Origin of the sequence: Kaistella sp. SH40-3, from assembly GCF_030686865.1 — a bacterium.
GTDB lineage: Bacteria > Bacteroidota > Bacteroidia > Flavobacteriales > Weeksellaceae > Kaistella.
Window position 1 is genome coordinate 1 of sequence record NZ_JAQYUS010000006.1, and the last position, 57,671, is coordinate 57,671.

Sequence of the window (57,671 nt, forward strand, 5' to 3'; positions counted from 1 at the left end):
TTAATAGCAATTTGTTTTTCTAAACTTTCAGGTTCATCAATTAATTCTTGCAATGCCTTTTTAGGATCATCATCTTTAAAGAATAAAGACTTTAACCAACCAATACTTCCTGATGTGAATTTCTCACTACTAGTTTCTACTATTTTTTCTGCGCCCTTTTTAGCTAATTCTGTCAAAAAAGGATATAACAATGCTAATGTTGAAATTGTAATTGGATCCATAAAATAATTTTGTGCTTATTGAAGGTAATTTTTTGTACACGTCAAAAGTAGTATTTTTTCATAATATTTTGCTGCTGTTACTTTGGGTGTAGAAAACCAGTATGCCAGAAGGTATTAGACCTAGCTTGCAATCCATTTTCCACATCACAGGTGATAGTCGCCCAAATCGATCTCCCCGTCGGCGTACACCCGCTTCAGCAGTGAGTTTTACTCTTCCCAGTCTTTCGTACTTAAGCTCACTGTTTTTTATACAGGTATACTTTCTAAACCATTTTTATAAAGTCGCGGCACATATTTAAATTCTTTAAATATTAAAAAAGAGGGACAAGTCCCCCTTAAAACTATTACTTCTTTTTAGGAATTTTAATAGTTTCTATTACAGTTGTTTTAGGTCTTTTTTCAGCTTCCTTAACTGTGACAAATTGCCCAGTACCTGCGTCCCTTCCAACTTTAATAACAGTGTTTTTCTTGTCTGCCATTTTAGTAAATTTTAAAATTAATTCAACATCACCAGTGAATTATTCTGGTTAAGGATTGTTTATTTCTTTTGATACTCTTTTATCATTTTCTCTTTTAATTGCATACCGTATTTACCTATGGATTGAGCTGGTAGCTATAATAATATTAACTCTCTTCGTTTATATTAAACCTTAATTTCTAAGTTTTCTCGAATATGTTTAACATGCTCCTTAGTCCTATATTTCATCCTCGATTTGAACATTTACTTCTTCTCTGAGCTTAATATTAGAATGCATAAAGTTTCTAGCCGCTAAAAGTCTTGATACTTCATTATACACTTGCTTTTGAGCTTTTGTATCTCTAATAGTTACAATAAGCGTAAAATCTTGGTTTAATTCTTCACCATCTTGTATTGCTAAGGTTTCAGCAAAATCTCTATAAGTTCCTTTAATTTTAGCATACCACTTTCTATTATTTGCTAAACTATCGCGTTGTCTTGAATCTTTCATTTCGCTAAGATTTACCGAATATTTCTTTACAGGCTGATACTTCTTTCCATAATTGAGCAATACTCTTTCACGCGCATATTCGCTTTCAGTATCTTTAAGATGCAAACTTTTGTAATTAGAGTCAAGTAAAACATTTTGAGTGTCGTCTGGACCAATTTCATTGAGAATATTTGCTTTGGTTGTGTCACGGTTTTTAATGTTTTCATAAGTACCAAACTTTAACTCTAAATTTGATTGACAATATTCTGCGCCTTGTTTTTCTCTCAATACTGGTTGGCCAACTAATGTTATTTTAATTTCTCCGTAGAAAAAACCATCATCATCAATTAAACTTTCCGGAAAAGGAAATTCTAAGATTTCAATAAATTCGCCACGAGTTATATTTTCTTGCAAAATCAAAGTTATTTCGTGAGGATCATTATAGATTATTTCATCAGCTGAATCAGGAATTCCAAAACCCATTTGATTCACTCTTTCGCTAATAGGAAGACTTATTCCTGTTGGATATTTTGCAGAATGAATGGCCAAAGCTTTTAAAAGAGTAGGATTAAAAGTTTCATTAATTTTAAAATTTAATTCAGATAACAATGAAGTTACTCTTGGGGTTGCGAAACTTGTTCCCATAATTTTCACAGCACTCCCATCATGTGAGATCGCATTTACTCCATTTTGAATTGTTCTACCACCATCTAACCCTGCATTTCCTCCAAAAGACACTAAGTCTGGTTTAATACTATTTGCAGGACCAGGACCAATTCTCGTAAACGGTGATGGATGATTAATATCAGCTATATCATGTGTATTTTTTGAGTGAGCAACTGACCCAACTACTAAACAACGAACTGAATCACCTGACCTTGCTACTCTACTTTTAGGATGACCTTTTTCAAAATTTCTACAATTTCCAGTAGATTTACATATAATCACATCATTTGCTAATTGAATATCGTCTAATGCCTTTCCAAAATCTGAAAAATCATTAATGCTGGATTCAGAAGCAGTGCCTAATGATAAATTCCAAATTTTAATGTGATTATTGTTCTTTATTGCTTCTCTAATATTTTCTACTAATTCATCTTCATCTATTGATTCTTGTTTTTGATCAGGAAATACTGTTGCATCAAAAATTTTACAACCTGTATTCCCCGTCCAATTTTTACCTTGTAATTGATCCCCATAAAGAATTATACTTGAAACACAAGAACCATGCATTGGATCAATTAACTCATCCGGATATGAAGAGAATTTATCCTCAAGTAACCAAGGTTCTAAATATGGGTTCCTTGAAACACCAGAATCTAAGACTCCTACAATTGGATATTCAATACCATCTGTAGGCCATTTTATATCAAGAGTATCTTCAGATTCTATGCTATCGGTCTCCACTTGATATTTAGGCATAAAAGTTATAGATTCTAATGCTTCAAAACCTGAGATACTATCTAAAACGCCTTTTGAAGCATTTTTGATTTTAAATATTATTAAACCAGAAGAATAATTTACTTCTTTTACTTCGATGTTAAATTCGGTGCAATATTTAATAAAAGCAATTTTGACAGCATTATTGATTTCATAGTTCAAAAAGTCAATTAATGAAATTTTGACCGCTTGGTTTTCTTCAATATCCACTATAAAAGGTTTGAATACTTCTATTGATTCAATAGCAGAAATACCACGTGGATTTTTTAGATAATTGGCTATATTGTTTTTTATCTGTAAACCTTCTTCAATGCTGTCAACCTTAACAATTGCGCTATTTGAATCAAGAAAGCCAATAATATTGTTTTTGGTTACTTTACCATTAAAAATTTTCTGAATGTCTTTTCTATGTGATTTAGCAATTGCATTATCATCAATATCAATTTTTAATGTCGCTGGTATAAACTCTCTTGAATCATTACGTTTTTGAAATACATCAATTAATTCATTAATTGGTGCAATGAAGCTTTCTGCTCTTTCGGCAAGCAAATGTCCGGATAATTCCCATTTAGGAACATTATCTCCACCACCACCTTCAACTCTTCTGTCGTCAATTTTTTGCCTTTTCTGAAAAAGCTTAATTGGTAAATTCTTTTTTGCCATTTTATTCTACATTTAATGCGTTTCTAACTTGTCTAATTGAAATAGCTAAATAATTTGCTATTTGTTTCTGTGGGATATGGCTTTCGTTTAAAAACCTAATCATTTCCTCTGGTAGAAATCTGTTGTTGTTTTTATATTTAAAATATTCAGAAAAAATATCTTCGTATTCAAAAACTGATTTTTTTATTATTGAATTATAATATGCACTGTTAATGATTTTAATAATCTCTGAATGGGATAAATTACTCATATAAGTTTTAACCATTTCAAATTTCTTATCATCTGTCGCTAAATCAGAACCAATTTTCTCAAAATAATTTTCAACTAGATTTTTTATTTCATCAGAATTTGGCTTGTTTACATTTACCACTTTTTCAAATCTTCTCCATATTGCACTATCTAACAATTGTTCGTGATTAGTTGCTGCAATCAATATCCCTGTTTCTAAAAATTCATCTATATTTTGCAAAAGACTATTGATTACTCTTTTTAACTCTCCAGTTTCTTGACTATCATCTCGTGCTTTTGCTATAGCATCAAACTCATCTAAAAATAAAATACAAGGCTTACTTTTTGCGTAATCAAATAATTTCCTTATATTCTTCGCAGTATTACCTAATAAAGAAGAAATTAAAGAATCGAAACGTGCCACTACAATTGGAATATCTAGTTCTTTAGCAATATGTTTAGCTAATGTTGTCTTACCACAACCTGGAGGACCGTAAAGTAAAAGAGAGAGATTAATATCTAAACCTTTACTTTTTATTTCGTTTTTAGAATTTACTAAGGAAATAAAATTATTTATTGGCTCAACAATACCTTCAGAAACAATTATATCACACTTTATGTCTTGTGGCAATATGATATCTGCAATATTTAACCTTGTATCATGATCAACCGGGGCATCAAATAATTGATCTTTAAAAACAGGCAGACCTTTCGCTCCTTGCAGTGTTTTCAAAATTTTGTCCGCCAATTTAATATCACCATCATCTCTTATTTTTTTTGCTAAATGATTAGAGTAGCTAATTACCTTTTTATGGTCATTATTTAATCCACCTTCAATTATTTTTATTAGTTCAGTATACATTAATGTAAATTGTTTTAAATTTTGTGATACAAATGTAATCAAAAACGTAATATAAAAACACTAAAACGTAAATTTATTTTATTAAAACGTTATTATACCATCTAAAACCGTTGTTAAATAATAGTTTAGCGTAACAAAAATTCTTCAATATTTCAATGAGTGGCCTGTGGTGAAAACTCTGTTGCGGTTTTTGCCATTTTTGTAAAATTTTAGGTTAACCTCAAAGGTAAATTGGTAAAACCATAAAGCCTTACGGAAAACCGTAATTAAAAATTAGAAGTTAATCTATATTTAAAGTTTTTTATTGTTTTCACACTACTTGCCATTTATATATTTATCTATCTTTATCAAAAAGCAACTTATGAAAATCATAGCCCCTTATCAAATCAGCAGCGAGATCATCAATCTTATACACCAAGCTAAAAAATACCTTATTCTGGCATCTCCTTATATCGACATTCAGAAATGGGAGGCCTTTAAGACAGAACTGTTAAAAGCGCAAAAACGACAGGTGAAAATCAGTGTTTATATTAGATATGACAATAACAATTATAAAAGTTGGGAACAATTAGAAGCATTTAATATAAAACCTAAATTAATTGAAGCTTTGCACGCCAAATTATATTTTAATGAACACACAGGCATCGTCACATCAATGAACCTACTGAACAGTTCTAATTTAGGCGCTTTAGAATTTGGAGCCATATACGATACGGCCGAAGAGCTATCCGAATTAAAAAACTTTGTGAAATCATATCTATCTCCTATGGTAGAAAAACAAATCCCTACAGATGAAGATCTTTATCTCTCGAAAGAAAAATTCACCACAATTCTGATCAATGCTTTAGAAAATGAATTACAAAGAAGAGTATCCTGTCGATGGGATGGCAGATCATTTTTACTGAATGCTGAAAATCAGTTTAACTTCAATATTGATAAAGTAAAGAACAGCTTTTACATATATGGCATTATTTCGGGACTGGAACATGACAATTACAGTTACTTTTTAAAAAATACCGACTTACAAAAAAATGCAATCCTCACTTTGCAAAATAATTCTATAATTGTTACGCTTAATAAAAAACTGTCTTCAAGCAATTTTGATCATCTGCTAACCAATGAAAAAACAGAGGTTTTAGATTGCATTCTGGAATACGTAACTGATCTACTAATCTTCAAAAGATACTGCTACGAGAACAGGAAAATGCTTAGTAGCGATTTGTAAAAATGTAGCTTAACTTTAGCTGGAAATTTTATTTGCATATCCAGTACAATCGTATATGAAATTTTTATAGAAGAGTTTAGATTAATTAATTTTCTTGCAAAGGGAAAGTTTTCGTATTTTTAGTTGGCCTGCAGAAATACCCACCCGTTGCGCTTGTACTTATAGCAGCGTAAGGAAGCTAACGTAACAAAAATGAAAATTTAGGAAATATGGTAGAAATTGAAAATTACATCGAAAACATAAAAATTAAATTCCCACTTACCGAAGACCTGCAACCTTGGGAAATTATTGATAATTTAGAAAACATATTATTGCAAAAAATAAAAGTATTAGACAATAATTATAAAATAGAAAATAATATTGCGATCCATAAAACAGCAATCATTGAGCAAGGAGTAATATTGAAAGGTACAGTAATCATTTCTGAAAACTGTTTTATTGGAGCACACGCATATTTACGAGGACCTATATTTTTAAGCAAATCTGTAAAGGTTGGACCAAGTTCGGAAATTAAACAATCAATAATTTTTGACAATGCTGCCATTGCACATTTCAATTACATTGGAAATAGCATAATTGGACAAAACATAAATTTTGAAGCCGGTTCGATTTGTGCAAATCATTACAACGAAAGACAAAACAAAAATATATGGGTAACACAAAACGGAACTATTATTGACACAAAAACAGAAGAATTTGGTTCATTAGTTGGGGACAATTCTAAAATCGGAGCAAATGCCGTTTTATCACCAGGAACAATTTTAGAAAAATGCAGTATTGTAAAGCGACTTGACCTAATAGAACAAACAAAATAACAAAAGCCGAACACACAGCACCCGTTGGGGGCAGCTTTAATTGTAATGGATGATCGTTTTCAATTCGTATTTTCTTCAACCTGAAAATAATCGAGTACAGGAAAATTTGCTGATTGTTCCAGGGCAGAAAATAGGACGAAATGGATTTCTGCATGGGAGATATAACATTTTATCAAATTGGAAAACAATTTCCCTATGGTGCATGGAATGAAAAAAGGATGGGTTGTTGAACAAATTGGGTGTGGAAATACTGAATAGGATGACAAACAACACAATCATTTCAGAATGAGAATGGAATACCCAACGGATAGGGTTCAAATAAAAAAGAATATCGAAAGAAAGATTAGAAAATAAAATTGTTCTTATTACAGGTGCTGCGCGAGGAATAGGAAAAGCTATAGCGGAATTGTTCTGCTCTGAAGGAGCAACGGTTATTGTAACGGATCTATTAGATGAAGAAGGAAAAGAACTATCTAAAGAATTAGGGAATCCATCCGAATATTTCCATTTAGACGTGAAAAGCGAAGAAGAATGGGTAGAAGTAACCCATAAAATTTTAGAAAAATATGGACAATTAAATGTTCTGATTAATAATGCTGGAATAACAGGTTTTCTTGAGACTAACGGTCCATTTGATGCAGAAAATGTTGATTTGAATTCTTGGAATGAAGTACACCAAGTTAATTCTAATGGAGTGATGTTAGGGTGCAAGTATGCTATCAAATTAATGAAAGAGAAAGGAGGAGCAATCGTAAATATTTCATCAAGAAGTGGAATTGTTGGTATTCCAACAGCAGTTGCATACGCTTCAAGTAAAGCCTCCTCTAGAAATCACACGAAAAGTGTTGCGCTTTATTGCGCAGAAAAAGGATATCATATACGATGCAACAGCATACATCCAGCAGCAATAATGACCCCTATGTGGGATATGATGTTGGGAACAGGAGAAGAAAGGAAAAAAATGATCAAATCTATAGAAAACGGAATTCCACTTGGTCATTTTGGAGAACCAATCGATGTGGCATATGGAGCATTATTTCTATCGACAAATGAATCAAAATATATTACCGGAACAGAATTGAATATAGACGGCGGAATATTAGCAGGAAGCGAGGCGACCCCTGAATAATGTACTCTCCGAATTCTCGGACTTTCGAGGTTACTTAAAAACTTGTAATACTCTGGATTCGTCAATATATCAATTTTCTGCAAAGGATCAATACCATATCACTGAAAAAAGTACTTCATCGTTTATGAGCTTTTTAACATTTCCAGCTCATTTCCAATATACATTAGTTGATATGTTTGTCTATTTGAAATAATATTTTTAACTTACTTTAAAACCCAGTGTCGTAGCTAAGATAATTTTGGGGAGGAAGAATAAATATAGCATAACAAGCCACAATCCGAATGTTAATTTACCAAAAATACAATTTTGTCAAAAAAAAGTACTAGTTCGCTTCTGATGTCGGGTACTTTTAATCACTATTAATCTAGTGATACTAAATTGTTTTTAATTTTCCCAGTTAATAACAAGGAAAACCACTTGAAAATAAATGGTTGTTTCTAAATAATTTTTGCACAGTTAGTTGAGCCTAAAAAAGCGTCGTTGGATTTGCCGAATCCAGATTCAAAGCAACTAATTGGGGATTGTAATGTGGAAATGCAAAGTCATCTACTGGTCTATCAGATAGCCATGCTTCTTCTGCTTCCTTGGATAGAATTAAGGGCATTCTGTCTTTTGTATTGTGAATCTCAGACATCAGTTCATTCGCATTTGAAGTTACAATAGAAAAACTGGTAAGGGTTTCATTGGAGTCTTTATCAGTCCAAATATTGTAGATTCCTCCTAGGGCAAATGGTTGATTACCATTATCTAATTGAATGAAGTATTTCTCCTTACTTTTTCCTTTAGAATCTAACCACTTCCACTCATAAAATCCATTGACTAAAACTAAACATCGATTGGAGACTGAATTTTTAAAACTGGGTTTTTCACCCAGGGTATCAATCCTCGCATTTAAAGTCATCTTCTGAATATCTCTGTTCTTAGCCCAGAAAGGGATTAAACCCCAATCTCCCAGTATAGCTTCATCAGGATTTTCATCCATAATGATTGGTGTTTTTGGAAAAGAAAAGCCATTGAGAAAACCAGATCCTTTATAGGCTGGGGCATTATACTCTACTCCAAAGGAATCCTTTATTTCTTTTTTAGTGAGATTATTTGAAATGTAATAGCACATAAGATTAGTATTTTATCTGAAATCAAATTTAACAGTTTTAAAAATGAAACCCTACTCCCTTTTGAGAGAATTTGGAAAATTTCCTGTCATTCCCAATAATTGTTTGTAGCAGTTTATTCAAAAGCGTTGTCATCATTGCTTTATTTGCTAATGGATCTGATATTTTTTTTTCAGAATCAGTCAAAACATTCATCTAAGATCTACCTGAATCGGGAAATTCCGAGAGAAACTCTGAATTCTAGTGTTGACAACTTTTAAGTCAGAAATTCTCACCATTTTTCCAGACCCTTAACTATCACCATTTGTAATTTTACTTAGCTTTAGTCTTTACATGAAGTCTAATACTCCTTCAAATAAATTTTCATGAAATCGCTGCAACTTAGATAATTAAATCATAAATCATTTGTAAAATAATTACCTTGCAGTCTTTAATTTTAATTAATTGTATCAATTACCTATTATGAATGCGATTCAACGAAATAATGTAACCATCAAAGGAAAAGGAACATCCGCGATGCTGTTTGTGCATGGATTTGGCTGCGATCAAAACATGTGGCGTTTTATAACACCGGCTTTTGAGGACGACTATAACGTTATTTTGATGGATCATGTAGAGGCGGGAAATTCGGATTTGGCCGCATACACGAGTGAACAGTATTCGCAACTCGAAGGATATGCTTCTGATGTAATAGAAGTTTGCAAGGAATTAAAAATTGATGATGTGATTTTTGTCGGTCACTCCGTAAGTTCGATGATAGGAGCCATTGCTTCACTGCAAGCACCAGGCCTATTTAAAGCCCTGATTATGATAGGTCCCTCTCCTTCTTACGTTAATGATGGGGAATATGTAGGCGGATTTACGAAAGAACAGATTACCGAATTGATGGATGCATTAGACAATAATCACCTTGGCTGGTCGATGGCCATGGCACCGATAATCATGGGAAATCCAGAGCGCGTAGAACTTGCAGAAGAACTGTCTAACAGTTTTTGCAGAACCAATCCCGATATCGCCAGAGAATTTGCACGGACGACTTTCTTTTCTGATAAGAGAGCAGTGTTGCCGCAAGTAACCACCCCGACTTTGATCTTGCAGTGTTCAGACGATGTGATCGCGCCGGAAGAAGTGGGTATTTACGTGCATGAAAATATAAAGGACAGTAAACTCGTCATCATGGAAGCGACTGGACACTGCCCGAACCTTAGCGCGCCCGACGAAACCATTGCAATTATGAAAGCATATCTATAATGAGCTCTCTTCCAAACGAAAACAACAGTATTCCACCCCAAGAAGCCCAACAGTTTTTTGAAGAGTCGTTTTCGGGTTTCCTAATTGCGGATGAAAAGAACACAATTGTTCGCAGTAACAATCGCGTCTTGAACTGGTTGGGGATTTCACGTGAGGAAATAACCGGTAAAAAGTTTTCCGATCTTCTATCTATCGGAAGCAAAATCTACTTTGAAACCCACCTTTCCCCGTTATTAAAAATGCAAGGTTATTTTGACGAAATTCTCATTGAACTGAGTGCGACAGCGGTAAAAAAAGTCAAAATCTTTATCAACGCCAAAGAGTCTGTTGTCAAAGAAGACGGCTCTAAACTGATTTACTACACGCTGGTAGAGGCTTCGGATCGTATGCAGTATGAACAGAATCTGCAGTATGCAAAACGTATTGCGGAGAATGATTTAGAAGTAGAAAGGAAAAACCTGATTTTACGAGAACAGCTGATCGCTGTTCTGGGGCATGACCTTCGAAATCCCCTAAGTGCAATTACGATGACGGTCGAATATTTGGACCGCTTTATTACAGATGAAAAGCAAAAAAATCTGATCGGAGTTATCAAACAAAGCGGATACCGCATGAATGAATTGATCGGCAACGTCATGGATTTTGCGCGTACTCGAATGGGCGAAGGAATTGTGATTGCCCCACAGCATGTCGAACTGAAACCAGTTTTGGAACACGTAGTAGAAGAACTTAAGTTTTTATTCCCAAACCGAAAAATTGAAGTTGACCTTGCGCTGCTTGACCCAATATTCTGCGATGCGGACCGCATTGGCCAGCTCATATCCAACCTTTTAGCGAATGCTTTAACGCATGGCAATCCTCAATCTTCAGTTAATTTTACAGGACAGCACGAGGCGAATAAATTGAAGCTTTCTGTGGCGAATGACGGTGAACCCATTCCGGAATCACTGCAGATCATTCTCTTTACTCCTTTTAAAAAGGAAGGAAACCGCCCCAGCAAAAATGGCTTGGGATTAGGTCTTTATATTGCAGACCAAATCGCGAAAGCGCATGGAGGAACCCTAACCTGTACCTCCACTGAAGAAGAAACCCGGTTTACATTTGAAATGGAGGTGATCAATTAATAATATTTTTAATAAAACTTGGGTACGAAAAATTAGAAAAATCACCAATCTGATTTTCACTTGGCAGTTATATAGCAAAATACTTCTATCTTCCATATTAGATCTAATTTGCAAGGGAAGTGACAGGTTTATACAATGTCTTTTTCTGTCCTGCGGAAAGTTTAGTAGCAGCTATCCATTAAAAACGAGTCAAATAAATTTGAAGTTAGATTGGTATATTTGTTTATCGATATTCAATTAAAGTATTGACCTTCAAAATTCACTGATGAGCAAATCAAAACTTAACACTTACTTTCACTCGTTGTTTCCTATCGAAAAAGAAGTTGTAGAGAGAATTACAGCAACATTTTCTGATTTCACGATGGATAAGAATACAGTACTGCTTCAAAAAGATGCGATCAGTTTAAAAACCTACTTTTTAGAGGAAGGATATATGCGTTCCTATATAATTAATGAAGATCACGAAGAAATTACCACTAACATTTTTATCGCTCCTTGTTTTGTAAATGATTTTCTATCTTTTTTCAGAAAACAGCCCATCAAAGAAACTTATCAAACGATAACGCACTGCTCTTTTTGGGAAACCGACTTACAAAATGTACAAAATAACTTTCATAACATTCCAGATTTTAGAGAGTTTAGTAGGCTTCTATTCGTTATTAATTATGCGAAACTACACGATAGACTCATTGAAATGGCCAGCCAAAAAGCGGAAACGAGATATATGAATCTCTTAAAAAACAATGCACCTATTTTACAAAACGTTCCCCTGAAAGTAATCGCTTCTTACTTAGGTATTACAGACAGTTCATTAAGTAGAATTAGAAAAGAAACAAGCAAATTATAATTTCTTGCCATTTATCAAGTATATTTTGAAACAAAAATTTTAATATTTGCAAAAAAATTGAAATGGAGAAAAAGCATGTTGTTATCATTGGTCTTGGGGGTGTTGGCGGTTATTTTGGGTTTAAGATCTCTCAGCAAAACGAAGTAGATCAAAAAAATAAAATCTCATTTGTTGCCCGAGGGGTCACCTATGAGACCGTAAAAAAAAGTGGTTTACAACTACTTTCTCCAGAACACCCAAAAGCTATAACCAGGCCTGATGCTATCTACCAAAAAATTTCCGAAATTCAAAATCCTGATCTTGTTTTGATTTGCGTCAAAGAATACGATTTGGAAGATATTTGCAGACAATTGTCCAAAGTCATTACAACAGACACCGTTTTACTGCCCATGATGAACGGGGCAGATATTTATGACCGCATCCGTAAAATACTGCCAAAATCAATCATATTACCTTCCTGCGTTTATGTTGCTTCTCATATCAAAGAAAAAGGAATCGTTGAACATAAAGGCAAACCAGGTCAATTAATCGTTGGAAAAGACCCTCAACATCCTGCCAAAAACATCGACTGGATTATCGATTTATTAGAGAAGAGTAAGATCCATTTTCAATTTAAAGAATCTGCTCAGGTTGATATCTGGACGAAATTTATATTTATTGCAAGTTTTGGTTTGGTAACCGCTAAATATAATTCCTCTATCGGAGCGGTTTGTAAGGTTGAATTACAAAAAGAGGAAGCGACCAATGTAATGCTGGAAATAAAATCAATAGCTGATAAAAAAGGAATTAACCTTTCAGAAGATATTATACGAAATACTTTTGATAAAGCAGCATCTTTCCCACCGTCAACGCCAACATCTTTACAACTTGATGTGCATTCGGAAAAAGCTAATAATGAATTAGATCTTTTCGCTGGTGCCATCTTAAAATATGGCAAGGAAACGAAAGTCCCTACCCCATTTTCTGAAAAAATATACTTAGAAGTAAAGGCAGATTTTTAAAGAGATTATAAAGCGTCGTTTAATTTATCTTAATGTCTCCAATAATATTTCCACAATCTTTATATTGTATTTTTTGAAATTTTTTACAAGTGATCTGTATTTTTCTCGTCTAAAGTAAAAGGCAGATCACTTATTTTCCCTTTAATTTTAATCTATATTTAATCTTCGTATCATCTTGCAGGTGTGATTGTTTCCTTTGCGGGTCTAATTGCATTTGCATCAGATAAATATCCCACAAAAAATCAGCAGCAAAACTTCAACGCTTCTCACTGCGACTTCTTATGGGCCTTGCTTTTGATCATGGTTTGCTTCTTTTCGTTCTTATGCAATACTTTTTTAAGTAAATTCATATCATCACCAATTTTCCGATCTTGAATTTTTGCATAATGTTGAGTCATTTGAACATTAGAGTGTCCCAACATCTTACTTACTGTTTCAAGTGGCACCCCATTATTTAATGTTACAGTCGTGGCAAAAGTATGTCTGGCCGTATGAAAACTAATATCAAAGTCCAATCCGCATAAAGTGGCAATCTCTTTTAAATACTCATTCATCTTCTGGTTGCTTAAAACCGGTAAAACCTTCTCAACGTTTACACACTTTATGTTGGTCTTATAACGGTCCAAAATCTCATTTGCAATAGGAAGTAGAGGAATACTTGCCTCAACTTTTGTTTTTGTTCTTCTAATTTTGATCCATTTTTCGCCATTTGCAGTAATTGATATGTTTTCATGTGCTAATTTCTTAACGTCTGAATACGCTAAACCTGTAAAACAACAAAATAGAAATATATCGCGAATAGTCTGCAACCTCTCAGTACTGAACACTTTATTTTTAACTTTTTCTAATTCATTTTCTGTAAGAAAGCGTACATCTGTAATGACAATTTTAGATTTGTAAGTAGCAAAAGGGTTTTTAATAATCCACTCGTTATCTAAACATATATTAATAATTTTCTGAAAATTTTTAATATACTTAACTGCTGAGTTATTGGCGCAATTACGTACCGTTCTTAAAAAAAATTCATAATCTGAAATAAATGCAGGATTAATTTCTTTTACGTCAATATCCGAAATATTATATTTCCACATCATAAACTGCTGAGTATGTCTAAGAGATGTTTCATACCGCTCCCAGGTTCCATGAGCAAATCCTCGCCCTATTAATTCTCTTATTTGATTATTGTGATCTTGAAAAGCTTCTACTAAAGTTACTTTTCGTTCATCAATTCCCAGAAATCTATTCTTCAGACATTCACATGTAATAATTTTTCGATTGTTTAGAAGATAGTTGTAAGATTCGAACATTTTTGCCCGCAGACTTTCGAGGAATGAATTAAAACATTTTGCATGAGAAGAATTTCCAAAAACTTTTCCAGCTTTCGAATTCCATTCTTTCGTTTTAATCGTTTTTCCTGTCGAAATTTCTTTTCGTTTTCCATCAATAGTAATTCGCATATAAACTGCTGAAAGTTCAGAATTACCTTTTGTTCTTTTCGCATAAAATAGTAAACAGTAGGTTTGCATAAGTCATGATTTTAAAGGTTAATAAATTTATTTCGAAACCTCTAAACCTACAAGATGTTCAATAGATGAATAACCGATGAATAGGCTGTTTAATGCTAAATTCGGTGAGTACCTTTTTTTATTTTTCTACTACTCACCTTGGTACTCCCTTTTGTTTTGCATTAATTTGATATAATTTGATATATCATAAATACAAAAAAGCCTTTAAATACTAGTATTTAAAGGCTTTTGATGTGTTTTGGTTGTTCACCAAGCGGAGAACTAGGGATTCGAACCCCAGGACCTGTTACAGTCAACAGTTTTCAAGACTGCCGCAATCGACCACTCTGCCAGTTCTCCAATGAAATTGATTTCTCTTTTTCAGTGGTGCAAATATAAAGACCTTTTATATATTCACCAAATTATTTTGAAAAAAATTTTTAAACTCTTCATTATCAAAGTGAAAATTAATTTTTAGCGAGTTGTAAACCGAGATAAACTGCGATTAAACCCACTATTACACTCAATAAAATGTAAAAGAGCAATATAAAATAACTTCCACTTTCCCAAAGTGAAATGTTTTCTGCAGAGAAAGTAGAAAAAGTTGTGAAGCCTCCACAAAAACCGGTAATCAAAAGAAATTTTAAATAATTATCAATTCTAAGGAAATAAGAAGTAAGAATCCCAATCAAAAAACACCCGATTATATTCACCACAAAAGTTCCCATGGGAAAGGAATTTACATTCCATAACTTTTGGGTATAGTTGGAGATTAGGAAACGCAGAACGCTTCCTAATCCTCCTCCTATGAATATGTAGAGTAGATTTCTCATTTAGGTTGTAGAAATTAGGTTGTAGGAAATCAGTATAAAATTCTATTGCGAAATTAATAATGACGGCTCAAATAATAACTCGGCTCTTTTCTTTTTTTCCTGACTCTTCTTACTTGGTTCTTTTATGATTACACTAATTCTCCCAAATATTTCTCAGCATCCATCGCGCCCATACATCCACTTCCGGCTGCGGTAATCGCTTGTCGGTAATGACTATCCTGAACGTCACCTACAGCAAACACTCCCGGTAAATTTGTTTTGGATGAACCTGGAATGGTATTGATATAGCCGTTTTCGTCTAAATTAACTTGACCCTGGAAAATCTCGGTATTCGGCTTGTGACCGATCGCGATGAAAATTCCGTGAACATCAATTTTAGAAGTTTCCTGAGTTTGGTTGTTAATCACTACCGCTCTTTCTACTAATGACTTTTCACCTTCAATTCCGATCAGTTCGTGGTTGAATAAGACTTCGATATTTGGAGTATTACTCACACGGTGAATCATCGCTTTCGAAGCACGGAAATGGTCTTTACGCACAAGCATCGTAACTTTGCTACACAATTTTGCTAAATAAGTCGCTTCCTCTGCTGCCGTATCCCCTGCCCCAACTACGACAACCTCTTTTCCTTTGTAGAAAAATCCGTCGCATGTTGCACAAGCAGAAACTCCTCCGCCAGAATATTTTTTTTCGTCTTCAAGACCCAAATATTTTGCAGTCGCACCTGTTGAAATAATAACAGTTCTTGCCAGGATTTCTCTGTTTCCAGCCCATAATTTATGAATACCGCCAACTTCCTTAGAGAATTCGGCTTTGGTGATCATTTCGTAATGAACTTTGGTTTCGAAACGTTCGGCTTGCTTTTGCAAATCCATCATCATTTCCGGACCCGTAATTCCGTTCGGATAACCTGGGAAATTATCAACTTCTGTAGTGGTTGTTAATTGTCCGCCCGGCTCCAAACCAGTAAATAATTCAGGTTTAAGGTCGGCTCTGGCTGCGTAAATTGCAGCGGTAAAACCAGCAGGTCCTGAACCTATAATCACGCAGTCTAAGATATTTTCTACCATTATTTATAATTAGATTTAAAATTGATATTTAAAGTTTTCAAAAATCGTGATTTATTTTGGGGTAACGAAGTTTTTGGCGATGAATTTTGTCAATGACTGGAAATGCAGCGATTAAAGAGGTGGGTATTTGCACATGTTAAAAATCAAGTTATTCAAATTAATAAAGCATCTTTAAAAAATTATAAAACCGAAACTCAAGTAATAATCAATAATAAAAAACCTTCATTTAGAATCCTGCGTTGCGACCCGGCCTGAATGAAGTTCTTTTTGCGCAACGAAGTGTAGAAAAAAAACGGGAATGGAGGACGGAATTTGTCGCCCAAAAAATAAGTTTGAAACACTATCTCAATTTTAAAAACATTCCAAAAGGAGCGGAATTACAATTGCACTTTGTAGTGATCGATATGCAAAATCTTGTAAACCAATTCTTTGAGCAAATCATTATCGGTCATATTGATGGCACCTAAACCTTTGCTTTTTAGATCGATTTCACGCAGAATTGAAATGGCCCGAGTGCAATGTTTAAGATTATAGAACCTGGCTGCCTCTCCGAAATCTTTTAAGAAAAACGGATTGATTCCCATGGCGGCTGCCTGATTTTGCGGTGATTCCCCTTTCATAGTGTGGAAAAGGATGAGGTTGGAAAAGAAGTTGTACAAGTTTCCAGTGGTCATCACAAAGGCGTGGGTTTTCGATTTCCCCATGTAATGTGCGATTTTGAAAGCATTCACTTCGTCCTTTTTGCCAAGGGCTTTGATGAGTTCGAACACGTTGAAATCTTTGCTGATTCCGATATTGGTTTCGATTATTTTTTCATCCAGGATTTCGCCGTCTTTCAGAATCATTTTGAGTTTCTGCAATTCATTCGAAATACGAGATAAATCGGTTCCTAAGTATTCTGCGAGGATGGTCGGAATATTCGGTTTGGCTTTTAGTCCCAACGTTTTGATTTCGGAATCAATCCACTTTGAAACATTATAATCCTTTATTTTTTCGCTTAAGAAAAGCATTTTCTTTGTTGAAAGAATTTTAGTAAAGGCTTTCCGCGCATCTACTTTTTTGTATTTGTAAGCGATGACTAAAAGCGTGGATTCAACCGGGTTTTCGGTGTAGAGTTTCAGTGCTGTACTGTCTGCTTCGGTGAGCACGATGTCCTGGGCTTCTTTTACAATGATGACTTGCTTATCGCCCATCATGGGAAATTGCCTTGCGAGGGAAAGAACTTCAGAAAACGTGGTATCTTTTCCGTAAACTACAGTTTGGTTAAAGGCTTTTTCATCTTCCTCTAAAACATCATTTTCAAATGACTTCAAAGCCACATCCATAAAATAAGGTTCTTCGCCATGGAAAAAATAAATAGGCAGAAACTCTTTATTTTTAATATTTTTGAGGATTAAATCTAATTCTTTCATAAATGGAACTTCCGAAACTGAATTTTAATGAGGATTTTGACTTTCAAATCAAGAGAGACAAAGATAAGTTTTTTATTTATGATTTGGTGCGGAAATCCTGGCTTCTGCTCACGCCCGAAGAATGGGTTCGACAACATTGGGTGCACTATTTTCACTTCATTAAAGGGCGAAATCTATCCTCTTTAATTTCAGAAAAAAAGTTGATTCTAAACGGAACGACGAAGAGAATTGATTTGCTGGTCACCGAAAAAACGGTGGCTAAAATTTTAGTTGAATGCAAAGCGCCACACATTAAACTGACGGAAAAAACTTTTGAACAAACTGCCCGATATAATTCTATTTTAAATGCAGATGAAATTATTCTGAGTAATGGTTTGCACCATATTTCCGCTAAGTTTGTTGACGGAAAATACGAGTTTTACCAGGGTGAATTTTAATCAAAATTTATATGCGTTCTACGTTAACAATCTTTATCGATTATTCCTTTCACCAACAGTTGGTTTTTGATATTTTGAGCCTTAGTTTTGCACCATGACTAAAACGAACGGCTCTTTTACTGCAATCATCCCTTTATTGATCTTCGTATTTGTTTTCTTAGGCGCAGGTATTTACAATAATGATTTCTACGCTTTGCCCTCTCCTATTGCAGCATTGATTGGAATTGTTTCCGCCTTTATTTTATTCAAAGGTAAAATGAACCACAAAATCGATACTTTTTTAAAAGGTTGCGGAGATGGTAAAATATTGACCATGTGCATCATTTACCTTTTGGCGGGCGCATTTGCCACCGTTTCAAAAGCCACTGGAAGTGTGGATACAATCGTTAATCTTGGTTTAAATTATATTTCTGCAGCCTATTTTCCGGTTGGGATTTTTGTTATTGCGTCTTTTCTGTCTTTCGCTTCCGGGACTTCGGTTGGTTCGATTGTTACTCTGGGACCAATTGTTATTGATCTGGCAGAAAAAAGTGGTTCTCCGCTGGGTTTAATTGGCGCGGCTTTGCTTTCGGGAGCGATATTTGGAGATAATCTTTCCGTGATTTCCGATACCACGATTGCAGCCACTCAAAGTATGGGCTGTGACATGAAAGATAAATTCAGAGCCAATTTTAAACTCGCGCTTCCGGCGGCGTTAGTTGCCATTCTCATTTTTGTTTTGATAGGATTCAATCAGGAACCGACTTCCGTTATTATGGAACAGAAAGATTTTAATTTTATGCTGATCCTTCCCTACTTACTGGTTATTGCGCTTTCTATCATCGGCATTAATGTTTTCGTAGTCCTATTTTCAGGATTGCTTTTCGCCGGAGTTTTAGGAATGGGTTATGGAACGTTTGGTTTAATGGAGTTCGCAAAAAACACTTATGAAGGATTTACAAGCATGACCGAAATATTTTTACTGTCGCTTCTCACAGGCGGTCTAGCGGCCTTGGTTGAAAAAGCGGGCGGAATTAATTTCCTACTGAGAAATATCAATAAAATAATCAGTTCAAAGAAAACCGCTTTATTAGGAATCGGCGGTTTGGTAAGTGTGGCCAATTTTTGCGTTGCCAATAACACCATTGCCATTTTAATCTCCGGAAAAGTCTCAAAAGAAATTACCGACAAGTATGAATTAAAACCACAGGAAAGTGCGTCGGTACTTGATATATTTGCATGTTATGTTCAGGGTATTATTCCTTACGGCGCCCAAATTTTAATTCTGATTTCTTTAAGTAATTTTAAAATGAGTTACACCGATTTGGTTCTGAATTCTTTTTACCTGCATCTTCTTTTAGTAATTACTTTGGGTTCAATTATATTTAAAAGCACTAAAAAATTAACGTTTAGTAAGTCAACAATTTAAAGTAAAATTAATGAGCATTAAAAATATTATTTTCGATTTCGGCGGCGTGGTAATGGATTGGAATCCGCGCTACTTTTTTAAAGATCATTTTAACGATGATGGAAAGATGGAACATTTCCTGAAAAATATTGCGACCGATGAATGGAATGCAGAACAGGATCGCGGCAGAAGTTTAGCAGAAGGCACTGAAATTCAGGTTGCAAAACATCCGGAATGGGAAAACGAAATTCGGGCGTATTACGATAACTGGACGATGATGTTGAAGTCTGATATTCCTCACAATGTTGAAGTTCTGCGAAAATTAGAACATTCAAAATATAATCTTTTCGGCTTAACGAACTGGTCGGCAGAAACTTTTCCGTACGCTTTGGAAAACTATGATTTCTTTAAAATATTCGAAGGTAAAATTGTGGTTTCCGGAACTGAAAAACTCATTAAACCAGATCCAGCGATTTGGGAAGTTTTGTTGAACCGATATCAAATCAAAGCCGAAGAATCAGTCTTCATTGATGATAATGCTAAGAATATTGAAGTCGCTAAAAGTTTAGGATTTATCTGTATTCATATTAAAGAAGATACCGATTTGGAAAAGGAATTGAGAGATTTAGGAATTCAGTGTTAAAAAATAAAATGCCAAAGTTGATGAACCTTGGCATTTTTGATAAACTTATTTAATTTTTAATAAATCGATGAACGAGGTCTCCTTTTTTCGTTTTTAATTTCAACAGATACACCCCTTTTTCTAAAGTAGAAACTTCAAGAGATTTCAATATTAGTACATTTTCATTTCTCACCACTTTGCCTTCTACATTCAGAATCTGATAATTTTGGATTTGCAGATTTTCCGAAAAATAAATTTGATCAGTCACTGGATTTGGATAAAACTTGACAGAATTTAATACTTCATTCTGAGTTCCTAAAATACAGTTATCCTCAATTGCTACGGAAACATTGGACGGCAAAGTATCATCACAATCTTTAATTATTTTATTGAAAGTTGCATTTCCGGTCAGATTGATTACCGTTAACATATTTGTAAAACCATCTTGAAAGTCTAGGATTTTAATCTTGTTATTTTGGGCCAGAATCGTTTTCAACACAGGATTGTTTCGAAAAGTTATATTTGTCAATAAGTTATCATTAACAGACATCCAATTCAGTTTCGTAAGATTGGTCAAATCTAAATTTGTTACTTTATTTTTGTTGATATGAAGACGTTCTAAAATAGTATTCTGCGACAGATCCAAAGCAGGAATTTGATTATTTACTAAAAATAACCGCTTCAGATTAGGAAGTGTTCTAACGTCAATTTCCGTGAGTTTATTCTCATTAATATAAAGCGTTTCAATATTCCCATTAAGCGGCAGCACAACTTCAACCAGAGCATTTGAATTCAATTCTAAAGTTTTCAATGCAGATAATGAACTAACATCTAATGTTCCTGCCAATTTGTTCTCGCGTAGGTTTAAAGTGGTAAGTTTGGTATTTTTAGAAACATCAATGGTTTTAAAATCCTTTTGAGTTAAACTGAGTTCAGTTAGATTGATAAAAGATTCAATACCTTTTACATCGGTAATCAACGGATAACTTGCAAGGTTTCTCATTGAAGTCAAAGTTTTTGCTTCTTCAAAAGAAATCTCGTGGTCTATGTTGGCATCAACAGCCGGATAGGCTTTGATGATGGCATTTTTAAAATTGATGTCAGTAAACTCCACATTTTGCGCCGAAAAGAAACCTCCGACGAATAAAAACAATAATGCTTTTTTCATATTTCTAAATTTAATTATTTAATAAAAAGGAGAAAAAAGAAATATTGAAATCGTCTTACAAAATAACGACGACGAGAAAAAACAAGAATGTTTTCCCGCTTCAACATCTCTTTTTTCCCGAAGAGATCATTAATAAAAATAAGGCAGGTCTCCTGGCTTGCTGGTAATTTGTCGGCCTTCCCAATTTAGAATCAGTGGCACAAAATGACAATACTTTTTATAGCGTACAGTTGCGGGTACAGCTCAAGATTTTAACTTGATTCCCTATTAATGTGATCTGAATTTTTCAGATTACAACCTTATTTTATCAGTCGCAAAGATAAATTTTAAACTTAGGAACTGAAACTGACATTTATCAGCCAAAAAAAATCCCTATTTCTAAGAACAGAGATCATATGAAATTCTAATCTTCACGGTTTACCAAATCCATAGAAAATGCAGGCAGGCAAATCGCCAGATAATCACAAGGATTTTCAAACGGATTGCTGTAACGAACTCTTGCTCCTTTTTCAATGAGAATGCTTTGTCCCGTTTCTAAAACTACGATTTCTCCATCGATCTCAAATTGTTTTTTGCCTTTGATGATATACGTGAATTCATCAAATTCCGGTGTTTGAAAAGGTTCACTCCAATTGGGTGGCGCAACCATATGTGCGATTGATATACCGGAATTTCCGGTGGAGTTTCCCCAGATTTCTTCGATGAGTTTGCCGTCAGTTGTCGGAACAATGAACGGTGATTTTTGAATTTTATATTTTGACATCTTGATTTATTTTTAAGAAGTTTAAAATTACAAATTAAAATTTTATTTCCGTTTGAATCTCTTTCCGTACATTTAATTAATCTTAAAAAATTTAAAAATATGATACGTTCAATTTTAGCAACTATATTTTTTATGTCAACAACACTCACCTTCAGTCAGACTCTTAAAAAGGTTTCTTATCAGGACGGCGCTCAAAAACTCAGTGGTTTGGTAACTTCGAATGCTGGAAAGAAACTTCCTGGAGTTTTAATTTTACCCGCCTGGAAAGGGATTGATGATGAAGCCAGGAATGCTGCTTTAGATCTTGAGAAACAAGGTTACATTGCTTTTATCGCAGATATTTATGGTGAAGGAAACATCCCCACCGATAACGCTTCGGCTGCGAAAGTTGCAGGTTATTACAAACAAGACTTTAAAGCCTACCAAAAACGAATTTCATTAGCCCTGGAACAATTAAAGAAAAGCGGTGCTAATCCAGAGAAAATCGCAGTAATTGGCTATTGTTTTGGTGGAAGTGGTGCTTTGGAAGCGGCAAGAGGAAAACTTCCTGTAGTTGGCGTAGTATCAATTCACGGTGGTTTGGCAAAAGATCCAGCGAGAATGAATGAACCACTTTCTGCAAAAATTCTGGTGGAACATCCAGCGGATGATGCAAGTGTGAAACCTGAAGATTATGCACAGTTGGTAAAAGAAATGAATGACGGGAAAGCCGATTGGCAGATTATTACATATTCAAATTCAAAACATACTTTTACGAATCCAGAATCGAAAGATTACAATGCAGTGATGGCGAAAAGAGCATGGAATCATACTTTATTATTTTTAAAAGAGATTTTGAAATAATGTTTTTCTTATTCTTTTGTCTTGAAACAAAGGAATCAAAAGTTCAAGGATTTTACAAAAACTGAATATTCTTATACAACAGCAGTATGACATTTCTTTAAATACATGTTTTTGTCATTGACGCAGGAAGAATCACATTTGTTAAATACCTTTTTTATTCTTTTGTCTTGAAACAAAAGAATCAAAAGTTCAAGGCTTGGAAACTCCGGCTAAAAATTTATTTTCAAACCTAAAATCTCCAAAACTAGCGCGAATCAAAATTATTTTATGAGTATTAAAATAGTGTCGCGCTTCGAACATGGAGATTTTTTAACGGTTTCAAAATAAATTTTCTTAACGCCTACGCTTCCTATGCCAATTGATATTGCAAATTCCTAGTTAGATCTTTTTAGAAAATTTATAAAGAATAAATCCTTTTCATAACTGAAAAGGATTTATTCTTTATTGCAAATGATTTGATTTAAAACTGCATTTCCGGAATTTCTCCGTCGATGATTAAGTCTGCTTCTGTAGATTTCATGATATCTTCAACAGAAACTCCAGGCGCTCTTTCCAAAAGTTTGAAACCGTTGGGCGTTACTTCTAAAACCGCCATTTCAGTCACTACTTTTTTCACACAACCAACTCCGGTTAAAGGAAGCGTACATTTTTTCAGGATTTTACTTTCGCCGGCTTTGTTAACGTGCATCATGGCAACAATAATATTTTCAGCCGAAGCCACTAAATCCATGGCACCGCCCATTCCTTTCACCATTTTACCCGGAATCTTCCAGTTGGCGATATCACCATTTTCAGAAACTTCCATCGCTCCAAGAATCGTTAAATCAACTTTCTTACTTCTGATCATTCCGAAACTGAAAGCAGAATCGAAAAATGATGCTCCGGGAAGTGTGGTGATCGTTTGCTTTCCGGCATTAATTAAGTCCGGATCTTCTTCACCCTCGAAAGGAAAAGGTCCCATTCCGAGAACCCCATTTTCACTTTGAAATTCCACAGAAAGATCCGGAGAAACGAAGTTAGCAACCAAAGTCGGAATCCCAATTCCGAGGTTAACGTAATAGCCATCTTTTACTTCTTTGGAGATGCGCTGCGCGATTTGTTCTTTTGTTAGCATAATGTAAACTTGAACTGCAATTTATTGCTTTTTCATTTCCTATACAAATGCTATTGAGACATTCTATGGGATGACCCAAACAAACCAATTAATATCTCTAATTTTGCAGCCAATTATTTTTTTTTAAATGAAAACACTTTTTAAATATTTAAAACCTCATAAATGGCTTTTGATTTTATCTTTAGTCTTCGCCACCATCAATCAGGTATTTTCGTTGTTTGGTCCCGCGATTACAGGAAAAATTCTGGATCAATTAGTGACTAATCCCAACTTTTTCGACAAAGAAAAACTTTTAAGCAGAAGTCTGGAGGAATATTTATACGGCACCAGCATGTACCACGGCGCCTTTTATTTTATAGGATTATTAATCGGTGTTGCGATGGTGAGTAGGATTGCAAAGGCCTTTCAGGATTATACCTCGAGTGTCATCACCCAAAAATTTGGAGCCAATATTTTTACCGATGGTTTACAGCATTCTATGGCCTTGCCTTTTCAGGAATTTGAAGATCAAAGAAGTGGTGAAACGTTATCGATTTTAACGAAAGTTAGAGAAGATTCCGTGAAATTCATCAACAACTTTATCAATATTTTCTTTGGAATTTTGGTCAGTATTATTTTCGTTTCTGTTTATGCCATTCAGTTACACTGGGCGATTATGCCGGTTTATGTGGTGGGAATATTTTTCATTGCCTTTATCACCAATTTATTAAGTAAAAGAATTAAAAAAATTCAGAAAAACATTGTGGCTCAGACTACCAGTTTGGCGGGAAGTACCACCGAAAGTCTACGTAATATTGAGATCGTAAAAAGTTTGGGTCTTACGCAGCAGGAAGTTAAAAGGCTCAACAGCAATACCTACAAAATTTTAGGTCTGGAATTGAGAAAGGTGAAAAGCATCCGTTCTTTAAGTTTCATTCAAGGAACCTTGGTGAATTTTCTACAACAGATGATTACGCTGACTTTGCTCTTTTTAATTTTTAAAAACATAGTGACGCCGGGACAATATTTATCATTAATGTTTTACGGATTCTTTATTTTCGGCCCGATGCAGGAAATCGGAAATATCATTATCTCTTATCGTGAAGCCGAGGCCTCCTTATTTAACTTCGATAATTTAATGAAAAAGCGGACTGAAGAAAAACCACTTAATCCGAAAAAAATTGGGGCCATCAATAAATTAAAATTTAAAAATGTTAGTTTCAAACATCAGTCTGCTACTTACAAGGCGCTGAACGATATTTCTTTTGAAGTTAAAAATGGAGAAACGATTGCTTTTGTCGGCCCGAGTGGCGCGGGGAAAAGTACTTTAGTAAAATTACTGGTGGGATTATACCGTCCAAATGAAGGATCTATTTATTACAACAATATCAATGGTAATGAATTCGATATCGATGAACTGAGAAATCAGATTGGTTTTGTAACACAAGACACACAACTTTTTGCCGGAACCATTAAAGAAAATCTTCTCTTCGTCAATCCGGAAGCGACAGATCAGGATTTGAGTATGGCATTAAAAAAATCGAGCGCTACGGCTTTGATTGAAAGAGCGGAAGACGGTTTAGATACCATCATCGGTGAAGGTGGATTTAAATTAAGTGGTGGTGAAAAACAAAGAATCGCAATTGCCAGAGCCTTGTTGAGAAAACCGCATTTATTGATTTTTGATGAAGCAACTTCTGCTTTAGACAGCATTACGGAGGAAGAAATCACAACGACGATTAGAGATATTTCGGAACAGAAAGAACAGATTACTGTTTTAATTGCGCACCGATTAAGCACGATTATGCATGCCGACCGAATCTATGTTTTAGAACGTGGAAAAGTGATTGAAACGGGTTCTCATGAGAACTTACTCGCAGAAAAAGGATTGTATTACGCGATGTGGCGTCAGCAGATTGGGGAACGGAAATCGTAAATCACTACAAATTCCTTTACTACTATTTCGCGTTAAATCTCCCTCGAAATTCTCCCGGAGTTACGCCCAAAAGTTTTTTCACATAACGGGTAAAATAAGAATAACTGCTGAAATTCATTTCTTCTGATATTTCGGAAATATTAAGATTATTATTTTGAAGCAAAAGAATAATGCGTTCTTTTGCGTGCCGTTTTATCCATTCTGATGCGGTTATTCCAGAATGAGTTTTACAGAGATAATTGAGATATTTAGGAGAAATATTTAATAAATCGCTGTAAAATTTTACTTCGCGATGTTGCAAACAATGCTCCTGAAGCAGACTGATAAAGTGTTCATACTGATTTCCGGTTTGTAAACTGTGTTTGCGTTTTTCATATTCATTGGCAAATAAATTCCACATTTCTAAAATAAAAATCTGCGTCTGCAACGTCAGCATTTCCTCATAAAATCGGTGATTGGTTTCTAAAAACCGTTCGTTGATCTGTTTAAAATTGGTTAGAATTTTTTCTTTTTCTAAATCCGAAGCAACTGGTTTCACTGGAAATATTCGGGAATGAAGTTGCGCATTGATACTCCATCCTTGATCAGGAATATTATGGATCAATAAATCTTTTTCGATTAATAAAACACTGCTTTTAAAATTTTTTGAAAATTTAAAATCCGATAATATACTTTCTGCAAACCAAAAAAGGAACTGTCCACTTTTACATTCCATTTTTTGATCATTAAATTTAAACTGAAAATTTCCTCTTTGACAAAAAAGATGAGTGTGATAAAACTGTTGAAAGTTTTCCGGAAAATCAGTTTCCTTTGAAACTTCAAAAAAAAGAATCCGTGCTAAACCGCTGTTAATCATCACCAATTTGTTTTTGCTAAAATACGTAATATTTGACATTTATAGCGCATTTAGTGTCATATTTGGATATACGATTTGATGTAATTTTGTAATTAAATATTTGCAAAATGAGTGAAATAAGAAAATCAATATTCGAAAGTTTAAAAAACGGAGAAACAATTACATCCGATCATCCTGATAATCACCAACTGAGAGAATCTGCTTTTGCAACCATCAAACTTTTACAAAAACTTAATAATAGTTTTGAGCCTAATGAAATAAGAGAAATTTTAAGTGAGATAACAGATTCTGAAATTGATGAAAGTGTTGCAGTTTTTCCACCATTTCACATTAATTATGGTAAAAACACGAAAATCGGAAAAAATGTGTTCATCAATTTTGGCTGTACTTTTTTGGATCTGGGCGGAATTACCATTGAAGATGGCGTTCTGATTGCCCCAAAAGTGAACTTATTAACGGAAGGACATCCATTAAATCCAGCAGAAAGACATTCATTAATTCCAGGAAAAATTCACATCAAAAAAAATGCGTGGATCGGGGCAAATGTTACGATTTTGCAAGGCGTGACCATCGGTGAAAATTCAGTAGTTGCGGCAGGTGCGGTTGTTTCAAAAGATGTGGATGATAACACAATTGTAGGTGGAATTCCCGCAAAAATTATAAAGAAAATCAATTAAAATAGAAATATGAAAATAGTACAAATCCTTTTTATAATCACCGCATCAATTTTAGTAATGTCTTGCAATCAAAATAAAGAAAAAATGGAAAATACAAAAAACGAATTGGAGACCATTTTCCCCAAAGGTGAAAAAGGTTCAAAAGAATTCTTTACCGGAAATGCTTATCCAACTTCTTTGGTTGAAGCAGACAGCGTTTACAATACGTTTATTGGCAATGTTTATTTTGAACCTGGAGCAAGAAGCAATTGGCACAGTCATCCTTCTGGTCAAATTTTGATTATTACAGACGGAATTGGCTATCATCAAATTGAAGGAAAACCGATTGAAATTATTAAAAAAGGAGATGTTGTAAAATGTCCACCAAATGTTAAACATTGGCACGGAGCAAGTGTTGATGTAGGTTTACAACAACTTTATGTAATTCCTGATACCCCAAAAGGCATTGTAAAATGGAACGATCCGGTGACGGATGAACAATATTTAAGCAAAAAATAAACTCAAATTTAAAATGAAAAAATCAATAATAATTACACTTTTATTTATCCTAACAACACAAATTTTCGCACAAAACAAAACATCAAAACTGAAAAAAATGGATACAGCTGAACATTATACTTTTGCATTAAGCGATAAAGTAACCCGTCAAAAAGTAAGTTTTAAAAATCGCTACGGAATTACACTTTCGGGAGATTTATATCTTCCCAAAAATGCCGGAACAGAAAAATTAGCCGCTCTCGCAATTAGCGGACCTTTTGGTGCTGTAAAAGAACAATCGTCTGGTTTATACGGCAATCAAATGGCAGAACGAGGTTTCGCAGTAGTAGCATTCGACCCATCTTACACAGGCGAAAGCAGTGGCGAACCGAGAAATATTGCATCGTCGGATATTAATACGGAAGATTTTAGTGCAGCCGTAGATTTTTTAGGACTACATAAAAATGTTGACAGAAATAAAATTGGCATCATCGGAATTTGTGGTTTTGGTGGTTTTGCATTGAATGCAACTGCGGTTGACAAAAGAGTAAAAGCCGTAGCGACAACGAGTATGTATGATATTCCCAGAGTGAGTTCCAATGGTTATAATGATAAAGTTACCGTTGAAGAACGTACAAAAATGCTGGAAAAATTGAGTTTACAACGTTGGAAAGATGCTGAAAACGGAACCCCTGAATATGGTGGGAAAACTAATCAGGATACTTTGACAGGAAATGAGCCACAGTTTGTAAAAGAATATTGGGAATATTACAGAATACCTCGTGGTTTTCATCCTCGTTCGATTAATTCAAACGGAGCGTGGGCAACTACTTCTGTAATGTCATTGACGAATAGTCAAATCTTAGAGCATCTAAAAGAAATTTCACCTCGACCAATGCTTTTGATTGCTGGTGAAAACGCACATTCGAGATATATGAGTGAAGATATTTATAAATTGGCGCTAGCGCCTAAGGAATTAATGATTATTCCGAATGCGGTACACGTAGATTTGTACGATCAACTCGATAAAATTCCGTTTGATAAACTGGATTCATTTTTTAAGGAAAATTTGAAGTAAAAACTCAATTATGAAATTTCTTTGTTTAATAATTTTGGCAATTCTATCAACATTTACAAATAGTATTTCTTGTACTGAAGTTAAAAATGCGAACGTAAATACAGAAAACTTCACCCAATGAAAAACCCTAAAATAAAGATCACTGTGAATTCTAAAATTTTCACGGCAACGCTTTTAGACAATAATTCGGCAAAAGCATTTAAAGAACTTCTTCCTTTAACAATCAAGATGAACGAGTTAAATTCAAACGAAAAATATCATGATTTTTCGCAGAGTCTTCCAACAAATTCTTCAAATCCTGGAATGATAAACAATGGAGATTTAATGCTATATGGATCAAAAACTTTAGTCCTTTTTTACAAAACATTTTCAACATCTTATAATTACACAAAATTGGGAAAAATAGATGATGTAAAAGGTTTAGCATCTGCATTAGGTTCCGGAAACGTAACCGTAACTTTTGAATTAGAATGTTAAAAAGTTATTAAGTCATAAAAAAATATATTCCAACATTTAATAAAGTCTACAAGTATCAGTTTATTATTTTTTTCAATTCTATTCCATAATAATTTAAAAAGCCAAAACAAAATGAACACAGCAATTCCAAAAATCAGCGACTTCGCAACAGGCGAAGAAAATACAGGTTATGCACAATATTTTTCTGGGAAATCTTGGTTAGCGCCTTTAACCAGCAATAAAGATTTGAATGTTCCGGTTGCAAATGTAACCTTTGAACCAGGTTGCAGAAATAATTGGCACAGTCACACCGGCAGACAACTTTTAATAATTATTGGCGGCGAAGGAATTTATCAGGAACGCGGAAAAGCCGCACAACTTTTGAAAAGTGGCGATATTGTGGAGATCGGACCAAATATCGAACATTGGCACGGCGCAACTTCCGACCGTTGGTTTTCGCATCTTGCTACTAATGGAAACCCATCAACCAATAAAAATTCTTGGCTGGAACCTGTTTCCGATAAGGAATATGAAGAAACCAACAATCAAATTAAAAAATAATGATCAAGCGCAGGAAGATATTTATTTTAATTAATTATATTTAAGAATTACCGCCTACATTAATTATAAGCCAATTAAAATCTATGATTAATCAAAATATGCTTTTTCATGCTGCTTTAGGTTTTTATGAAAATGGAATTGCTCTTGCAAAAAAAATTAATCTCGAAGCAGGGAATAAATCATTTGAAATCGCTCCTGTTGCCGCAGTAAATATGAGTTTTGCCGCAGAATTACTATTGAAACTTTTATATCATTTAGATAATAATAAAGAAAAAGGTGGGCATAAACTCGATGAAATATTTTACTTTCTTGATGATAATCTTCAAAAAGAAATTGAAGACATATATAACAAAAACAAACTTAATTCTAAGAATGACATCTACCCTATAAAGTTATCATTCAATACAGAAAATAATAATCCGCAAGATCAAATCGATCAGTTTGACATCGGAAACTTAACATTGGGAAGATTATTAAAAATCCATAGTGATGGTTTCGTAAAGTGGAGATATGCTTATGAAATTAAAGATCAATATTACAACTATGAATTTAACTTCAATTTGATGAATGAATTTATAAAAGCGCTTTTGAGCATCATTGATATTAAAATCAATCAAAAATAAAATAGATTACAAAAAAAAACATTTCCCTCACGGGAAATGTTTCGTTTAATCATCACTTGAAGTCTTCAAATCAGAAGACTTTCAACTTCTTTTTCTAACTGTTCTTTGCTCAATTCTTTTCTCAAATTTCTCGCCCTGAAAAATTCTTTGAACCATAATTCCCGGAATATGAATTTCGTTGGGATCAAGTTGTCCAGGTTCTACTAATTTCTCCACTTCAGCGATGGTGATTTTTCCACTTCCCGCCATTGGCGCATTGAAGTTTCTTGCGGTTCCCTTGAAGATTAAATTTCCGGCGTGGTCACCTTTCCAGGCTTTTACAATGGAATAATCTGCTTTGAAAGCATGTTCCAGAATATGCATTTTACCATCAAATTCTTTGGTTTCTTTTCCTTCTGCGACTTCAGTTCCATAACCTGCAGGTGTATAGAAAGCCGGAATTCCATGTTGGGCAGCGCGGCATTTTTCGGCTAAAGTTCCTTGTGGCGTTAATTCTACATCGAGTTCGCCGGAAAGCATCTGTCTTTCGAATTCTGCATTTTCGCCCACGTAAGAAGCGATCATTTTTTTGATTTGTTTTTTCTGTAAAAGCAAACCCAAACCAAAATCATCAACGCCGGCGTTGTTTGAAATGCAAGTCAAATCGGTAACATTGCTTTCTACCAAAGCATGAATTGAATTTTCAGGAATTCCGCAAAGGCCGAATCCACCAACGATTAAAGTCATTCCATCGCTGATTCCGGCGATGGCTTCTTTGGCATTTTTTACTCTTTTATCAATCATAATCTTAACTTGTTATTGTGCACTCCACGCTCCGTCTAACGTAAAAGTTGTTCCGGAAACGGTGGTTGCATTTTCTGCTGCTAAAAATACGGCAATTTCTCCTAATTTCTCAATAGGAACGAAACTTTTTACGGCTTGTTTTTGCAACATCACTTTTTCTACCACTTCATCTTCGGTCATGTTGTGCGCTTTTGCCAGATCTTTAATCTGACCTTCTACCAGTGGCGTTTTCACATAGCCTGGACAAATTGCATTACAAGTCACATTAAAAGGTGCGCCTTCCAAAGCCAAAACTTTGGTTAAACCCACTACTCCATGCTTTGCGGTTACGTACGCCGATTTAAACTCTGAAGCGCGAATTCCATGAACCGAAGCAACATTAATAATTCTTCCGAAATTCTGGCCTTTCATTTTTTTGAAAACAGCTTTTGAAGCATAGAAAACGGAGTTCATATTCAAAGCAATAATCTGCTGGTATTTTTCAATTGGAAAATCTTTAATTGGGGAAACATGCTGTATTCCGGCATTATTCACAAGAACATCAATTGAACCCATTTCTGAGTAAGCGAAATCTACCAGTTCCTGAACGCCTTCCGGAGTCATGAGATTAGAGTTTTTGAAAACTGTTTTCACACCGTACTTTTCGCCCATTGATTTTGAGATTTCTGCTCCATTTGTTTCTAAACCGTTAAAAACGATATTGTCTCCATTTTTCGCAAATGCCTCTGCGATTCCTAAACCTATTCCACTGGTGCTTCCTGTTATTAAAACATTACGACTCATTTTATAAAAATTTAAGAAGTTCTCTATTCAATTTTTCTGCCTGATCCACAACAACTCCGTGACGGGAATTTTCGATGACCACCAATTTTGCATTTTGCATTTTATTGACATATGCTTTTTTGTAATCTACCGAAGTATAATCCATATCAGAAGCAATGACCAAAGTTGGATTTTTAAGTTCGGAAACCTTATCATCTAAACCCCATTTCATTAATGATCCGAAAGTATAAAGATACGCATCTTCATCATTATCAATGATTCTCTGCAGAAATTCTTTACGCCACTGCTGCTGATTTTCTTCGGGAAACATTCCTTTTGAGATTGTTTCTGCCAAAGAGGTAAATCCTTGTTCTTTAATAATTTTGGTTCTTTCGGCAAGAATATCTACGCCAGAATCTTTGGCATTATTAAAGTCTGGACCCGAATTTACAATCACTAATTTATCGACCATTTCCGGATGTGAGTAAGCCATATTAAAGCAAACTGCACCACCCATTGAAAACCCTACGAAACTGGCTTTTTTAATATTTAAAGAATTTAAAAGTTGAAAAACATCTTCGGTCATTATCTCTACACCTTGTTCTTTTGGAACCCTTTCAGAATTTCCGTGCGCTCTAAAATCAGGTGCAATCACTCTAAACTTCTGGGATAAAACCGGGATCTGAAGATCCCAGTCTTTTTTTGTTGACCCTAAACCATGCAGCATTACAACGACATCACCTTTCCCAATATCTGCATAGTCAATGTCAATCCCATTAATGGTTGTTAAAGCCATTGATGAAAAAATTATTTGTTTTTGTTTTTGAAGAAATCAAATTGGTATCTAAATTCTACAGAAACTAATCTTTTGATGAATGGTGAACCCGCGAATTCTCTGATATCAACATTGAATAAGTTCGTTACGTTTGCACCTAAAGTTATTCCGTTACTGAAATTGTATCCTGCATTCATATCAACTGTGAAACCTCCAAGCGGTCCGTAGTTCCAAGTTCTTCCAGCTGCGTAATAAGAATTTTCAGTAATGTCGAGTGTTCCATCACCGTCTAAATCCTGAGTTTTGGCTGCAGTAGAAACTCCAGAGAAGAAGTCATATTTCTGCACGAATCTTCCGTAAACTGCACCAAAGAAAGTTGGCGTAGAATAATTTAATCCAACTGTTAATTTATTGGTTGGAGTATTGATTGGCAAATCGGTATCTAACACTTTACCATCTTTGTTTCCATCATTATTCATATCATCTTTATCTAACTTACGTCCGAAATAAGAATAGTTTACCACTCCTTTCAAAGCATCGGTGAAATAATAATTAAATCCTAAATCCACACCGTAAGTATCTACTTTACCAAAGTTAGAATACGTTAAAACATACGCTGGGTTTCCGCCTGGAATTGTTGACAAGGCTTGATCACCTCTGTGGGTAACTGTTTTTCCTCCTGTTGCGATTTGCGTTAATGGGCTGATGAAATTCTCAGATAAGTTATAATAAGCATTCACATCGATATAGAATTTCTTAGCAATGTCGCCTTTGTATCCTACTTCGAATGAATTAATGGTTTCAACTTCTAAAGGTTTGATTTTGCTGCCATCAGATAAAGTAAATCCAACGCCGTTCCCCAAAACTAAACCTCCAAATAAATAACCTTCTAAATTTAATAAAGAAGGCACTGCCATTCCTTTACCATAAGTCAGTCTAAATGTTCCGTCGCCTAATTTTTTAGTAATCGCCGCTTTCGGCAAAAGGTTGGTTCCATAATAATCATGATTATCAACTCTTAAACCTGCCAAAAAGCCCCATCCATTAACTTTATATTCTGTCTGTGCATAAACACCAACTTGGTTAACATTGATTGGACCATCAAAATCGAGCATGTACGTATTTTTTGTAAATGCCATATCTCTCTGGAATTGTGCACCACCGATTAAGGTAAATGCACCCCAAGTATTATTGTACTGCCCTTCTGCTACAAATCTTTTTGAATCATCTTTGAATCGAGAACCTCTTTGCAAAGCAATTCCGGCAGTTGGACTTGCACCAAACCACTGCTCATTAAAAGATCTTTCTTTTGCAACCGCATCTGAAAAACCTGCATTAATAAATGACACATAATTCTGGGTTCTTTGATTCATCGCATAAGTATCTTCGGTATTACTCCACTGATAGTAAGAGTTTAGGAAAAATCTTGGGTGAATAAATTTCAATTGTAGTTCATCAATATTCCAGTCTTTAATTGCATTTCTACCCGCACTCGTAACGCCAATATTATTGTTATTACTGTGTCCGTAGTAAGCCACTAATTCTGATAATGATCCAACTTTATAATTTAATTGAGTATTGAATTTAGTACTGTTAAAGTCTCTGTCTAAATCAAGTTCTTTGTACGCCTTATTATTTACATACACAGAATCCGTGTAGTCAAATTCGGTTCCCTGAGTATGTTCAGCAGCAACTTTAAAAGCAAATTTTTCACCGATTGCCTGTGCATGGCGAAGTCTGGTTGTAAATACATTTTGATTTCCGACCCCCAAAGCCAGAATCGTTCCTTGCGAACGGAAAGGGTTTTTACTTAAAGTATTCACCAAACCATTGTGAGCATTCGGTCAATATAGTGTTCCGTTTGGTCCTAAAAGGATTTCAACTCTTTCAATATCTTCTTTAATAACCGTACTGAATACTCCAAAAGGAAGACCAGTTGCTACCAAAGTAGAAATACGATCATCAGTCACCTGTAAGTTTTTAGATTTAAATGCCGAGTTGAAACCACGAATATTGATTCCGGTTCCCAAAACTCCTGCTCTTACAAAATCAACCCCTTTTTGTCTCGCTGCAAGTTCGCCTACGTTGAAACTGGTAAATTGCTGAATATCTTTTGCCGTAATGATATCTACGGTCGCAGGAACATCAACCAACTTTTGTAATTTCTTACTGGCAGAAACAGTTACCTCGTCTATATCTCTTACTCTAACGGTATCAGCAACTTGTGCACTCGCAAAAACGACGCCTAACAAAGATGCTAAAATGATTGATTTTTTCATAATCCTATTAATTTTTTTGTAATTATAAGTACAATGATAAGCGAACTTCATTAACAAAAATTAACAGATTATAAAGTTTTAAGGTATGACTTTCTTTAATAAAACCTCTTCCATTTTGAATAATATCGCTAAAATACCACTAACAATAGAATTATTTGAAGTAAGACTTAAAAAATAATTTTAATTCTGGAAGGTTCTTAATCAACAATTCGGTAATTTCCTGAATGAAATACTGATTGCGTTCAGTTACTTTAATGGTAGCCAAACTATCATTTAAAACACTGTAATACTTCTCTTTAGAAATTTTATTTTCAACAAAAGACGCCGTAGAAATTAACCAAAGTAGATTCGGAACAAAATGATCCGACTTATTGCGCAATCGCTCCAGGTCTATTAAACCAAATTTTTTCTCCAACTGTAGAATGGCGACGTAATTCTCATTTTTATACAAGACATTTAAATAAGAGGTAAAGAAATGATGCCATTGTAATTTAAGGATTTCTGACTCATACTTCTGAAGGAAATAGATACCGATATTTTCGGCTTTCTTGCTTAAATTTAATTCATTTAAAGCGCGCAAATAGTAGGAAATATAAATAATTCTCTGCAAACTATTGTGCGTTTTCTCGTAAATAGAATGGTAGTTTTCTAATAAATCCAATGCTTCTTTATGCTGATCCAAACGCAGATAAATTGACACCAGATTATTCACGTACATCAAAGTATCTTCATTCATCTGGCGAATAGAAAGTTTGCCATAATAAATAGCTTCTACGTAATTTCTTTGCTTGGAATGAAGTAAAACCCGACTTGAATAATAGTTATATAAAAGTCTTCTGCAATACAATTTTCCTTGACTGAAATATTCATCAATCTGATCAAAAATCGTTTGCAACTGTTTCAGGTTTCCGTTAGTATTATACATAAAAGCCAATAGAATAAAGGCTTTATAACGATTATTCCCATTAATCGTTTCTGCTTCGAAAACCTTTTTTAACCATTTTTCCCAATAGATAGAAGTGTCTGAAGTTCGGGTAAACTGATCCGTAATTTCGATGGTTGCCTGGTAGAGTTTCTCTTCGATCTCCTTCGCACGGTCGTACGATTCTTTGTAATTCTCCAGAAAATCAGAGATGATAATATGATCCTCATACCGCATTCTTATTAGAAGATAAGAACGATAATCCCGAATTGTTTGATAGAGAATTTGAAAATTAAAGGTAATTCCTTTATAATTTTTAACGTAATCAATCAGCACCTTCTCTTCGGCTGAAGTGATTAAATCGAGCGCTAATTTTTTATTAAAATCGAGCAGCCATTCTGCCACCTGATCAACATCGCGCAGTTGCAACTTTTTCTCAGCCCAGGTTTTTATATGATGGTATTTCCTTTTATCAAAATCAGGATCAAAGGGCAATTCATTTTCGGCTTCCAGGGAATTGTGAATTAAATTCTGGAAAATCTCCTGCTTCTCTTCTTCCTGAAAATTACCTAAACTTTGCAAATATCGGGCTTCATGCGGCAAAAGTGCTTTGCTGAAATCTTCAAAAACTTTTAATTTCGGTTTCATTATTTACAGGACATAAATTCTTTAATTGCTGCATTAACTTCGGTCGGTTTTTCGAATTGAAGGAAATGTCCCGCATCGTCAATCATTACCAGTTTACTTCCGTTAATAGATTCTTTCGCCGTCTTTGACAATTCATCGATTGTTAATAAAGGATGCAAATATTTGTTCGGAATCAGCATATCATTTTTAGAAAAAAGGAATAAAGTAGGTGTTTTTATTTTAGTTAAATCGTCAATGACTTTATCATCCAGCATTCCTTTTACACTCTTTTGGATTGCAATCGCATGCTGTTCAAAATCAGCGGATTTTTTAATATTTTTTCGATCCTGAATCATTTGTTCTGCTTCTTTAAGCATTTTGAAAAAGTTCATTTGATAATTTCTGTCGATCTGCTCATCAGAAGTTGCCATAATCGTTTTCGGATTCATGACCATATTCATGGCGTTACCTTCAAACTCGGTAAACTCCTCAATTCCTGCGGGCGCAATTAAAATCAATTTATCTAATTTTTCCGGATATTTTGAAGCGAATTTAATGGAGGCTTGTCCGCCCATCGAATGACCGACCAAAGTGAATTTTTTCAGTTTTAGTTTTTCAGCAAACTCGTTCAAAATATCTGCAAAATAAGTTGCGGTAAATTCATCAGCGTTTTTAAAGGATCTACCGTAACCCGGCAAATCGATTGCGATACAGGTGAAATCCTTTTTAAGTTCTTCAATATTCCGGTACCACGCATCAGAATTACTGCTCAAACCATGCACGAAAATTAAGACCTTTTTCCCTTTTCCTTCTTTCACGTACGCAATTTCACCTTCTTTTAACTGAAGGTATTTGGTAGGAAAATGATAAGGTAAAAGCGTTTCTTTCATGGTCTTAGTATTTTGCGCTGTACTTTGTAGAAAAAATAAACTGATAAAAAAAATGAAAAATATTTTCATATTAAAAATTGCTATTTTGTTTTTGATGCAGATATAATCTTTTTAAATCTTTTCGGGAAACCTTACCGAAACCAGTTATCGGAAAGGCAGTCATTAAAATAAATTCTTTCGGATGTTTAAATTTCGCCAATTTATCTTTCATAAATTCACGGATTTCCTGATCAGAAATCTCCTGATTCGTTTCCAGAAAAGCCACTCCTTTTTTTCCCCAAACATCATCTTTTACAGGAATTATCATTGATCGTAAAATGGATGGATGTTGGTTCAAGACATTTTCAATTTCCTGAGGGAAAATATTTTCACCGCCAGAAATATACATATCATCGATTCGACCTTTTAAATAATAGAAACCTTCTTCGTCGCGAGTCGCCAAATCTCCGGTGTAAAACCAGGAGTTTTTAATTTTATCTTTCGTCGCCACAGAATTATTCCAGTAACCAGGAGTTACGACGGCTCCTTTAATTCTTAATTCGCCGACCTGATTGTTTTTTAAAGAATTTCCTTTGGCATCGACAATATCTAATTCAACATAAAAATTAGGTTTCCCGATAGAGTTTGGTTTGGTGATGTTAAAATCCTGATGAAGCGAAGTAATGCTCGGTCCCGCTTCGGTTAATCCATAACCCGACCGAATATCGACTTGCTTTTCATTTTTCCATTGTTTGATGATTTCTTTACTAATGATTTCACCACCAGAAATGATAAATCTTAAATGAGAAAAATCGGCTTTTGAAAATCCTTCGCATTTCGAAATCATTTGAAGAATCGTTGGAAGTGCCATCAATAAAGAGATTTTTTCATTTTCTAAATGGTATAAGATTTTATCAGCATTGAATTTACTCAACATCAAAATCTTTCCGCCATTGTGCAATAAAGGAGTGACAAAAATATTCCAGCCAGAAGTATGGTAGGGCGGCAGAATACTCAGCGTGGTATCTTCATCGGAAATACCGAGTTGCATGGTCGTATTCAAACTGTTCCAGAACAACATTTTGTTGGTGTACAAAACCCCTTTCGGTTCAGCAGTTGTTCCTGAAGTATAGAAAAGAAAAATTGGAAGTTCCTCATTGATTTCATTTAATAACGGAAATTCTTTCCCTGTAAAACTGGAAACCTGATGATTAAAATCGGCAAGTGTAATGGTTTCGAAAGAATCTTTAATTAAAGAAATCGGAGAAGAAAAGAACTCACTGTAAATAACGAGTGAAGGTTTGCAATCCCTCAATTGATCAAGAATTTCGGGTGCAGAGAGTTTATAATTTAAAGGAACTAAAATTAATCCCAATCTTTGACAGGCAGAAAAAAGCGCAATTAGATTGATGGAATGCTCCATTAAAACTGCAATCCGATCGCCTTCTTTATAATGTTCCTGTAAGAAATGAACCATTTCATTGGCCCGCAAATGAAGTTCGCGATAGGAAAACTCTTCGCCACTTTCTAAATCAGCGACGGCAATTTTCTGTGGGGAATAATCTGCCCACTTCGCAACCCAGTCTAAAACACTCATGCAATACTTGCTTTATTTTTATTAAAGGTATGTAAAATCACTGCAACAACAACGGAGGAAACGATTGCAATCGCGGCTGAAACTCCAGGATTGCCAACTGGTCCTTTCATGTATGGAGTTAACTTTAAATAGAAAATTCCGAAATGAACGAGGATGGCAAAAATCGAAGCAATAAACACCGTTGATGATTTTACATTTTTTACAAATGTTCCAAATAATACGGGAACAAATGCTGCAGCAAAATAACCATAAACTCCCATTTGGCCAAAGATCCCAACGCTTAAATTGGGTGATTTAATCTGTTGCCAGGAAAGATAAAAACTTACGATGGCAAGAAATATTACAACTACTTTATTAATCGCCAATCCATTATTTGTAACTTTCTGCCCAAATAAAGGCTCCAAAATATCGGCTGTTACGGTAATTGATAATGATTGAATTAAACCTTCTAAAGTGGATAATCCCGCAGAAATTAATCCGACAATAACGATAATTCCGGCCGCGGCAGAAAATCTTTTAACTACGTAAATCGGGATAATTTCATCCATTCTCATTTTGACTCCATCATTCATTAAATCAGGGAACATGATTCTTGCGTACAAACCAGCAATTACAATTAAGAAAAATATAACCATCGCAGAAATTGCAAAAAACAAATAGGAATTTACTTTTTCTGGATTCTTTAACATTAATGATTTGGTCATAATATGTGGCTGACAAACAATCGCCACGCCGACAATTGCCTGACAGATAACGACTTCAAAGAAATCCCGATACAAAGGACTTGTGGTATTAAAAGTGGTGGTTAAGTTGGGATCGATGACATTTAGTTTTCCAACGAAAGCATTAAAACCTCCTTCAAATAAATCGACTCCGGAAAAAATCATCATCAAAGCAACAACAACCATAATCAATGCTTGAATGGTATTGGTGTAAACCATCGAGTTCGCACCACCAAACATCATGTATCCAAAAACGAAAATGGTAATTCCGAGCAAGACATAAAATGGTTCTACCTGAATTGATTTTGAAATAACCTGAGTTAAACCAACATTAATTAAAACAATAAAAGTGATGAGCAACATCGCAACAACGGCGAAGAAAAATTTGTAATATTTATTATTGAAACGATTGCCAATCCATTCTGCCATCGTTTTCGCCTTGATTAATTTACCATATTTCGCAAAACCTTTGGTAAAGAAAATTAAAGAGGCAAAGGCTGCGATTGGTAAAACGATTGCCATAGAAAGAATTCCGGCGAAACCATAAAGTGCGATAAATCCAGGGTTAATTACGAAGGTCGCCGCACTCGTCATGGAGGCTGCGAGAGACAGTCCGACGATCCAAGATGGAAAACCAATATTTCCCACGGCGTAATCGCTAATGCTTTTCGCCTTGGAAGCACCGCGGATGACGAAGAATAAAATAACGCACATATAAACCACCAGAACGATGTTGATGTAAAGAGGCCATTGGTTTTCAGAATTCATAGTTTAACTTTAGAAGAGCAAAAAACGGAATTAAAATTTCAGTATTCGTTTTTAGATTTGATAAAACAGGTATGACTTATATGAAAATATCGGTAATTAAAACCAAATCCCTTTATTAAAAGTACATTAAATAAGGTATGACCAAATATAGTGAATTCTTTTAAAATATTGTAAATGAAATGTTTGTCAGATTAAAAAATTGTAGTATTTTTGCAACCTGTTAATCAACCTCTGACGAAGGGCGTGAAAGTTGTTTAGCTTGACAAAACAAATTTTTTTATAAAAAATGGATTTATTACAGTACGTACAAGACAAGTACATTGCAAAGAAAGAATTCCCAAAATTCAAAGCAGGTGACACGATCACTGTTTACACCGAAATTAGAGAGGGTGCTAAAACCAGAACTCAGTTCTTTAAAGGTGTGGTTTTGCAAATTAGAGGAACAGGAGCAACTAAAACTTTTACCATCAGAAAAATGAGTGGTGATGTTGGAGTTCAGAGAGTTTTCCCGATGAACATGCCAGCTTTGCAAAAAATCGAAATCGACAGAAGAGGTAAAGTTAGAAGAGCAAGAATTTTCTACTTCAAAAACCTTAGAGGTAAAAAAGCGAGAATTAAAGACGCTGCTTACAAAAAGTAATTCAGGTTACAAACATAAAAGAAACCCATCAATTTATTTTGATGGGTTTCTTATTTTCATAATTTGAGGGAAAGTTAGTTACTTTTCAATCCTCAATTTTGCTGAATACTAAATTCCTATTCCACGAACTTTTACCGTATCAATTCCTTCTGATAATGCTTTGGCATTTTAATGTATATAAAAATCAGAATAAAAAAAAACCGCCTTGAATGAACAAGGCGGTGTAGCTATATGAATTAAAAACTATTTTTTAATCATTAATTTTGAAGAGTAGTTAATTCCTAATCCTTCCACTTTTACAATGTACACTCCGTTCGGTAGAGTTTGTGTATTCACTGCATCGCTTGAAGCAATTTTCTGGCTGGAAACTAACTTGCCAGCAGCATCGTAGATCTGCACGTTTACTTTACCTAAAACATTTGAAGAAGATTTAATAAAGAATTCATCTTTCGCCGGGTTTGGATAAATACTCATTACCTTATTAATTGCAGTATTACTGGTAGACAAACCCTTACACTCTCCAGGAATATCAAAATCTTCAACTTGATCATTAATGTTTGTTTTTAAACCTGCAGAAGCATTAACTCCTAAACCTCTATTGGCAAAAGTTTCCCAAATCATACATTTGTCGGTTCCGCCAGACGCAAGGTCGGCCGCTAAAATAGCATTCCGCCCATCGATAAAGGTTGGAGAACAAGCCTGTAATTTCAGTCCATCTGTTACTAATTGTAAAACTTTTGTACTTCCGTTGGTTGAATTAGCCATTACATCGGATGAATAACCATATTTTTCAGCATATTTCCAATGAAGATCCCAAAGCATTGTTGCCCAAACAAACCCAATCGAATGGACGGTAGGTGCAGTATTAGTTCCCATTCCATTTGTTTTTCCATAGGTGAAATTGTTTATTGCAAAATCAGGCGAATATTTGGCCGGACGAATTCCACCACCAGATATTAATTCTGAAGATGCAAATGTTCCTATGCCTCGTGCTACATCTTTGTTGTCACCTGGCTGATTGGTTAACATTAGTGCAAAGAAATCAGACCAACCTTCTCCCATTTGCTCTTTTGTATAAGTTGTGGAAAGGCAACTATAACCATCTCCAGTTAGTCTATTAGATATTCCGTGACCATATTCATGAATTACAATTCCATTATCCAAACTACCGTCTTTGGTTTTTTGGTTAACAGCATCGTATTTTAATGTTATATTTACATTTTCGGTAGTTAATAAATTTTTGATATAAACACCTTCATTGTTTTCTACCAAAACCGATGGTATAGTAATTGTCGCATCTTCACCTGCCATTCCCGCGGTTGGCGAAGAATTTGGTAAGTTGTAAATAATTGCCGCTAAAGCACCAGCATTTTGAGCATTTTTCACTTTTACCGAAAAACCACAGGTCCCTCTTTCAATAAGACCTATTTTTCCTGCTAATGATCCAGCCGGAAGATCTGTACAACCATCAATATCATCAACCATTTTCACATCACCAGTAACACCGGTGAGTGTTAATGTTGGTCCGAATGTCGTAGAAACGTAATTAGGCACTAAACGCCCCACAGCTTCCGCCGGAGTATTATAATAAACCCGGTCTACGATTTTGCCATCAAAAAGATACATTTGCATTCTCGGTTTACTTCCATCAGATGGTGTATAGAAATTGGCATTATTTCTTCCACCGCCGTCTTGAGCCTCTGCTCTAACATAATCATTTTGTGCTCCACCTTTTCCGAAATTGTAAGCTTGGAAATTTCTAGCCGTTTCCGTAAAACCTAACCGATAGAAAATATCGTGAACCTTGTTATTAACATAGAATAAATTAGTAATTGACGCATTTAAATTAAATGTCGCGTTATCTTCTAAAATAGGAAAATCAAAAACTCTGGAAGGTCCACCATCTGCAAAATCCCCATCTATATTCAAACTTTTTCTGTCTTCGTACGCAAACACATTATTACCTTTGGTGGTTGTGAAGGAGCCGGGCGCCACATTACCGGATATCGTATGCCACCCATCTGGTGACGCGTCAGAAAACCAAGGATTTTTGACTAAAGAACGTTCTCCATGATTAGGACTCTCTACAGGAAAAGCATACACCCGGTAACTTGCATTTAAAGGTGCTAATGCCGCCGGCCCCATTAGGCTATTTGCATCGTTACTAAAGTTATGTGAAAATCCAGCTGGTAAGTGCTCTGCATAATGATGACTAAACGAATCGTGACTAAATTCACAAGAAAGTGTTAAATTACTCTTACTTAAAATGTCTCCGGCGGCAGCGTCTGCAAGAATTAGCCAGTAGTTAGAAGTTCCTTTTTCTTCAAAAACGAATTCATAACATAATTTCAAATCATTGTTTTCAGTTTGAAAATAAATTAGTCTATTTTTTACGTTTGAATCGCCGTCTTTCTCTGCATCTTTAATTCCGATCAGTTTATACTGCCCAGCATTTTTTAAATCCAGGGTCTGCGCGACTTTCGCAAATATAGAAGTATTGCCAACTGCAGCACTCGGTTTTGAAGCGATTGCGTAATTTTTGGCAAAAGTATCATTATAATAAGTTACTTTTTCAGATTTAATTAAAGCCGTACCGATGGCATTATGAACCGGAATGCCATTATAGGACTGTTGTATTTTCACCACATCTCCTTTCATTGATGTAGAAAAATCTTCATTAATAATTTCGAAATTCTTTAAATCAGATTTCATAAAATCACTCTTCGCAGAAATATGATTCTTAATAATGGTTTTAAAGTCTTGTGCATTTGCCTGTCCAAAAGAGAGCAAAAAGCAAACAGCCGCAATCTTCAAGGGTAAATTTCTATTTTTCATATATATTATTTAATTGGCGCCGAATATATAAAAAATATCACTCTACTTTAAAATTTTATTATAAAAAAAACAATTTTATTATACAAATAATAAAATAATACCTGAAAATCAGAGTATTTATTTTACTCTTACTTTAAATATTAAGAAATAAAACTGCTTTCTAATTTTGATTCAAAGACAAAAAAACGCCCCAATAATTGAGGCGTTAATTATAATATGAAAATTAAGGATTATTTACCTTCCATTTTCTTTTTCAATTCTGCTAATACGTCTAAATCACCAAGAGTTGATTTTTCTTCGTTGTTTGAAGAACCTGTTGATTTGTTAGATGAAGTATTAGATGATGCTTCTCTTACGTTTTTCTTTTCTTCGTCTCTGAAGATACCAGTATGAGAAACTACTACTCTTTTGAATTCTTTGTTGAATTCGATTACTTTGAAATCTGCGCTATCTCCTTTCTTGATTTTAGATCCGTCTTCCTTCTCTAATAATCTTGATGGACAGAATGCTTCAACTTCTAGATCTTCGAACTGAACCTGAGCTCCTTTATCGAAAACTTCAGTTGCTGTTCCTGCGTGTACAGTTCCTTCAGCATATTTAGTTTCGAATTTATCCCAAGGGTTTTCTTGTAATTGTTTGTGACCTAAAGATAATCTTCTTGCTGCGGTATCTAATTCTAGAACTACAACTTTCAATTGATCTCCAACTGCACAGAATTCTGATGGATGCTTGATTTTCTTAGTCCAAGAAAGATCAGAAATATAGATTAATCCGTCGATACCTTCTTCTAATTCTACGAATACACCGAAGTTAGTAAAGTTTCTTACTGTTCCTGTGTGCTCTGAACCTACTGGATATTTAGCTTCGATATTAGACCAAGGATCTTGGCTTAATTGCTTCATACCTAAAGAGATTTTTCTGTCTTCTCTGTCTAAAGTTAAAACTTCAGCTTCTACAGTGTCTCCTACTTTTACAAAATCACCTGCACTTCTTAAGTGAGTTGACCAAGACATTTCTGAAACGTGGATTAAACCTTCAACACCTGGCGCAACTTCTACGAATGCACCGTAATCAGCAAGTACTACTACTTTACCTTTTACTTTATCACCAACTTTCATGTCAGCAGAAAGAGCATCCCAAGGATGAGCTTCTAATTGCTTCATACCTAATTGGATTCTTGTTTTCTCGTCATCAAAATCAAGGATTACCACTTTCACAGTCTGTCCGTCTTCCAGGATTTCTGATGGGTGATTAACTCTGCTCCAAGAAAGATCTGTAATGTGGATTAATCCATCTACACCTCCTAAGTCAACGAATACACCGTAAGAAGTAATATTCTTAACAGTACCTTCTAGTACTTGACCTTTTTCTAACTGAGCGATGATCTCTTTTTTCTGACCTTCGATATCTGCTTCGATTAACGCTTTGTGAGATACTACAACGTTTTTGAATTCCGGGTTGATTTTCACAACTTTGAATTCCATTGTTTTACCTACGAATTGATCGTAATCTTTAATTGGTTTCACGTCGATTTGAGATCCTGGCAAGAATGCTTCAATACCATGAACGTCAACGATCATACCTCCTTTTGTTCTTGATTTTACAAAACCGTTTACGATTTCTCCAGTTTCGTGAAGTTCGTTCACTCTATCCCAAGCTTTCAAGATTCTAGCTTTTCTGTGAGATAATTGTAATTGACCTGATTTATCTTCTCTTCTGTCAACCATTACTTCAACCTCATCACCTGCTTTAAGCGCTGGGTTGTAACGGAATTCGTTTAAAGAGATAACTCCTTCAGATTTGAAGTTAATGTCAACAATCGCTTCTTTGTCAGTAAGTCTTACAACTTTACCAATAAGAACGTCGTTGTCCTGAAGATTGTTAAGAGATCCGTTATAGATTTCTTCTAGATCACTTTTCTCCTGTCTTGATTCTGCATCTAGACCTGATTCAAATGAATCCCAATCAAAGTTTTCTGGAGCTACGTTTTGGTTCAAAAGAACCTCTGCTTTGTCTGTCGTTTCTGACATAATAAAATAATTTGTATTCTCTATCTTTCAATATCTGGCTTAATGTGGTACTTTGAAAAATACAGAAGATGTTAGTTGTTAATGTTTTAACCTTGCCAAATGCTTCCACAAAAAGTGGTGCAAAATTACGCTATTATTTTATAATACCTATCATTATTAATAAAATTTCTTAAGGATTTTAATATATTTAAAGTCTTTAATAAATGCATTCCCTTACCTTTGCAAAATGGACTTACAGACAATCTACCAAAATTTGCAGATTCAGGACATGAATCAAATGCAAAAAACTACTTATAAATCTTCGGAAAATAATAAAGACGTTATTCTTCTTTCTCCCACCGGATCAGGAAAAACACTGGCTTTCCTCTTTCCTATCTTAAGGAATTTAGATAAAAACAAATCGGGAATTCAGGCCATCATTTTAGTTCCTTCGCGAGAATTAGCCTTGCAAATCGAACAGGTTTTCAAAAGCATGGGAACCGATTTTAAAGTCACAGTTTGCTATGGCGGACACGATAAAAAAATCGAGGTTAACAATCTTATTCAAGCACCAGCCGTTTTGATCGGTACTCCAGGTAGAATCGCCTACCATTTAAAAAACGATAATTTTGATCCTGAAACAATCGAAACTATGGTTTTAGATGAATTTGATAAATCACTGGAATTTGGTTTTCATGATGATATGAGTTTCATTATTAATGAAATGCCAGATCTTAAGCAAAGAATGCTGACCTCAGCAACCGCAATGACTGACATCCCAGAATTTACCGGAGTTGTTCGTCCAGAAAAAGTTGATTTCTTAAAAGTGCTGGAAATAAAACCAGACTTTCAATTAAGAAAAGTAATGACGACCTCTGAAGAAAAGTTAGACACTTTATTCACATTGCTTTGTAAAATCGGAAATAAAAGAACACTTATTTTCTGTAATCACCGAGATGCAGTTGATCGTATTTCAGAATTATTAAAGGAAAAAGGAATTTCCCGCGAAACCTTTCATGGTGGAATGGAGCAAGACGAAAGAGAACGTGCTTTGCTGAAATTCAAAAATGACTCTTCGCGAATTTTAATTACCACAGATTTGGCTTCCAGAGGTTTAGATATTCCTGAAATAGAATCTATTGTACATTATCAATTGCCACCAAAAGAAGATGCTTTCATCCACAGAAACGGACGAACTGCCAGAATGAATGCAAAAGGTTACGTTTATTTAATAATCACCGAAGATGAAAATTTCCCTTTCATCAAAAAAAATACACCAGAAGAAGTTCTAACGCAGGATTACAAAATGCCGGCAAGAACTCCATTTCTCACCATCTACATCAGTGCGGGGAAAAAAGACAAGGTAAACAAAGTAGATATCGTAGGGTTTTTAATTAAAAAAGGAGAACTTGAAAAAGACGACATCGGTTTAATTGAAGTTAAAGACACTACGTCGTACGTTGCCGTAAACAGACAAAAAGTAGTTGCTCTTTTGAAAAAATTAGAGGTCCAAAGATTGAAGAATAAAAAATTAAAAATCGAAATCGCTTACTAAAATCACGTGCTGGGTTTTGCCTTTTTAAAGTCTCAAATTTTATGTATTTTTGTTTTCTGACCTATTTCAAATGAAAGTTAATTTACCCGACAAATTGTATTATTCTATTGGCGAAGTGTCCAAAGCTTTTGATGTCAATGCGTCTCTTATTCGATATTGGGAGCAGGAATTCCCCATTATTAAACCCAAAAAAAACAAGAAAGGAAACCGGTATTTCACTCCAGAAGATATTAAAAATCTGAAAATTATTTATCATCTGGTTAAAGAAAAAGGATATACGCTCGATGGTGCCAGAATTGCGTTAACAACGAATGCTAAAATCTCCGAAACAGTATCAATGATTGACCGGCTGGAGTTTGTAAAAGCAGAATTACAAAAATTAAAAGAATCACTTGTGGAAAGACCCGACTAAAAAGGGTCTTTTCCCTTTATAAACTTAGGTGTTTTTCTCTTTTGGAAGTAAATATTTCAATCTAGTTTTATTGAAAATTAGAACCATGAGATTCAATGTACAACTTTCAGCAGCAAAAAATTACTTTTTAGGTTTTGCAACTTCCGGATTATTTCTAATAGGGGGATTATATTTTTTCAATTCTAATAAAGCGCCGGAAAGCAGCCCCGTAACATTTACAGAAAGTTTAGAAGCAGAAAAACTGACTGGGAAAAAAATTCAGCTAACCGAATTTAACCCCAATGAATTAAATGAAGCAGAGTGGATGAGTTTAGGTTTTTCTGAACGTCAGGTAGCGACCATTCTAAAATATAAATCAGTAGTTGGCGGAAATTTTAAATCAAAGGAACAATTTAAAAAATGTTATGCGGTATCGGAAGAAAAGTATAATGAATTAGAACCTTATATTTTACTTCCTTCAAATGGCACTGTTTCCAATTCTTACAAAAACTATAATAACATTTATAGTCCCAGAAAGACTTCTTATAACTACACCAGTTCTTCTAACAAAGGATTAACTATTCCTGGCAAATTTAATCCAGATGACTACAGCGTTAACGATTTCATCAATTTAGGATTTACAGAAAAACAAGCATCTTCTATTTTAAAGTATAAAAACTACTTGGGCGGAAGTTTCATTAGCAAAGAAAAGTTTAAGGAATGCTACATGATCAACGATGAAAACTACCGAAAACTTGCACCTTATCTTCTACTTCCAGAAAGTGCTCCAAGTAATAATTATGAAAAGAAATCGTTTTCACAGACCCAACAAACTCCAGAAAAGCCTGCGCTTACTTATCAGCCATTTGATCCAAACACGGCCAATCTTGAAGGTTGGAAAGCCCTTGGCTTCTCGGAAAAACAGGCGCAGGTGATTATTAATTATAGAGATAAAAATCTAAAAGGCAGTTTTAAATCATTAGAAGATATTGCCCGTTGCTTTGTGATATCTGCAGAAAAATTTGAACAAATAAAACCATATATCGTTTTAAATACAGAAAACATAAGTACAAAAAACAGTGACAATTCATCAAACAATTCTTCTCAATTATCACCAAACCATTCTACTAAAAATGCAAACAGTTCAGAATCTAAAACTGATTTCAAGAGAATTGATTTAAATGAAATTACTTTTAAGCAATTAATCGAATTTGGTTTTGATGAAAAAGCTGCGGCAAGTTTTATTGGATTCCGAAATAAATTAGGTGGTTTTGTCAACACAAAACAGATTATAGAAACTTATAATGTAGACAGAGCAACTGCGGAAAAATTAATTTCAACGGCTCCTTTATTTACAGAAAACGTCCCCAAATATACGTTTATGGACGCACCAGAATCTTGGTTAAAAAGCCATCCTTATTTCAAATATTATGCAGATAAAATAATTTATTATAGAATTACTTTTTCTAATGAAAAGAAATTCTTTCGGACCATGAACATTAAACCTGAAGCAGAAGAGAGAATGCGCCTCTACCTTAAATAAAAAATCAGTCTCCGAGGAAACTGATTTTCTTTTAAAATGATTATGATTATTTCTTAATAAACTTCAAACTTAAATTATCAAGTTGCAAAATATAAACTCCAGGAAGTAGTTTTTGAACTTCAATAGAATTTCTATTTTTAAATGGTCCATTTAATTTTTGAACTTGCTTTCCAGAGAAATCAATAATGGCAGCATTCTGAATTTTATCAATCTGTTTTCCCTTAATATATAATGTGTTTCCTACTAATGGATTTGGATAAATTGAGAATTCATCTTTTTTAGCAGAACTCACATCGGCTGCGGCTAAGATTCCTAAATTTTCGCAATAATCTGTTGGATAAGACTGCCATTCTGAAAGATTAAAAGTATAGTTTGGCTCTGTCACTGCTGGCGAACGATAAAGAGAAACATTCCCTAACGTATCGAAATTATTGAGTCCTCTTGTTCCAATTGCATCAATTGTGGATGTGCCATAGCGAAGTTCTAAATAATTACTTCCATTGAAAGTTAATTGCGGTGCCGCCGAAACAAATCTTGCCTGGTCATTGGTAATACAAGTGAAATTTGAATTCGGATTAAGAATAACAAAGGTTGAATTATCTTCTACAACACCTTCTAACTCGTAAGGAGCCGGGAAATAATAGTTCGTTCCACTATAAAACTGCGCACTAATTCTGTATTTATTCAAATCTACAGCATGACCTGTTTTATTCGTAATTTCGAGTGCAGCATTATTCTCTGATCCTTCCAGATATTTGGTAATCATTAAATCTTTAGAATAAATATCCTGATCCAAAGTGGTAATCGTCAACACATTGCTTTCTGAAGATTCAGAATAATCGCCATAATAAGCCTTTACTGTAAATTGATAGGTAGTTGATTTATTTAAGTGGTCAACAATCATATTCGGAGTTTTACTGTAACCAATATAAACCCCATTCTGATAAACTTTATAACCCAAAATATTAGAATCAGTAGATGAAGTCCAGTTTAAGTCGACAAAATAAGCACTTATTTGAGAACTGGTTAAATTTTCTGGTGCTTGTGGTACAGCAACCACAGGACTTTGCGCCCAAATTTGGTCAACCCATTCTGGATGGTCGATAAATGGATTTCTATTTTTTTGAATTCCATATACAATATTATTTCTGTCAATTTCTTTTTGGGAAACCGGATCTTGATGATGCCATTGTAGAAGCATTGCCAAAAACCATGGTTCATACGCTTTCTCTTCTGTTCCATCCAGCGGACTGGTGTCGTTTGCGGGCGATGTACCATTATAAAAATTAAAAGAATTTAGTTTACCTTCATAGCGAACGACATAATACAATAAACTTCTGGCGATATCTCCTTTAAATTCTGAATTAGGCTCGTAAACCCTTCCTGTATATCCGGAGTTAGGAGTCGCATTTTTACTGATTTTAGATCCATTCGAAAAAGTATAATAATTGGGCGTTCCCGCAATTCCGTAAGGATAATTACTGCGTAGTTGATTAATCCGAGCATCGGTTGGAATTACAAAAAACAAATCAGAATACATTGGGTAGTTACTGTTGAAACTACTTTGTGGCATCATGTGTTCTCTGTTATAACCTAATCCTTCCGCTCCAGCAGAACTGATGAGATTATCTTTTGTATAATGATAAGCAGTCGTTCCGGTAGGGTTACTGCTATAAATATCTAATAAATAGGTAGAATTTGAAGCATCATAGTCAATGTAACGATCAAGATCTGTCTGTCCGTAAAAATTGGGTAAATCGCCGTAATGCCAAGTAATTGTTTTATTAGAAACGATGTCGTGAAGTTTCGATTTAAGTTCATAACCGCTCAATCCAGTCGTTCCATCATAATAATCGGCCGGCGCCTGAGAAAAAAAATATGCAGGCAAAAAGAAAATAGAAAATAGAATTTGTTTCATTAGTGAAGATTTTCGTTAGCTAAATTAGAAAATAAAGTCATGAGTAAAGTAAATTTCACATTAAACTTTTAACAAATAATTAAGACAAATGAATTGATATTTAATTAATTAATCTAAGCATAGCATTTTTATAAAAGAAAGCTTTTTCAAACTTAAGCATTTTATATATCTTTGAAGACAAATACTTAATATGAACAGTGAAACGACTAACAATCTAAATATGATTGCCGAAACCGCCAGGGATTTTGCAGAAAAAAATATACGTCCGAATATTATGGACTGGGACGAAAGTCAAACTTTCCCCGTAGAACTTTTCCATCAGTTAGGTGAAATGGGATTTATGGGAATCGTAATTCCTGAAGAATACGGAGGTTCTGGATTAGGTTATCATGAATATGTAACGATTTTAGATGAAATTTCGCAGGTTGATCCATCAATCGGACTTTCTGTTGCAGCTCACAATTCATTATGTACCAATCATATTTATGAGTTTGGAAATGAAGAACAAAGACACAAATGGTTACCACAATTGGCTTCTGGTAAAGTAATCGGAGCTTGGGGATTAACTGAACACAATACAGGATCTGATTCTGGAGGCATGAGCACCACCGCTGTAAAAGATGGAGATGATTGGATTATCTCTGGAGCCAAAAACTTTATCACTCACGCAATTTCAGGTGATATCGCTGTAGTGATGACCAGAACTGGAGAAATCGGTGCGAGAAATAATTCAACTGCATTTGTTTTAGAAAAAGGAATGGCAGGTTTTACTTCGGGTAAAAAAGAAAATAAATTAGGAATGCGTGCATCAGAAACCGCAGAACTGATCTTTGATAGCGTAAGAGTTCCCGATGCTAACCGTTTAGGAGAAGTAGGTTCAGGTTTCAAACAAGCGATGAAAATTTTAGATGGTGGTAGAATTTCTATCGCAGCTCTAAGTTTAGGAATTGCCAGAGGTGCTTACAAAGCGGCTTTAAAATATTCGAAAGAAAGACATCAGTTTGGGAAAGCGATTAACCAATTTCAGGCGATTAACTTCATGTTGGCAGATATGGCAACAGAAATCGATGCTGCAGAATTATTGATACAAAGAGCATCAAACCTTAAAAACGCAAAACAGCCCATGACCAAAGAAGGTGCAATGGCAAAATTATACGCTTCTGAAGCGTGTGTAAGAATTGCAAATAATGCAGTACAAATTTTCGGTGGATATGGTTATACCAAAGATTTCCCCGCAGAAAAATATTACAGAGATTCTAAACTTTGCACTATTGGCGAAGGAACTTCTGAAATCCAAAGATTGGTTATTGGAAGAGAAATTTCAAAATAATTTTTTCTTTAAATAAAATAGAAAGCCCGGATATATTCTGGGCTTCTTTTATTTAATGAGTTGAATAAAATTGAATTCTAATTTTTAATTTGAATGTTTATCTTTGTTAAAATTTAAAATTGAATGGATAAGATTGATTCTCTAAATCAGGTGGCAGAATTCCACAAAACGTTTAACGCACCCATTTTAGACCACCCTGCAATTCCAAGTGCAGATCGCTGCAACTTAAGAATATCTTTATTACAGGAAGAATTGAATGAACTGAAAGATGCCATCGCCAATAATGATTTGGTAGAAATTGCTGATGCATTGTGCGATTTACAATATGTATTGAGTGGTGCAGTTTTAGAATTCGGTTTGGGGGAAAAGTTCGTAACTCTTTTTAATGAAGTTCAGCGCTCGAATATGTCGAAAGCCTGCACAACACAAGAAGAAGCCGATGAAACCATCGCTTTTTACAAAGAAAAAGGAGAAGATGCTTTCGCTCAAAAATCAGGTGTCAAAATTAATGTTCACCGTGTTTCTGATAATAAAGTTCTTAAAAACAAATACTATTCGCCTGCTGATTTAAAATCAATATTAGAAAACTAATCAACCTTATTAATGAAAAAATTGACCAAAATAATATTTACCGCTTCTACTCTATTTTTTGCCTTGCAATCTTGTGAATCTCAAAAAATTGTCATCAACAGAGAAGTAGAATCTAAAAATGACGGAAAAATGCTTTTAGGATACCAAACAAAAAATCAACTTTTAAAAGAACCTTACAGCGAATGGTACGTTTCAGGACACGACGACTATCAGATTGATCAGAAAGCGCTAGCTGAATTAAAAAAAGAAAAATTAAGTTCTTACAACATTACTTTGGTAATGGGAACTTGGTGTGAAGACAGCCACCGAGAAGTTCCAAGACTTTTTAAAATTTTGGAAGCGTTAAACTACCCAGAGGCGAAACTCACCATGATTGCTGTTAATCGCAAGAAAGAAGCACCAAGCGGCGAAGAAGGTCCATTTAATATTCAAAAAGTCCCAACAATTATTGTTCAGAAGTATGGCAAAGAAATTGGCAGGATTATTGAGAATCCTTCTACAGGATATCTGGAAAGAGATCTCCTTGAAATCCTTAAAAAAGACAATACTTCTATAAAAGATTTAATAAAATAAATTGAAAAATAAAAAAATAATACTGTCCTTTATTGGTGGAGCAATCGCAATGATTTTTCTTTTCTTGCTGTGGAATTCCATTACAAAAAAAGCCGATGACAAAGTTCAAAACGATTATTACATCATCACCAACCAAATTAGAAAGATGAATAAAATGGTCGTGATGGAACAGGATTTCTCCAGCATGCAGAAAACCAAAATCACGTCAAACATATTAGGAAGTTCAATTTTACCTGCAACGGAAAAAGAAATCATCACCTTTACAAAAACCAATGCACAGGTAACTTACGATTTATCTAAAATGAAAATTAAGGTAGATTCCATTAATAAAAAACTGATTATTGAAGAATTGCCAAATGCAGATATTCGCATAATTCCTAGTGTTGAAATTCAGTCGATGGACGATTCTTTTTTCAACAGATTTAGCGACAAGGATTTTCAAAAAATAACCAAGTCTGCAAAAGATAATGCGTACAAAACCGTCAACCAAAATCGCCTTAGAGATGAAGGTCGTAAACAACTTTTAGAAAATCTGGATCAAATATTTGTTTTGGCAAAGGCTTTGAATTATAAAATAGAAGACCAAACTGGTCAACTCGATTTATCAAAACTTTAAAAAAATACAATTATGGATTCTGAAAATAATAAAAAGAGCAAAGACGAAAATGTGAAGAAAGAAAATCAGGATTTTCCGAATCTTCCTGCGGCAAGCGATAAAATAAAAAACGAGAATGTTCTAAAAAAACAAATCAAAAAAACATCTGAATTAAATCCCGATGGAAAGACAGATAACATTGATGAAAAAAGCGAAAATTAATTTTTTCGCTTTTTTTTTGTTAAATGTTAAAATATATTAAAGTCCATAATTAGTCGTTGAATGTCACAAAATTTGCATACCATATGTAACGCATATGATTTTTCACCATCAAATTTTACCATCATGACTTACAATATTATCGGGATTTTCCCAACCATCGACGATGCAATTTCGGCCGCAAACCGGCTGGCAAAAGCAGGATATATTAAACAATTTTCTGGTTTTACAGCCAATACAAAGTTTCAACCCGAATCTTTAGTAGAGGATCATTTTGTGGATCAAAATGAAATTATTGTATATACTCCAAACTTGAATCGTGCTTTTAAAGCAAAAAATATTTTAAAAAAATTTGGGGCAGACATCAAAAGAGCGAATTGGTTCGGCTCTGAAAAAATTCAAAGAAAACAGGAATCACCTACTCATTTATCTCCTATTAAAACAAAAAAGCAACAATTAGAAAACAAATCTCAAGATTAAATTTGTGACAGTTTCATTCTTAAAAAAAGAAAATTTCTTAAAAAACTTTTACTCAATAACTTTAAGAGTAATTGTAGTTACAGTAAGCGCCCTCAAAGTAAATTTGAGGCGTTTTTTTAGGAGCAAGCAGATTTTCTGATATCTTTAATACGTCACCTGTTTTGCACTGCAATCTTTTTTGGGTTTTGTCTCATTCCTCCACAAAACAGAAAAAAAGGATTTCCATTTCACCCAGGGCTAAAACTTCTTATCTATCAATTTAACAAGAAAAATAGAGGCAAATCTCAAAAGCTTTTACTAAAACTAAACGATTATCTAAAAAAATCGCTACAATAACCCAGAAAGTAAAAGACTCTTTCATAGAAAATCCGTATTTTTGCTTCTTAAAATTTTTAGTTCAAAATGATTAAAATTACTCTTCCCGATGGAAGCATCAAAGAATTTGAAAGCGAAGTAACTCCGCTTGATGTAGCAAAATCAATTAGTGAAGGTTTGGCCAGAAACACCATTTCCGCAGTTGTAAACGGAACACAGGTAGAAATATCCACGCCAATAACCACCGATTCTACGATTCAGTTGCTCACCTGGAACGATGATTTGGGGAAGAAAGCATTTTGGCACTCTTCTGCTCACCTACTCGCTCAAGCCATTATGGAGTTTTATCCACAGGCGAAATTAACGATAGGACCAGCAATCGAACAAGGTTTTTACTACGACGTCGATTTTGGAGATGAGGTTCTGTATGAAAAAGATTTCGAAAAAATCGAAAAGAAAATGCTGGAGAATGCAAAGAAGAATTCAACCTTCGCACTTTATCCGGTTTCCAAAGCCGATGCTTTAAAAGAATACGCAGACAATCCATATAAAACAGAATTAATCACCAATCTTAATGATGGTGAAATTACCTTCTGTACTCATGATAACTTCACCGATTTATGTCGAGGTGGTCACATTCCAGCCACAGGAATTGTAAAAGCCGTGAAAGTTCTCAATGCAGCCGGAGCGTATTGGAGAGGCGACGAAAAGAATAAACAATTGACCAGAGTATACGGAATTTCTTTCCCTAAACAGAAAGATTTAACCGAATATTTAGAACGTCTTGAAGAAGCAAAACGTCGCGATCATAGAAAATTAGGTAAAGAACTGGGAATCTTTGCGTTCTCTGAAAAAGTAGGTGCAGGTTTGCCATTATGGTTACCAAAAGGAACTGCATTACGTAAAAAATTAGAAGAATTTTTATCAGCCGCTCAGAAGAAATCGGGTTATGAATTCGTAATGACGCCGCATATTGGTGCCAAAGAATTATACGTAACTTCCGGTCACTGGGATAAATATGGTGCAGATAGTTTTCAACCTATAAAAACTCCAAACGAAGGTGAAGAGTTTATGTTAAAACCAATGAACTGCCCACACCACTGCGAAATCTATAAAGTTGGACAATGGTCTTACAAAGACTTACCAAAAAGATTTGCAGAATTTGGAACAGTTTACAGATATGAGCAGTCTGGTGAACTTCATGGACTAACCAGAGTTCGTGGATTTACACAAGATGATGCTCACATTTTCTGTACTCCAGATCAACTTTTGGCTGAATTTGAAAATGTTATTGACTTAACACTTTACGTTTTCAAATCTTTAGGGTTTGAAGATTTTGTAACTCAGGTTTCCTTACGAGATCCAGAGAACAAAGAAAAATATATCGGTTCTGATGAAAATTGGAAAAAAGCCGAAGATGCAATCATCAAAGCTACTAAGAAGAAAGGATTGAACTACGTGATTGAAACTGGTGAAGCCGCTTTTTACGGTCCAAAACTGGATTTCATGGTGAAAGATGCTCTTGGTCGTAAATGGCAGTTAGGAACCATTCAGGTGGACTATAACTTACCAGAAAGATTTGATCTTTCTTACATCGGAAGCGATAATGAGAAACACAGACCCGTGATGATTCACCGTGCGCCATTTGGCTCTATGGAACGTTTTATTGCAATATTACTTGAAAATACTGCAGGAGATTTCCCACTTTGGTTGGCTCCAGATCAATTCACCATTTTGCCGATTAGTGAAAAATATGTGGATTATGCAAAAAAAGTTTCACAATTGCTGGAAAATCACGATATTTGCGGAATAATTGATGAGCGTAGTGAGAAGACCGGACGAAAAATCCGCGATGCAGAACTCAATAAACTCCCGTTTATGCTTATTGTCGGTGAAAATGAAGAGGTTAAC

At 34.6% G+C, this 57,671-nt stretch carries 54 protein-coding genes, 1 tRNA gene and 1 riboswitch (1 of these 56 running past the window's edge); of the genes, 29 read left to right on the plus strand and 26 right to left on the minus strand.

What is annotated here, in order from left to right; translation table 11 throughout:
• The 4 genes from PUH65_RS10500 to PUH65_RS10515 all read right to left on the minus strand — a co-directional run.
• Positions 1 to 221 (minus strand): hypothetical protein (locus PUH65_RS10500; RefSeq protein WP_305519958.1); only part of this gene is annotated, 221 nt, incomplete at its 3' end.
• A 344-nt stretch (positions 222 to 565) separates the two neighbouring features.
• On the minus strand, positions 566 to 700 hold the full coding sequence (locus PUH65_RS10505; protein ID WP_305519959.1) for a hypothetical protein: 135 nt from the start codon (positions 698 to 700) through the stop codon (positions 566 to 568).
• Positions 701 to 916: 216 nt separating this feature from the next.
• Complete coding sequence (locus PUH65_RS10510; RefSeq protein WP_305519960.1) at positions 917 to 3,271, minus strand: S8 family peptidase; 2,355 nt, start codon at positions 3,269 to 3,271, stop codon at positions 917 to 919.
• 1 nt (position 3,272) lies between these two features.
• Positions 3,273 to 4,361, minus strand: a complete 1,089-nt coding sequence (locus tag PUH65_RS10515; protein ID WP_305519961.1) for an AAA family ATPase — start codon at positions 4,359 to 4,361, stop codon at positions 3,273 to 3,275.
• Positions 4,362 to 4,722: 361 nt separating this feature from the next.
• On the opposite strand from PUH65_RS10515, the gene PUH65_RS10520 reads away from it, so the two are divergent.
• From PUH65_RS10520 to PUH65_RS10530, 3 genes are all read left to right on the plus strand, one after another.
• The gene (locus PUH65_RS10520) at positions 4,723 to 5,586 is read left to right on the plus strand and encodes a phospholipase D-like domain-containing protein (RefSeq protein ID WP_305519962.1); all 864 of its coding nucleotides are present in this window, start codon (positions 4,723 to 4,725) and stop codon (positions 5,584 to 5,586) included.
• A 209-nt stretch (positions 5,587 to 5,795) separates the two neighbouring features.
• Positions 5,796 to 6,401 (plus strand): LpxA family transferase, encoded by a 606-nt coding sequence (locus PUH65_RS10525; protein WP_305519963.1) that lies wholly within the window; start codon positions 5,796 to 5,798, stop codon positions 6,399 to 6,401.
• 364 nt (positions 6,402 to 6,765) lie between these two features.
• Entirely contained in the window at positions 6,766 to 7,530 is a 765-nt protein-coding gene (locus PUH65_RS10530) for an SDR family oxidoreductase (RefSeq protein ID WP_305520121.1), read from the plus strand.
• A gap of 466 nt (positions 7,531 to 7,996) precedes the next feature.
• Here PUH65_RS10530 and PUH65_RS10535 read toward each other — a convergent pair whose 3' ends face one another.
• On the minus strand, positions 7,997 to 8,644 hold the full coding sequence (locus PUH65_RS10535) for an SOS response-associated peptidase (RefSeq protein WP_305519964.1): 648 nt from the start codon (positions 8,642 to 8,644) through the stop codon (positions 7,997 to 7,999).
• A 514-nt stretch (positions 8,645 to 9,158) separates the two neighbouring features.
• Between PUH65_RS10535 and PUH65_RS10540 the strand changes: the two genes are divergently transcribed.
• From PUH65_RS10540 to PUH65_RS10555, 4 genes are all read left to right on the plus strand, one after another.
• On the plus strand, positions 9,159 to 9,893 hold the full coding sequence (locus PUH65_RS10540) for an alpha/beta fold hydrolase (protein WP_305520122.1): 735 nt from the start codon (positions 9,159 to 9,161) through the stop codon (positions 9,891 to 9,893).
• The gene (locus PUH65_RS10545) at positions 9,893 to 11,017 is read left to right on the plus strand and encodes a PAS domain-containing sensor histidine kinase (RefSeq protein ID WP_305519965.1); all 1,125 of its coding nucleotides are present in this window, start codon (positions 9,893 to 9,895) and stop codon (positions 11,015 to 11,017) included. Before PUH65_RS10540 ends, PUH65_RS10545 begins: the two co-directional genes overlap by 1 nt.
• A gap of 265 nt (positions 11,018 to 11,282) precedes the next feature.
• Positions 11,283 to 11,864 (plus strand): Crp/Fnr family transcriptional regulator, encoded by a 582-nt coding sequence (locus PUH65_RS10550; protein WP_305519966.1) that lies wholly within the window; start codon positions 11,283 to 11,285, stop codon positions 11,862 to 11,864.
• Positions 11,865 to 11,926: 62 nt separating this feature from the next.
• Positions 11,927 to 12,865: a ketopantoate reductase family protein gene (locus tag PUH65_RS10555; protein WP_305519967.1), complete on the plus strand. Its 939-nt coding sequence runs from the start codon at positions 11,927 to 11,929 to the stop codon at positions 12,863 to 12,865.
• Between the two features lie 266 nt (positions 12,866 to 13,131).
• Here PUH65_RS10555 and PUH65_RS10560 read toward each other — a convergent pair whose 3' ends face one another.
• The 5 genes from PUH65_RS10560 to holA all read right to left on the minus strand — a co-directional run bounded on the left by PUH65_RS10560 (position 13,132) and on the right by holA (position 17,685).
• Positions 13,132 to 14,391 (minus strand): site-specific integrase, encoded by a 1,260-nt coding sequence (locus PUH65_RS10560; protein ID WP_305519968.1) that lies wholly within the window; start codon positions 14,389 to 14,391, stop codon positions 13,132 to 13,134.
• A gap of 254 nt (positions 14,392 to 14,645) precedes the next feature.
• A tRNA-Ser gene (locus PUH65_RS10565) sits at positions 14,646 to 14,730 on the minus strand.
• A 107-nt stretch (positions 14,731 to 14,837) separates the two neighbouring features.
• Entirely contained in the window at positions 14,838 to 15,203 is a 366-nt protein-coding gene (gene crcB, locus PUH65_RS10570; RefSeq protein ID WP_305519969.1) for a fluoride efflux transporter CrcB, read from the minus strand.
• A gap of 128 nt (positions 15,204 to 15,331) precedes the next feature.
• Positions 15,332 to 16,273: a thioredoxin-disulfide reductase gene (gene trxB / locus PUH65_RS10575; protein WP_305519970.1), complete on the minus strand. Its 942-nt coding sequence runs from the start codon at positions 16,271 to 16,273 to the stop codon at positions 15,332 to 15,334.
• A 377-nt stretch (positions 16,274 to 16,650) separates the two neighbouring features.
• Positions 16,651 to 17,685, minus strand: coding sequence for a DNA polymerase III subunit delta (gene holA, locus PUH65_RS10580; RefSeq protein WP_305519971.1), 1,035 nt, complete (start codon positions 17,683 to 17,685; stop codon positions 16,651 to 16,653).
• A gap of 2 nt (positions 17,686 to 17,687) precedes the next feature.
• Between holA and PUH65_RS10585 the strand changes: the two genes are divergently transcribed.
• The 3 genes from PUH65_RS10585 to PUH65_RS10595 all read left to right on the plus strand — a co-directional run bounded on the left by PUH65_RS10585 (position 17,688) and on the right by PUH65_RS10595 (position 20,152).
• Complete coding sequence (locus PUH65_RS10585; RefSeq protein ID WP_305519972.1) at positions 17,688 to 18,122, plus strand: type I restriction enzyme HsdR N-terminal domain-containing protein; 435 nt, start codon at positions 17,688 to 17,690, stop codon at positions 18,120 to 18,122.
• A gap of 94 nt (positions 18,123 to 18,216) precedes the next feature.
• Entirely contained in the window at positions 18,217 to 19,530 is a 1,314-nt protein-coding gene (locus PUH65_RS10590; protein ID WP_305519973.1) for a Na+/H+ antiporter NhaC family protein, read from the plus strand.
• Between the two features lie 10 nt (positions 19,531 to 19,540).
• A complete protein-coding gene (locus tag PUH65_RS10595) occupies positions 19,541 to 20,152 on the plus strand; it encodes an HAD family phosphatase (RefSeq protein ID WP_305519974.1) in 612 nt (203 codons plus the stop codon).
• Positions 20,153 to 20,201: 49 nt separating this feature from the next.
• Here PUH65_RS10595 and PUH65_RS10600 read toward each other — a convergent pair whose 3' ends face one another.
• Together PUH65_RS10600 and PUH65_RS10605 are read right to left on the minus strand one after the other, a co-directional pair.
• On the minus strand, positions 20,202 to 21,299 hold the full coding sequence (locus PUH65_RS10600; protein ID WP_305519975.1) for a T9SS type A sorting domain-containing protein: 1,098 nt from the start codon (positions 21,297 to 21,299) through the stop codon (positions 20,202 to 20,204).
• Positions 21,300 to 21,423: 124 nt separating this feature from the next.
• A riboswitch (cobalamin riboswitch) is annotated at positions 21,424 to 21,616 on the minus strand.
• An 86-nt stretch (positions 21,617 to 21,702) separates the two neighbouring features.
• On the minus strand, positions 21,703 to 22,062 hold the full coding sequence (locus PUH65_RS10605) for a cupin domain-containing protein (RefSeq protein WP_125021915.1): 360 nt from the start codon (positions 22,060 to 22,062) through the stop codon (positions 21,703 to 21,705).
• A gap of 132 nt (positions 22,063 to 22,194) precedes the next feature.
• Between PUH65_RS10605 and PUH65_RS10610 the strand changes: the two genes are divergently transcribed.
• The gene (locus PUH65_RS10610; protein ID WP_305519976.1) at positions 22,195 to 22,905 is read left to right on the plus strand and encodes a dienelactone hydrolase family protein; all 711 of its coding nucleotides are present in this window, start codon (positions 22,195 to 22,197) and stop codon (positions 22,903 to 22,905) included.
• 460 nt (positions 22,906 to 23,365) lie between these two features.
• Here PUH65_RS10610 and PUH65_RS10615 read toward each other — a convergent pair whose 3' ends face one another.
• Positions 23,366 to 24,019, minus strand: coding sequence for a CoA transferase subunit B (locus PUH65_RS10615; protein WP_305519977.1), 654 nt, complete (start codon positions 24,017 to 24,019; stop codon positions 23,366 to 23,368).
• 127 nt (positions 24,020 to 24,146) lie between these two features.
• Between PUH65_RS10615 and PUH65_RS10620 the strand changes: the two genes are divergently transcribed.
• Entirely contained in the window at positions 24,147 to 25,934 is a 1,788-nt protein-coding gene (locus PUH65_RS10620) for an ABC transporter ATP-binding protein (protein ID WP_305519978.1), read from the plus strand.
• Between the two features lie 22 nt (positions 25,935 to 25,956).
• Here PUH65_RS10620 and PUH65_RS10625 read toward each other — a convergent pair whose 3' ends face one another.
• The gene (locus PUH65_RS10625; protein WP_305519979.1) at positions 25,957 to 26,829 is read right to left on the minus strand and encodes an AraC family transcriptional regulator; all 873 of its coding nucleotides are present in this window, start codon (positions 26,827 to 26,829) and stop codon (positions 25,957 to 25,959) included.
• A 68-nt stretch (positions 26,830 to 26,897) separates the two neighbouring features.
• Between PUH65_RS10625 and PUH65_RS10630 the strand changes: the two genes are divergently transcribed.
• The 6 genes from PUH65_RS10630 (at position 26,898) to PUH65_RS10655 (ending at position 30,662) form a co-directional block, all read left to right on the plus strand.
• Positions 26,898 to 27,467 carry a sugar O-acetyltransferase gene (locus tag PUH65_RS10630; protein ID WP_305519980.1) on the plus strand — a complete coding sequence of 190 codons (570 nt, stop codon included), beginning with the start codon at positions 26,898 to 26,900 and terminating at the stop codon, positions 27,465 to 27,467.
• A gap of 9 nt (positions 27,468 to 27,476) precedes the next feature.
• Positions 27,477 to 27,965: a cupin domain-containing protein gene (locus tag PUH65_RS10635; protein ID WP_305552593.1), complete on the plus strand. Its 489-nt coding sequence runs from the start codon at positions 27,477 to 27,479 to the stop codon at positions 27,963 to 27,965.
• 97 nt (positions 27,966 to 28,062) lie between these two features.
• Positions 28,063 to 29,022 (plus strand): alpha/beta hydrolase, encoded by a 960-nt coding sequence (locus PUH65_RS10640; protein ID WP_370692038.1) that lies wholly within the window; start codon positions 28,063 to 28,065, stop codon positions 29,020 to 29,022.
• Positions 29,023 to 29,139: 117 nt separating this feature from the next.
• Complete coding sequence (locus tag PUH65_RS10645) at positions 29,140 to 29,499, plus strand: cyclophilin-like fold protein (protein ID WP_305519983.1); 360 nt, start codon at positions 29,140 to 29,142, stop codon at positions 29,497 to 29,499.
• Positions 29,500 to 29,610: 111 nt separating this feature from the next.
• A complete protein-coding gene (locus tag PUH65_RS10650; RefSeq protein WP_305519984.1) occupies positions 29,611 to 30,039 on the plus strand; it encodes a cupin domain-containing protein in 429 nt (142 codons plus the stop codon).
• Between the two features lie 83 nt (positions 30,040 to 30,122).
• Positions 30,123 to 30,662 carry a hypothetical protein gene (locus PUH65_RS10655; protein WP_305519985.1) on the plus strand — a complete coding sequence of 180 codons (540 nt, stop codon included), beginning with the start codon at positions 30,123 to 30,125 and terminating at the stop codon, positions 30,660 to 30,662.
• An 81-nt stretch (positions 30,663 to 30,743) separates the two neighbouring features.
• Here the strand turns inward: PUH65_RS10655 and PUH65_RS10660 are convergent, their stop codons facing one another.
• From PUH65_RS10660 to PUH65_RS10700, 9 genes are all read right to left on the minus strand, one after another.
• A complete protein-coding gene (locus tag PUH65_RS10660; protein ID WP_305519986.1) occupies positions 30,744 to 31,445 on the minus strand; it encodes a CoA transferase subunit A in 702 nt (233 codons plus the stop codon).
• A 12-nt stretch (positions 31,446 to 31,457) separates the two neighbouring features.
• Positions 31,458 to 32,228, minus strand: a complete 771-nt coding sequence (locus PUH65_RS10665) for a 3-hydroxybutyrate dehydrogenase (RefSeq protein WP_305519987.1) — start codon at positions 32,226 to 32,228, stop codon at positions 31,458 to 31,460.
• Position 32,229: 1 nt separating this feature from the next.
• Entirely contained in the window at positions 32,230 to 33,003 is a 774-nt protein-coding gene (locus PUH65_RS10670; protein WP_305519988.1) for an alpha/beta fold hydrolase, read from the minus strand.
• A gap of 11 nt (positions 33,004 to 33,014) precedes the next feature.
• Positions 33,015 to 34,805, minus strand: coding sequence for a TonB-dependent siderophore receptor (locus PUH65_RS10675; RefSeq protein WP_305519989.1), 1,791 nt, complete (start codon positions 34,803 to 34,805; stop codon positions 33,015 to 33,017).
• Between the two features lie 21 nt (positions 34,806 to 34,826).
• Positions 34,827 to 35,261: a TonB-dependent receptor plug domain-containing protein gene (locus tag PUH65_RS10680; RefSeq protein ID WP_305519990.1), complete on the minus strand. Its 435-nt coding sequence runs from the start codon at positions 35,259 to 35,261 to the stop codon at positions 34,827 to 34,829.
• A gap of 151 nt (positions 35,262 to 35,412) precedes the next feature.
• Complete coding sequence (locus PUH65_RS10685; protein WP_305519991.1) at positions 35,413 to 36,831, minus strand: hypothetical protein; 1,419 nt, start codon at positions 36,829 to 36,831, stop codon at positions 35,413 to 35,415.
• Positions 36,831 to 37,700, minus strand: coding sequence for an alpha/beta fold hydrolase (locus tag PUH65_RS10690; protein ID WP_305519992.1), 870 nt, complete (start codon positions 37,698 to 37,700; stop codon positions 36,831 to 36,833). The genes PUH65_RS10685 and PUH65_RS10690 overlap by 1 nt, the downstream gene beginning before the upstream one ends.
• A 70-nt stretch (positions 37,701 to 37,770) precedes the next feature.
• The gene (locus PUH65_RS10695) at positions 37,771 to 39,276 is read right to left on the minus strand and encodes a class I adenylate-forming enzyme family protein (protein ID WP_305519993.1); all 1,506 of its coding nucleotides are present in this window, start codon (positions 39,274 to 39,276) and stop codon (positions 37,771 to 37,773) included.
• The gene (locus PUH65_RS10700) at positions 39,273 to 40,766 is read right to left on the minus strand and encodes a sodium:solute symporter (protein WP_305519994.1); all 1,494 of its coding nucleotides are present in this window, start codon (positions 40,764 to 40,766) and stop codon (positions 39,273 to 39,275) included. Before PUH65_RS10700 ends, PUH65_RS10695 begins: the two co-directional genes overlap by 4 nt.
• Positions 40,767 to 41,052: 286 nt before the next feature.
• On the opposite strand from PUH65_RS10700, the gene rplS reads away from it, so the two are divergent.
• On the plus strand, positions 41,053 to 41,406 hold the full coding sequence (gene rplS, locus PUH65_RS10705; protein ID WP_305519995.1) for a 50S ribosomal protein L19: 354 nt from the start codon (positions 41,053 to 41,055) through the stop codon (positions 41,404 to 41,406).
• A gap of 243 nt (positions 41,407 to 41,649) precedes the next feature.
• Here rplS and PUH65_RS10710 read toward each other — a convergent pair whose 3' ends face one another.
• Both PUH65_RS10710 and rpsA read right to left on the minus strand, forming a co-directional pair.
• Positions 41,650 to 44,241: a T9SS-dependent M36 family metallopeptidase gene (locus PUH65_RS10710; protein WP_305519996.1), complete on the minus strand. Its 2,592-nt coding sequence runs from the start codon at positions 44,239 to 44,241 to the stop codon at positions 41,650 to 41,652.
• Between the two features lie 230 nt (positions 44,242 to 44,471).
• Positions 44,472 to 46,271, minus strand: a complete 1,800-nt coding sequence (rpsA, locus tag PUH65_RS10715; protein WP_305519997.1) for a 30S ribosomal protein S1 — start codon at positions 46,269 to 46,271, stop codon at positions 44,472 to 44,474.
• A 226-nt stretch (positions 46,272 to 46,497) separates the two neighbouring features.
• Here rpsA and PUH65_RS10720 point away from each other — a divergent pair, with 226 nt between their 5' ends.
• The 3 genes from PUH65_RS10720 to PUH65_RS10730 all read left to right on the plus strand — a co-directional run bounded on the left by PUH65_RS10720 (position 46,498) and on the right by PUH65_RS10730 (position 49,739).
• Complete coding sequence (locus PUH65_RS10720) at positions 46,498 to 47,805, plus strand: DEAD/DEAH box helicase (RefSeq protein ID WP_305519998.1); 1,308 nt, start codon at positions 46,498 to 46,500, stop codon at positions 47,803 to 47,805.
• A gap of 70 nt (positions 47,806 to 47,875) precedes the next feature.
• Positions 47,876 to 48,217, plus strand: coding sequence for a MerR family transcriptional regulator (locus PUH65_RS10725; RefSeq protein WP_305519999.1), 342 nt, complete (start codon positions 47,876 to 47,878; stop codon positions 48,215 to 48,217).
• 85 nt (positions 48,218 to 48,302) lie between these two features.
• Entirely contained in the window at positions 48,303 to 49,739 is a 1,437-nt protein-coding gene (locus PUH65_RS10730) for a helix-hairpin-helix domain-containing protein (protein WP_305520000.1), read from the plus strand.
• Positions 49,740 to 49,785: 46 nt separating this feature from the next.
• On the opposite strand, the gene PUH65_RS10735 is transcribed toward PUH65_RS10730, so the two are convergent.
• Positions 49,786 to 51,657: an endonuclease gene (locus PUH65_RS10735; protein ID WP_305520001.1), complete on the minus strand. Its 1,872-nt coding sequence runs from the start codon at positions 51,655 to 51,657 to the stop codon at positions 49,786 to 49,788.
• Between the two features lie 190 nt (positions 51,658 to 51,847).
• On the opposite strand from PUH65_RS10735, the gene PUH65_RS10740 reads away from it, so the two are divergent.
• From PUH65_RS10740 to thrS, 7 genes are all read left to right on the plus strand, one after another.
• On the plus strand, positions 51,848 to 52,987 hold the full coding sequence (locus tag PUH65_RS10740; RefSeq protein WP_305520002.1) for an acyl-CoA dehydrogenase family protein: 1,140 nt from the start codon (positions 51,848 to 51,850) through the stop codon (positions 52,985 to 52,987).
• 123 nt (positions 52,988 to 53,110) lie between these two features.
• Positions 53,111 to 53,578, plus strand: a complete 468-nt coding sequence (locus PUH65_RS10745) for a nucleoside triphosphate pyrophosphohydrolase family protein (protein WP_305520003.1) — start codon at positions 53,111 to 53,113, stop codon at positions 53,576 to 53,578.
• A 12-nt stretch (positions 53,579 to 53,590) separates the two neighbouring features.
• Positions 53,591 to 54,151, plus strand: a complete 561-nt coding sequence (locus tag PUH65_RS10750) for a thioredoxin (protein ID WP_305520004.1) — start codon at positions 53,591 to 53,593, stop codon at positions 54,149 to 54,151.
• A 1-nt stretch (position 54,152) separates the two neighbouring features.
• On the plus strand, positions 54,153 to 54,767 hold the full coding sequence (locus tag PUH65_RS10755) for a DUF4230 domain-containing protein (protein WP_305520005.1): 615 nt from the start codon (positions 54,153 to 54,155) through the stop codon (positions 54,765 to 54,767).
• Between the two features lie 12 nt (positions 54,768 to 54,779).
• Positions 54,780 to 54,968, plus strand: coding sequence for a hypothetical protein (locus PUH65_RS10760; RefSeq protein WP_305520006.1), 189 nt, complete (start codon positions 54,780 to 54,782; stop codon positions 54,966 to 54,968).
• A 123-nt stretch (positions 54,969 to 55,091) separates the two neighbouring features.
• The gene (locus PUH65_RS10765) at positions 55,092 to 55,445 is read left to right on the plus strand and encodes a hypothetical protein (RefSeq protein ID WP_305520007.1); all 354 of its coding nucleotides are present in this window, start codon (positions 55,092 to 55,094) and stop codon (positions 55,443 to 55,445) included.
• Between the two features lie 402 nt (positions 55,446 to 55,847).
• A protein-coding gene (gene thrS / locus PUH65_RS10770) for a threonine--tRNA ligase (protein ID WP_305520008.1) crosses the window boundary here: on the plus strand, positions 55,848 to 57,671 show its 5' portion. The gene runs 96 nt beyond the window's last position; only the first 1,824 of its 1,920 coding nucleotides appear in the window; the start codon lies at positions 55,848 to 55,850; the stop codon falls past the right edge of the window.

Excerpts from the sequence above, each read along its gene's own strand:
- crcB (WP_305519969.1), bottom strand. The coding sequence starts at position 15,203 with ATGAGAAATCTACTCTACATATTCATAGGAGGAGGATTAGGAAGCGTT.
- PUH65_RS10665 (WP_305519987.1), bottom strand. The coding sequence starts at position 32,228 with ATGAGTCGTAATGTTTTAATAACAGGAAGCACCAGTGGAATAGGTTTA.
- rpsA (WP_305519997.1), bottom strand. The coding sequence starts at position 46,271 with ATGTCAGAAACGACAGACAAAGCAGAGGTTCTTTTGAACCAAAACGTA.
- PUH65_RS10590 (WP_305519973.1), top strand. The coding sequence starts at position 18,217 with ATGACTAAAACGAACGGCTCTTTTACTGCAATCATCCCTTTATTGATC.
- PUH65_RS10765 (WP_305520007.1), top strand. The coding sequence starts at position 55,092 with ATGACTTACAATATTATCGGGATTTTCCCAACCATCGACGATGCAATT.
- PUH65_RS10645 (WP_305519983.1), top strand. The coding sequence starts at position 29,140 with ATGAAAAACCCTAAAATAAAGATCACTGTGAATTCTAAAATTTTCACG.
- PUH65_RS10740 (WP_305520002.1), top strand. The coding sequence starts at position 51,848 with ATGAACAGTGAAACGACTAACAATCTAAATATGATTGCCGAAACCGCC.
- PUH65_RS10710 (WP_305519996.1), bottom strand. The coding sequence starts at position 44,241 with ATGAAAAATAGAAATTTACCCTTGAAGATTGCGGCTGTTTGCTTTTTG.
- PUH65_RS10720 (WP_305519998.1), top strand. The coding sequence starts at position 46,498 with ATGGACTTACAGACAATCTACCAAAATTTGCAGATTCAGGACATGAAT.
- PUH65_RS10630 (WP_305519980.1), top strand. The coding sequence starts at position 26,898 with ATGAGTGAAATAAGAAAATCAATATTCGAAAGTTTAAAAAACGGAGAA.
- PUH65_RS10535 (WP_305519964.1), bottom strand. The coding sequence starts at position 8,644 with ATGTGCTATTACATTTCAAATAATCTCACTAAAAAAGAAATAAAGGAT.
- PUH65_RS10615 (WP_305519977.1), bottom strand. The coding sequence starts at position 24,019 with ATGCTAACAAAAGAACAAATCGCGCAGCGCATCTCCAAAGAAGTAAAA.
- PUH65_RS10660 (WP_305519986.1), bottom strand. The coding sequence starts at position 31,445 with ATGATTGATAAAAGAGTAAAAAATGCCAAAGAAGCCATCGCCGGAATC.
- PUH65_RS10640 (WP_370692038.1), top strand. The coding sequence starts at position 28,063 with ATGGATACAGCTGAACATTATACTTTTGCATTAAGCGATAAAGTAACC.
- PUH65_RS10505 (WP_305519959.1), bottom strand. The coding sequence starts at position 700 with ATGGCAGACAAGAAAAACACTGTTATTAAAGTTGGAAGGGACGCAGGT.
- PUH65_RS10510 (WP_305519960.1), bottom strand. The coding sequence starts at position 3,271 with ATGGCAAAAAAGAATTTACCAATTAAGCTTTTTCAGAAAAGGCAAAAA.
- PUH65_RS10760 (WP_305520006.1), top strand. The coding sequence starts at position 54,780 with ATGGATTCTGAAAATAATAAAAAGAGCAAAGACGAAAATGTGAAGAAA.
- rplS (WP_305519995.1), top strand. The coding sequence starts at position 41,053 with ATGGATTTATTACAGTACGTACAAGACAAGTACATTGCAAAGAAAGAA.
- PUH65_RS10680 (WP_305519990.1), bottom strand. The coding sequence starts at position 35,261 with ATGAAAAAATCAATCATTTTAGCATCTTTGTTAGGCGTCGTTTTTGCG.
- PUH65_RS10610 (WP_305519976.1), top strand. The coding sequence starts at position 22,195 with ATGTCAACAACACTCACCTTCAGTCAGACTCTTAAAAAGGTTTCTTAT.
- PUH65_RS10520 (WP_305519962.1), top strand. The coding sequence starts at position 4,723 with ATGAAAATCATAGCCCCTTATCAAATCAGCAGCGAGATCATCAATCTT.
- PUH65_RS10545 (WP_305519965.1), top strand. The coding sequence starts at position 9,893 with ATGAGCTCTCTTCCAAACGAAAACAACAGTATTCCACCCCAAGAAGCC.
- PUH65_RS10540 (WP_305520122.1), top strand. The coding sequence starts at position 9,159 with ATGCTGTTTGTGCATGGATTTGGCTGCGATCAAAACATGTGGCGTTTT.
- PUH65_RS10555 (WP_305519967.1), top strand. The coding sequence starts at position 11,927 with ATGGAGAAAAAGCATGTTGTTATCATTGGTCTTGGGGGTGTTGGCGGT.
- PUH65_RS10730 (WP_305520000.1), top strand. The coding sequence starts at position 48,303 with ATGAGATTCAATGTACAACTTTCAGCAGCAAAAAATTACTTTTTAGGT.
- PUH65_RS10550 (WP_305519966.1), top strand. The coding sequence starts at position 11,283 with ATGAGCAAATCAAAACTTAACACTTACTTTCACTCGTTGTTTCCTATC.
- PUH65_RS10595 (WP_305519974.1), top strand. The coding sequence starts at position 19,541 with ATGAGCATTAAAAATATTATTTTCGATTTCGGCGGCGTGGTAATGGAT.
- PUH65_RS10560 (WP_305519968.1), bottom strand. The coding sequence starts at position 14,391 with ATGCAAACCTACTGTTTACTATTTTATGCGAAAAGAACAAAAGGTAAT.
- PUH65_RS10625 (WP_305519979.1), bottom strand. The coding sequence starts at position 26,829 with ATGTCAAATATTACGTATTTTAGCAAAAACAAATTGGTGATGATTAAC.
- PUH65_RS10735 (WP_305520001.1), bottom strand. The coding sequence starts at position 51,657 with ATGAAACAAATTCTATTTTCTATTTTCTTTTTGCCTGCATATTTTTTT.
- PUH65_RS10605 (WP_125021915.1), bottom strand. The coding sequence starts at position 22,062 with ATGTCAAAATATAAAATTCAAAAATCACCGTTCATTGTTCCGACAACT.
- PUH65_RS10670 (WP_305519988.1), bottom strand. The coding sequence starts at position 33,003 with ATGGCTTTAACAACCATTAATGGGATTGACATTGACTATGCAGATATT.
- PUH65_RS10695 (WP_305519993.1), bottom strand. The coding sequence starts at position 39,276 with ATGAGTGTTTTAGACTGGGTTGCGAAGTGGGCAGATTATTCCCCACAG.
- PUH65_RS10700 (WP_305519994.1), bottom strand. The coding sequence starts at position 40,766 with ATGAATTCTGAAAACCAATGGCCTCTTTACATCAACATCGTTCTGGTG.
- PUH65_RS10650 (WP_305519984.1), top strand. The coding sequence starts at position 29,611 with ATGAACACAGCAATTCCAAAAATCAGCGACTTCGCAACAGGCGAAGAA.
- PUH65_RS10585 (WP_305519972.1), top strand. The coding sequence starts at position 17,688 with ATGGAACTTCCGAAACTGAATTTTAATGAGGATTTTGACTTTCAAATC.
- PUH65_RS10745 (WP_305520003.1), top strand. The coding sequence starts at position 53,111 with ATGGATAAGATTGATTCTCTAAATCAGGTGGCAGAATTCCACAAAACG.
- PUH65_RS10655 (WP_305519985.1), top strand. The coding sequence starts at position 30,123 with ATGATTAATCAAAATATGCTTTTTCATGCTGCTTTAGGTTTTTATGAA.
- PUH65_RS10525 (WP_305519963.1), top strand. The coding sequence starts at position 5,796 with ATGGTAGAAATTGAAAATTACATCGAAAACATAAAAATTAAATTCCCA.
- PUH65_RS10600 (WP_305519975.1), bottom strand. The coding sequence starts at position 21,299 with ATGAAAAAAGCATTATTGTTTTTATTCGTCGGAGGTTTCTTTTCGGCG.
- PUH65_RS10685 (WP_305519991.1), bottom strand. The coding sequence starts at position 36,831 with ATGAAACCGAAATTAAAAGTTTTTGAAGATTTCAGCAAAGCACTTTTG.
- PUH65_RS10690 (WP_305519992.1), bottom strand. The coding sequence starts at position 37,700 with ATGAAAGAAACGCTTTTACCTTATCATTTTCCTACCAAATACCTTCAG.
- holA (WP_305519971.1), bottom strand. The coding sequence starts at position 17,685 with ATGAAAGAATTAGATTTAATCCTCAAAAATATTAAAAATAAAGAGTTT.
- PUH65_RS10750 (WP_305520004.1), top strand. The coding sequence starts at position 53,591 with ATGAAAAAATTGACCAAAATAATATTTACCGCTTCTACTCTATTTTTT.
- trxB (WP_305519970.1), bottom strand. The coding sequence starts at position 16,273 with ATGGTAGAAAATATCTTAGACTGCGTGATTATAGGTTCAGGACCTGCT.
- PUH65_RS10635 (WP_305552593.1), top strand. The coding sequence starts at position 27,477 with ATGAAAATAGTACAAATCCTTTTTATAATCACCGCATCAATTTTAGTA.
- PUH65_RS10620 (WP_305519978.1), top strand. The coding sequence starts at position 24,147 with ATGAAAACACTTTTTAAATATTTAAAACCTCATAAATGGCTTTTGATT.
- PUH65_RS10515 (WP_305519961.1), bottom strand. The coding sequence starts at position 4,361 with ATGTATACTGAACTAATAAAAATAATTGAAGGTGGATTAAATAATGAC.
- PUH65_RS10725 (WP_305519999.1), top strand. The coding sequence starts at position 47,876 with ATGAAAGTTAATTTACCCGACAAATTGTATTATTCTATTGGCGAAGTG.